Source organism: Acidobacteriota bacterium, assembly GCA_016196035.1.
Taxonomy (GTDB): Bacteria; Acidobacteriota; Blastocatellia; order RBC074; family RBC074; genus JACPYM01.
In genome coordinates this window covers 1-57,671 of record JACPYM010000039.1, presented here as the reverse complement: position 1 = coordinate 57,671, position 57,671 = coordinate 1, and the positions used below count along the sequence as shown (strand labels likewise).

The 57,671-nt window shown below is 59.6% G+C and carries 41 protein-coding genes and 1 tRNA gene (1 of these 42 running past the window's edge); 32 read left to right on the top strand and 10 right to left on the bottom strand.

Translation table 11 applies throughout. From position 1 onward, the window contains the following. The 7 genes from HY011_13675 to HY011_13645 all read right to left on the bottom strand — a co-directional run. Positions 1 to 10,151: the 5' portion of a VCBS repeat-containing protein gene (locus HY011_13675; GenBank protein ID MBI3423979.1), read on the bottom strand. The gene continues 3,703 nt to the left of window position 1, outside the view; 10,151 of the gene's 13,854 nt are visible here — the first part of the coding sequence; it begins with the start codon at positions 10,149 to 10,151; its stop codon lies beyond the left edge, outside the window. A 34-nt stretch (positions 10,152 to 10,185) separates the two neighbouring features. Further along, on the bottom strand, positions 10,186 to 10,542 hold the full coding sequence (locus HY011_13670; protein MBI3423978.1) for a response regulator: 357 nt from the start codon (positions 10,540 to 10,542) through the stop codon (positions 10,186 to 10,188). Positions 10,543 to 10,733: 191 nt separating this feature from the next. Further along, a complete protein-coding gene (locus HY011_13665) occupies positions 10,734 to 11,393 on the bottom strand; it encodes a response regulator transcription factor (GenBank protein ID MBI3423977.1) in 660 nt (219 codons plus the stop codon). Then, complete coding sequence (locus HY011_13660) at positions 11,377 to 14,367, bottom strand: hypothetical protein (GenBank protein MBI3423976.1); 2,991 nt, start codon at positions 14,365 to 14,367, stop codon at positions 11,377 to 11,379. The genes HY011_13665 and HY011_13660 overlap by 17 nt, the downstream gene beginning before the upstream one ends. A gap of 433 nt (positions 14,368 to 14,800) precedes the next feature. Then, positions 14,801 to 15,997 (bottom strand): site-2 protease family protein, encoded by a 1,197-nt coding sequence (locus HY011_13655; GenBank protein MBI3423975.1) that lies wholly within the window; start codon positions 15,995 to 15,997, stop codon positions 14,801 to 14,803. Between the two features lie 136 nt (positions 15,998 to 16,133). Next, the gene (locus HY011_13650) at positions 16,134 to 16,775 is read right to left on the bottom strand and encodes an alpha/beta fold hydrolase (protein ID MBI3423974.1); all 642 of its coding nucleotides are present in this window, start codon (positions 16,773 to 16,775) and stop codon (positions 16,134 to 16,136) included. A 16-nt stretch (positions 16,776 to 16,791) separates the two neighbouring features. Further along, positions 16,792 to 17,742 (bottom strand): alcohol dehydrogenase catalytic domain-containing protein, encoded by a 951-nt coding sequence (locus HY011_13645; protein MBI3423973.1) that lies wholly within the window; start codon positions 17,740 to 17,742, stop codon positions 16,792 to 16,794. A gap of 219 nt (positions 17,743 to 17,961) precedes the next feature. On the opposite strand from HY011_13645, the gene HY011_13640 reads away from it, so the two are divergent. The 24 genes from HY011_13640 (at position 17,962) to hypE (ending at position 39,623) form a co-directional block, all read left to right on the top strand. Beyond that, positions 17,962 to 18,396: a peptidylprolyl isomerase gene (locus HY011_13640; GenBank protein MBI3423972.1), complete on the top strand. Its 435-nt coding sequence runs from the start codon at positions 17,962 to 17,964 to the stop codon at positions 18,394 to 18,396. Positions 18,397 to 18,407: 11 nt separating this feature from the next. After that, the gene (gene nfi / locus HY011_13635) at positions 18,408 to 19,088 is read left to right on the top strand and encodes a deoxyribonuclease V (protein MBI3423971.1); all 681 of its coding nucleotides are present in this window, start codon (positions 18,408 to 18,410) and stop codon (positions 19,086 to 19,088) included. A gap of 141 nt (positions 19,089 to 19,229) precedes the next feature. Then, positions 19,230 to 20,276 (top strand): hydrogenase expression protein HypE, encoded by a 1,047-nt coding sequence (locus HY011_13630; GenBank protein MBI3423970.1) that lies wholly within the window; start codon positions 19,230 to 19,232, stop codon positions 20,274 to 20,276. 44 nt (positions 20,277 to 20,320) lie between these two features. After that, positions 20,321 to 21,991, top strand: a complete 1,671-nt coding sequence (locus HY011_13625; protein MBI3423969.1) for a PAS domain S-box protein — start codon at positions 20,321 to 20,323, stop codon at positions 21,989 to 21,991. Between the two features lie 6 nt (positions 21,992 to 21,997). Then, a complete protein-coding gene (locus HY011_13620; GenBank protein MBI3423968.1) occupies positions 21,998 to 22,672 on the top strand; it encodes a response regulator transcription factor in 675 nt (224 codons plus the stop codon). Positions 22,673 to 23,101: 429 nt separating this feature from the next. Then, positions 23,102 to 24,166, top strand: a complete 1,065-nt coding sequence (locus HY011_13615; protein MBI3423967.1) for a hydrogenase expression protein HypE — start codon at positions 23,102 to 23,104, stop codon at positions 24,164 to 24,166. 31 nt (positions 24,167 to 24,197) lie between these two features. Continuing rightward, positions 24,198 to 25,979 carry a nickel-dependent hydrogenase large subunit gene (locus HY011_13610; GenBank protein MBI3423966.1) on the top strand — a complete coding sequence of 594 codons (1,782 nt, stop codon included), beginning with the start codon at positions 24,198 to 24,200 and terminating at the stop codon, positions 25,977 to 25,979. Positions 25,980 to 26,031: 52 nt separating this feature from the next. Next, positions 26,032 to 26,922, top strand: coding sequence for a NifU family protein (locus tag HY011_13605; GenBank protein MBI3423965.1), 891 nt, complete (start codon positions 26,032 to 26,034; stop codon positions 26,920 to 26,922). Between the two features lie 109 nt (positions 26,923 to 27,031). Next, the gene (locus HY011_13600; GenBank protein MBI3423964.1) at positions 27,032 to 27,673 is read left to right on the top strand and encodes a hypothetical protein; all 642 of its coding nucleotides are present in this window, start codon (positions 27,032 to 27,034) and stop codon (positions 27,671 to 27,673) included. Then, complete coding sequence (locus HY011_13595) at positions 27,666 to 28,322, top strand: hypothetical protein (GenBank protein ID MBI3423963.1); 657 nt, start codon at positions 27,666 to 27,668, stop codon at positions 28,320 to 28,322. Before HY011_13600 ends, HY011_13595 begins: the two co-directional genes overlap by 8 nt. Further along, entirely contained in the window at positions 28,319 to 29,326 is a 1,008-nt protein-coding gene (locus HY011_13590; protein MBI3423962.1) for a hypothetical protein, read from the top strand. Before HY011_13595 ends, HY011_13590 begins: the two co-directional genes overlap by 4 nt. A gap of 147 nt (positions 29,327 to 29,473) precedes the next feature. Continuing rightward, complete coding sequence (locus tag HY011_13585; GenBank protein MBI3423961.1) at positions 29,474 to 29,812, top strand: hypothetical protein; 339 nt, start codon at positions 29,474 to 29,476, stop codon at positions 29,810 to 29,812. Further along, the gene (locus tag HY011_13580; protein ID MBI3423960.1) at positions 29,809 to 30,363 is read left to right on the top strand and encodes a hydrogenase maturation protease; all 555 of its coding nucleotides are present in this window, start codon (positions 29,809 to 29,811) and stop codon (positions 30,361 to 30,363) included. The genes HY011_13585 and HY011_13580 overlap by 4 nt, the downstream gene beginning before the upstream one ends. Positions 30,364 to 30,379: 16 nt before the next feature. Then, on the top strand, positions 30,380 to 30,619 hold the full coding sequence (locus HY011_13575; protein ID MBI3423959.1) for a hypothetical protein: 240 nt from the start codon (positions 30,380 to 30,382) through the stop codon (positions 30,617 to 30,619). 159 nt (positions 30,620 to 30,778) lie between these two features. Further along, positions 30,779 to 31,390 (top strand): YceI family protein, encoded by a 612-nt coding sequence (locus HY011_13570; protein MBI3423958.1) that lies wholly within the window; start codon positions 30,779 to 30,781, stop codon positions 31,388 to 31,390. A 198-nt stretch (positions 31,391 to 31,588) separates the two neighbouring features. After that, the gene (locus tag HY011_13565) at positions 31,589 to 32,245 is read left to right on the top strand and encodes a YceI family protein (GenBank protein MBI3423957.1); all 657 of its coding nucleotides are present in this window, start codon (positions 31,589 to 31,591) and stop codon (positions 32,243 to 32,245) included. A 234-nt stretch (positions 32,246 to 32,479) separates the two neighbouring features. After that, positions 32,480 to 32,644 carry a hypothetical protein gene (locus HY011_13560; protein ID MBI3423956.1) on the top strand — a complete coding sequence of 55 codons (165 nt, stop codon included), beginning with the start codon at positions 32,480 to 32,482 and terminating at the stop codon, positions 32,642 to 32,644. An 81-nt stretch (positions 32,645 to 32,725) separates the two neighbouring features. After that, positions 32,726 to 33,070 carry a hydrogenase maturation nickel metallochaperone HypA gene (hypA, locus tag HY011_13555; GenBank protein ID MBI3423955.1) on the top strand — a complete coding sequence of 115 codons (345 nt, stop codon included), beginning with the start codon at positions 32,726 to 32,728 and terminating at the stop codon, positions 33,068 to 33,070. Continuing rightward, positions 33,067 to 33,783, top strand: a complete 717-nt coding sequence (gene hypB, locus HY011_13550; GenBank protein ID MBI3423954.1) for a hydrogenase nickel incorporation protein HypB — start codon at positions 33,067 to 33,069, stop codon at positions 33,781 to 33,783. The genes hypA and hypB overlap by 4 nt, the downstream gene beginning before the upstream one ends. A gap of 14 nt (positions 33,784 to 33,797) precedes the next feature. Continuing rightward, positions 33,798 to 36,086, top strand: a complete 2,289-nt coding sequence (gene hypF, locus HY011_13545) for a carbamoyltransferase HypF (GenBank protein ID MBI3423953.1) — start codon at positions 33,798 to 33,800, stop codon at positions 36,084 to 36,086. A 69-nt stretch (positions 36,087 to 36,155) separates the two neighbouring features. After that, a complete protein-coding gene (locus HY011_13540) occupies positions 36,156 to 36,455 on the top strand; it encodes a HypC/HybG/HupF family hydrogenase formation chaperone (protein MBI3423952.1) in 300 nt (99 codons plus the stop codon). 216 nt (positions 36,456 to 36,671) lie between these two features. Beyond that, positions 36,672 to 37,340 carry an SIS domain-containing protein gene (locus HY011_13535; protein ID MBI3423951.1) on the top strand — a complete coding sequence of 223 codons (669 nt, stop codon included), beginning with the start codon at positions 36,672 to 36,674 and terminating at the stop codon, positions 37,338 to 37,340. 31 nt (positions 37,341 to 37,371) lie between these two features. Next, entirely contained in the window at positions 37,372 to 38,541 is a 1,170-nt protein-coding gene (hypD, locus tag HY011_13530; GenBank protein ID MBI3423950.1) for a hydrogenase formation protein HypD, read from the top strand. A 35-nt stretch (positions 38,542 to 38,576) separates the two neighbouring features. Then, entirely contained in the window at positions 38,577 to 39,623 is a 1,047-nt protein-coding gene (gene hypE, locus HY011_13525) for a hydrogenase expression/formation protein HypE (protein ID MBI3423949.1), read from the top strand. Between the two features lie 104 nt (positions 39,624 to 39,727). Here the strand turns inward: hypE and HY011_13520 are convergent. The 3 genes from HY011_13520 to HY011_13510 form a co-directional block, all read right to left on the bottom strand. Beyond that, positions 39,728 to 39,800, bottom strand: a tRNA-Lys gene (locus HY011_13520). A gap of 144 nt (positions 39,801 to 39,944) precedes the next feature. Next, positions 39,945 to 40,838, bottom strand: coding sequence for an IS982 family transposase (locus HY011_13515; GenBank protein MBI3423948.1), 894 nt, complete (start codon positions 40,836 to 40,838; stop codon positions 39,945 to 39,947). Positions 40,839 to 41,214: 376 nt separating this feature from the next. Next, a complete protein-coding gene (locus HY011_13510; protein MBI3423947.1) occupies positions 41,215 to 45,714 on the bottom strand; it encodes a discoidin domain-containing protein in 4,500 nt (1,499 codons plus the stop codon). Between the two features lie 849 nt (positions 45,715 to 46,563). On the opposite strand from HY011_13510, the gene xrt reads away from it, so the two are divergent. From xrt to HY011_13470, 8 genes are all read left to right on the top strand, one after another. Continuing rightward, a complete protein-coding gene (gene xrt, locus HY011_13505; GenBank protein MBI3423946.1) occupies positions 46,564 to 47,364 on the top strand; it encodes an exosortase in 801 nt (266 codons plus the stop codon). Between the two features lie 217 nt (positions 47,365 to 47,581). After that, positions 47,582 to 49,249, top strand: a complete 1,668-nt coding sequence (locus tag HY011_13500) for a S41 family peptidase (GenBank protein ID MBI3423945.1) — start codon at positions 47,582 to 47,584, stop codon at positions 49,247 to 49,249. Between the two features lie 121 nt (positions 49,250 to 49,370). Then, positions 49,371 to 51,119, top strand: coding sequence for a hypothetical protein (locus tag HY011_13495; GenBank protein MBI3423944.1), 1,749 nt, complete (start codon positions 49,371 to 49,373; stop codon positions 51,117 to 51,119). Between the two features lie 20 nt (positions 51,120 to 51,139). Further along, positions 51,140 to 51,841, top strand: a complete 702-nt coding sequence (locus tag HY011_13490; GenBank protein ID MBI3423943.1) for an ABC transporter ATP-binding protein — start codon at positions 51,140 to 51,142, stop codon at positions 51,839 to 51,841. A 71-nt stretch (positions 51,842 to 51,912) separates the two neighbouring features. Further along, positions 51,913 to 54,426, top strand: a complete 2,514-nt coding sequence (locus HY011_13485) for an ATP-dependent Clp protease ATP-binding subunit (protein MBI3423942.1) — start codon at positions 51,913 to 51,915, stop codon at positions 54,424 to 54,426. Positions 54,427 to 55,046: 620 nt separating this feature from the next. After that, positions 55,047 to 55,187: a hypothetical protein gene (locus HY011_13480; GenBank protein MBI3423941.1), complete on the top strand. Its 141-nt coding sequence runs from the start codon at positions 55,047 to 55,049 to the stop codon at positions 55,185 to 55,187. A gap of 333 nt (positions 55,188 to 55,520) precedes the next feature. Beyond that, on the top strand, positions 55,521 to 55,976 hold the full coding sequence (locus tag HY011_13475; GenBank protein ID MBI3423940.1) for a hypothetical protein: 456 nt from the start codon (positions 55,521 to 55,523) through the stop codon (positions 55,974 to 55,976). A gap of 64 nt (positions 55,977 to 56,040) precedes the next feature. Next, a partial coding sequence (locus HY011_13470; GenBank protein MBI3423939.1) for a hypothetical protein occupies positions 56,041 to 57,671 on the top strand: 1,631 nt, incomplete at its 3' end.

Here is a 57,671-nt window from a genome sequence, read left to right as displayed (position 1 = left end):
TCCGCCTTGTTGATCTGATGGCCCGCTCCGGTCGAAGCCGGACTGGCGTTGTAATTCGCATCGCCTTGATAGGTCGCCGTCAGCGTCCGCACACCCGGCGTAAAGAGCGCAATCACGCATTGCCCCGTCGCCACCGTGCCTGTGCAGGAATTGACGCCGTCCGTCACCAGCACATTCCCCGTCGGAGTCCCGCCACCCGGTGAGGTCGCATTGATGTTGTATGTCACCGTCACATTCTGCCCGACCACCGACGGATCAGGCGCATCGGAGAAAATGCTCGCCGTGGTGTTGGCTTTGTTGACCGTATGCGAGGCCGTCGTTGAACTCGTGGCGAAATTCGTGTCGCCGACGTAGCTCGCGGTGATGGTCTTCGGCGTGCCGACGGTCGTCGAAGTCAGATTGCAACTGCCCGTGCCTCCGCTCAGCGTGATCATGCAAGTCGCCCCCGTGCCATCGCTGACATTCACTGTGCCGCCCGGCGTGCCCATGCCGGGGGCGTTGACCGTCACATTGGCGCTGACGCTGTATGACTGGCCAACGACGGTGGGCGTGTTGGCTAACGAAGCCTCATTGCTAATTGTCGTCGTCGTCGCCGCCCCATTGACCGTATGCGGGACGCCGCTTGACGTGCTGGTGTTGTAGTTGGAATCGCCGGCATACATAGCCGTAATCGTCTTCGCGCCTGCCGTGGTCGAAGTCAGATTGCAGGTTCCCGCGCTGGCCGCCGCCGTGCAGGTTTGTGAACCGTCGCTGACCGTCACGTTACCGGTCAATGCTGCGCCCACGGCGCCGGGCGAATTGACCGTCACGCTCCAATTGACTGCATACGCCTGACCAACTGTTGAGGCCGTGCCGAGCGCCCCGGAATTGGTGATCGTCGTTGTGGTGTTGGCCGCGTTGACCGTGTGGGAGGCACTGCTTGACGCGCTGCCGTTGTAGTTTGTATCACCCGCATAAGTGGCCGTAATGCTCTTTGCTCCAGCGGTGGTCGAAGTGATGTTGCACGTCCCCGCGCTGACCGCCGCCGTGCAGCTATTCCCGCCGCCCGCATCCACCGTCACATTGCCCGTCAACGCCACGCCCAACGCGCCTGGCGCATTGACCGTCACGCTCCAATTCACCGCGTAGCTTTGCCCGACTACCGTCGCGGTTCCCAGCGCCCCGGCATTGCTGATCGTCGTCGTCGTGTTGGCTTTGTTGACCGTGTGCGACGCCGTCCCCGAACTCGCGTTGAAACTTGCATCGCCGCCGTAACTCGCCGTGAGCGTCTTGGGCGCGCCCGTCGTCGTGCTGGTCAAATTACAACTGGTCGCGGGCAATGTGATCGTGCAGCTTTGTGAACCGTCCGAAACCGTCACCGTGCCGGAGGGCGTGCCCGCCCCAGCCGTCACGCTGACATTGACGGCATACGCTTCGCCAACCACCGTCGGCGTGCCCGCCAACGCCGCCGCATTGGTGATCGTCGTGGTCGTATTCGCGGCGCTGACGGTCAGCGTGAAGGTCGCGTCGGTGGTGACTCCGCAATTGTCAGTCGCGCGAATCGTGATCGTGTGCATGCCGACAGGTGTGGCATTGCTGATCGAAACGACGCCGGACGCGTTGACCGTGATTGTGCCGGTGTACGTTCCCGCATTTTGCACGGTGTAACCCGTGATGGAACCGTTGTCGGTCGCTGCCGTTGGGCTATTGGTGGTTGAACTGCTGGCGCTCACCGCCGCCGCCGCATACGTCAGCGTCGGCGCCGTGTTCGCCGTCACGTTGACCGTCAGGTTCGCCGTCGCCGTGCCTGAATTGCCATCAGTGACCGTCAGGACAATCGTGTTGGCGCCAAGCGTCGTGGTGCAATCCGCCGCGACTGTCGCCATGATTGTACCTGTCGTATTCGTGATTGAAGTCACCGTGATTCCCGTCGGAACCGTCGTCGCCGTGACGACCAAACCGCCCGCCGCCGTTTCTCCATCGCTGACCGTCGCAATGGTGGAAACCGAACCAACCGTGCCTCGTTGCCGTGTCAAAGCCGCTGCCGGTGTGATCATTGGAGGATTGTTGCCGACCGTCAGCGTGAACATCGCATCAGTTGTCGTGGCGCAGTTGTCCGTGGCGCGAATCGTGATGGTATGCATCCCGACCGGAGCCGCATTGCTGATGGAAACGACGCCGGAACTATTGACTGACATCGTGCCGGTAAACGTTCCTTGCGACTGGACGGCATATCCGGTGATCGAACCATTGTCGGTCGCCGTCGTCGGGCTGTTCGTTGTGGAAGCCCCAGCATTGACCGAAGCCGCGCTGTATATCAGCGCTGGAGCGGTATTGGCTGAAACGTTGACGGTCAAATTCGCCGTTGCCGTCCCGCTATTGCCGTCCATGACGGTCAGCACGATGGTGTTCGCTCCGAGCGTGGCCGTGCAATCAGCGGCCACATTCGCCGTGATCGTGCCACTCGTGTTGGTGATGCCCGTGATGGTTAAACCTGCCGGCACGGTCGTCGCCGTGACCGTCAGGCTGCCCGCTGCCGTTTCGCCATCATTGGCTGTGGCAATCATGGAAACGCTGCCCGCTGTGCCGCGCTGCCGCGTCAAGGCCGCTCCCGCAAGGATCGTCGGCGCGTTGTTGCCGACCGTTAGCGTGAAAGTCCCATCGGCTGTGGCGGTGCAGTTATCGGTGGCTCGGATGGTGATGGTATGAGTGCCAACCGGAGCCGCGCTGCTGAGCGAGACGACGCCGGACGAATTGACTGAAATCGTGCCCGTGTATGTGCCCTGGCTTTGCACGGCATAACCGGTGATCGAGCCATTGTCGCTCGCCGTCGTCGGGCTGTTGCTGGTTGCAGCTCCTGCATTCACCGACGCACTGCCGTAGGTCAGCGTGGGAGCGGTGTTGGCCGTGACGTTGACGGTCAGATTGGCTGTAGCCATCGCGCCGTTGCCGTCGGTGACGGCCAGCACGACGCTGTTTGCGCCGGGGGTGGCATTGCAGTTGGCGGCGACCGTGGCGGTGATCGTGCCGCTGGTGTTGCCGATGCCGGTCACGCTGATTCCGGTGGGCACGGTCGTGGCCGTCACGGTCAAGCTGCCCGCCGCAGTTTCGGTGTCACTGACCGTGGCGATGGTGGCGCTCGTGCCCGCACTGCCTTGCTGCCGAGTCAGCGCGGAACCTGCCATAATCGTTGGGGCTACATTGCAACCGCCCAGCCGGACGGCCAGCAATCCGGCGTTGAAGTCGGTCGTGACGAAATCCTGCCGCCCGTCCCCGTTGAAATCGCCGAGTGCTAAGAAACTGCCGCCCGCCCCTGTCGTTGCAACGCTGACCGGCGCAGCGAAGCCGCCCAGCCCGTCGCCCAGCAGGTAATTCACTGTCTCGGCTGAAGCCTGCTTGACGGCGATATCCGGATTGCCATCATTGTTGAAATCACCGGCCAGAACCTGCCGGGGGCTGGAACTCACGGTCGGATTCGTCGTGCCGGTAAAGCTGCCCGCGCCGTCACCGAAGCGCACCGAAAGCGTGCCGGCATTTTGATTGGAGGTGACGAAATCCAGCCTGCCGTCTTGGTTGAAATCGCCCAGCGCCATGAATTCCGGGTTCGCGCCGGCGGTGATTTCCGTCGTGCCGCTAAAATTGCCCGCGCCGTCATTCAAGCGCACCGAAACCGTCCCGGCGTTTTGATTGGAGGTGGCGAAATCCAGATCGCCGTCGCCATCGAAATCGCCCACCCTGACCTGCCCCGGCCCATCGCCGACGCTCACGTTGGTCGAACCGGTGAAGCCGCCCGCGCCATCGCCAAAGCGCACCGAAGCAGTATCCGCGCCAAAGTTCGCAGTGACGAAATCCAGCTTGCCGTCGCCATTGAAATCACCGACCGCGACGGATTTGGCAGTGCTTCCGGCGCTGATGTTCGTCGTGCCGCTGAAATTGCCCGCGCCATCGCCCAGGCGAATCGAAACAAGGCCACCACTGGTGCAAGCCACGGCCAAATCCTGATTGCCGTCGCCGTTGAAATCGCCGACCGCAATGGCGAATGGATTGTTGCCCGTGCTGACGGTCGTCGTGCCGCTGAAGCCGCCCGCGCCATCGCCCAGACGGATGGAAACGGTGGCGCTGCTGTTGTTGGCAATGGCCAAATCCTGTTTGCCGTCGTTGTTGAAATCGCCGACCGCCGGGCCATACGGAGAGCCTACGCTGAGATTGGGCGCGCTGCTGAAAAGTGGTGTGGTCGCGCAGGCCGTGCCGCTCTGCACCGTCAGCGTGCAGGTTTTCGTGGTGGAGCCGCCCGCGCCGCAGGCGGTGACCGTCACGGTAAAGGTTCCCGCCGGATGTGCGTTGATGATCTTAACCACGCCGGTCGCGGGGTTGGCGTCGAACGTGCCGTTGAAGCCCGAAGACGCTTTGGCCGTAATGCTGGTGGTGTTGGTCGGCGCGGCGTCGGGCGTGACGGTGGCTTGCGCGCCAAGCGTCACGGTCGTTGTTGAATAATTGCCGAGCGTCGGCGCCAAGGCATTTACCGTCAGCGTGAAAGTCGCATCGGTCGTCGCGCTGCAATTGTCGGTCACGCGAATTGTCACCGTGTAGCTGCCCGCCGGAACGTTGTTCGGCACAGTCACCACGCCCGTCGTCGAGTCCACGGTGATCGTGGCGGGCGCGGTTGACGGCGTGACGCTTTGCACGGTGATGGTTGACACGCTGCCGTTGTCTGATGGCCCAGTGTCCGGACTCACCGTGGTCGCGTTGCCGAAATTGACGCTGGCGTTGTTGTAGCTCAGCGTCGGTGCAGTGTTCGTCGTCACCGCAACGTTCAAGGTCGCGGTCGCCATTAAGGAACCGTCGTTAGCCTGCAAGGTGAAGCTGGCATTGGTTGCGGTGCAATCGGCGCTGATGTCTGCCGTAATTGTGCCGTTGGTGTTGACGATATTCGAGACGGTGACGCCGTTGGCTGGGTTGAGGCTGGTGACGGTGACGGTCACGCCTGCCGCACCGCTTTCGGTATCGTTGACGGTCGCGATCTGAGTGTTGGAACCCGGCGAGCCTTGCTGTCTGGAAAGACCGGCTTGTGCCGTAATCGTCGGCGCGGTGTTGGGCGGTTGTACTTCATAGGCGCCGATGTCCACCGTCCCGCCGGCATTACGCGTGAAACCGGTGCCACGCTGATCCGTGGTCAGATTGTAGGGCGCGCCGGTAAGAGAGTTGTCTCCCGCATTGATGGCAGGGCTGCCTGCCATCAATGCGTGTGTGAAGGTGAAGCCGCCATTGTCCGCCAACGTTCCCAGATTTGGATCGGCAGTCAGCGCCGGGCTGCCGCAGGCGTTGTTGTTTTCAATCAGGCTGTTGTTGCCCGTGATGCTGGTCGTGCCGCTGTTGAGGATGCCGCTGGCGCAATCCGTCGCGCTGCTGCCGGTGTTCGCCAGAATGCTGCCGACGACGGAAAGCCTGGCTAGCGCGCCATCCCCCAAATTGTAGATTCCGCCGCCACCGGCATCGGATGAAGTGGCAGGCGCTGGTGTACCGTTCGTGCCACCGGTGACCGTGTTGTTGCTGAGCGTAGCCGCGACGACGGTGACTGCGCCGTTGTAATTGAAGATGCTGCCGCCAAAGCCGCAGCCGCCCGCGCTGCCTGTGGTTGTGCCGTTGCCGCCATTGCCACCTTGTGCGGTGTTGCCGGAAAGCGTGGAGTTGATCAGGGTGACGGAGCCGAAGTAGTTGAAAATACCCCCGCCCAAGCCGCCACCGCCGCCGCCGGTTCCGTTGCCATCGCCGCCGCTGCCGCCGGCAAATCCGCCTGCACCGCCATTGCGTCCATTGCCGCCGCCGCCGCCGCCGCCGGCAAATCCGCCCGCCGCGCCTGCGTTACTGGTCAGGCCAGAGTTGCCGCCGCCGCCGCCACCACCGCCAAAGCCCCCGACGCCGGAAGTGCCAATCGCCAAGCCAAAACCGCTGCTGCCTGCGCCACCGCCGCCGCCGCCGAAGCCACCGGCTCCGCCGTTGCCTGATGATCCGCTGGCGCTGCCGCTGGTACCGCCGCCGCCGCCGCCGGTGTTGCCCACGCCGCCTGCGCCGTGACTCGCGCCTGTGCCAGCAGTGCCGTTCGCGCCACCGCCACCGCTGGGGCCACCGCCTGCGCCACCAGCGGAGCTACCGCTATTGGCCCCAACGCTATCTCTGCCGCCGCCGCCGCCGCCGCCACTCCCGCCACTCCCGCCATTGAAGCCCATGCCGCCGCCGCCGCCACCACCACTGCTGCTGGCGCTGCCATTTCCACCAAGAGCTTGGTTATTCGTCAACGTGCTGTTTTGAACGGTCAAGTTGCCTTGATTGACGATAGCGCCACCCAATCCGCCACCGCCGCCGCCGCCGCCACCGCCGCCATTGCCGCCTTTGGCCAGACCGTTTTGGAGCGTGACGTTTTGCAGGTTTAGATAGCCTGTCGGATCAATGTAAAACAGGCGCAGGTTTGTGACGCCGCTCAGGCGTTCGATGGTCGCACCGTTGCCGTTGATGATGACGGCCTTGTTGCTGATGCCCAGCGCTGTCGGGCCGAAGGCGGAATTGCCAATGGTGCTCAAACTGATCGTGCCGAGGCCGGATTGAATGGTAATGGTGCCGCCGCCGCAGATGTCAGTGATGGCTTGGCGCAACGAACCCGTGCCGCTGTCAGCGTTGCTGGTGACTGTGATCGCCGCCGGAGTGCAGGCGTTGGCGTCAACCACCAACGCATACGCTTTCGTACCGAAGCAGCCGTTCACGTCGGTGATGGTGACGGTGAAATTGGACGTGCCCGCAATGACGGGGCTGCCTTGCAACGTGCCGCTCTGCGTCAACGTCATCCCGCTGGGCAACGCTCCGCCGGTGACGGCGAAGGTATAGGGCGCAGTGCCGCCAGTTCCCGTCAGCAATTGTGAATAGCCGTTGCCGAAGGTCGCATTCGTCAACGACGCGGGGGTGGCCGAAAGCGTGCCGCAGATAGTGACGGTGTTGTATTGGCGGCTGCCTTTCTTTCCCCCGCTGTCCGTCGCGGTCACAACAAAAGAGAACGGCCCGCCTGACGACGAGGGCGTTCCGCTCAGCACGCCGCCGGATGACAACGAAAGTCCCGTCGGCAAGCTGCCGCTGGTCACGGCGAAAGTGTAAGTGGGCGTGCCGCCGCTGGCCGTGATGGTTTGGTTATACGCCACGCTGACTTGGGCATTGGGTAAAGTCACGGGGCTTAAACTCAATTGGTTTTCATACGCGCCGATGTCCACCGTGCCGTTGGCTTGGCGCGGCTGGCCGGTTTGGTCGGTGGTCAGATTGTAGGGCGAACCCGTGACGGAATTATCGCCCGCGTCAATCGCCGGGCTGCCAGCGAGCAAGGCGTGCGTGGGCGTAGAGCCGCCGTAATTGCCCAGCGGAGCCAACATTGGGTTACCGGTCAACGCCGGCGTGTCACAGCCGGAGTTGTTTTGAATCAGATTCTTGTTCGCCAGCGGCCCCGTCACCGTGCCGCTGTTGTTGCTGCATGTGCTGATGATCGTGCTGTCAATCGTCATGCTGGCACCGCTGCGCGTGGTGCCGCCGGATGTATCTGTGTTCGATGCGCCGAGGTTGTAGATGGAATCGTTGAAGGTTGAACTGACAATCGTCACCGTGCCATTGCGATTGAACAGGCCGCTGCCCAACGCGAAAGCAACGCTCCCAAAAGTTGTCTGGTTGAGTCCGCCTGTGCCGCCAGTCACCGTATTGCCGGACAGCGTGCTATTGGTGATGGTGATGATTCCCTGATAATTATTGAAGACGGCTCCGCCCAGACCAGCGCCGCCGCCGCCTGCCGTATTCCCGCCACCGTCGTTTGCGCCGAAACCGCCAACGTTGTGACCGCCGCCCGCGCTGCTGCCGCTGCCGCCGCCGCTGCCAAAGCCGCCATTGCCGCCAAAGCCGCCGCTGCCGCTGGCGCCGCCGCCGCCGCCGAACCCGCCATTGCCGCCATTGGCAGATCCCTTGCCGCCGCCGCCGCCGCCGCCCGCGCCGCCACTGCCTCCGGCGGTGTTGCTGGTCGTTGATCCTGTGCCGCCATTTGGGGTGCCGCCGTCTCCGCCATTCGTGCCACCGCCGCCGCCGCCATCACCGCCCATGCCGCCGCCGCCAGCTCCTCCGGCAGGTCCAACAAACACAGTTGAGGAGCCGCCATTGCCACCCTGGGCCAGATTGGCGGTCAGCGTCGAACGGTTGATGGTCAAGGTGCCTTCGTTAAAGATCGCGCCTCCCAAACCAGCCGCAGCGCCAGCGTTCTCCCCGTTACCATTCGCATTGCCATTGCCGCCGTTGCCGCCCAACGCCACGCCGTTTTGCAGCGTCACCTGATTCAGCGTCAGATTGCCGTAAGGCGAAACGTAAAACTGCCGCAGGCGCGTTACGCCAGAAGCGCGTTGCAGAACTATGCCGTTGCCGTTGATGGTGATGTTTCGGTTAATCACCAAGGCCGATGGCCCATACGTCGAATTGCCGACTGCCGTCAGATTGATCGTTCCCGACACGCTGAAATTGATCGTGTTGGTGCAGGCCGAAAGCGCGTTGATTTCCTCAATCGCCGCGCGCAACGTGCAACCGCCGCCTGATGCAGAGCAGATGCCATTGCCGGGGCTAGTGTCCGAGGTATCGCCTGTGTTGTTGACGGTGAAGGACACAGCCGCCGGGCAACTACCGATGGTCATGGTATACGCGCGGCTGCCCGTACAACTGATGCCAAAGGTCGTGTAGCTCGCTGTGATGGTGAAGCTGGCAGCGCCGGCGGCAGTCGGAATGCCGCTCAAGCTGCCATCGCTGGCCAGCGTCAATCCGGCGGGCAACGTGCCTGCCGTGACGGCGAAGGTATACGGCGCAGTGCCGCCGCTGGCCGTCAGCGTTTGCGTATAGCCCACACCAATCGTCCCATTCGGCAAGGTTGAAGGATTGACCGTGACGGTGTTGCAGGTGACTTGCATTTCATACGCGCCGATGTCGCTGTCGTCGCCGCTCGTGGCTGGGGCAATGCTGGGCAGATCAAAGGGGCGCGTCTGACCGCGCTGGTCGGTCGTCACGCCAGCGACGGCAGCGCCCTTATCAAGCGCCGGACTGCCTGACAGCAAGGCGATGGTTTGCGTATACCCGCCGTTGCTGGCCAATACATCCAGCAACGGATTGGAAACGTTGATCTGATTGCCGTTCGTGCCGTTGGTCAAACCGCCTGTCCCGCCAATGCCGATCAGGTTGTAAGAGCTAGACGAGCTGACTGTCCCGGAAATATTGTTGCTGGTGGCGGCGGTGTTGCTGGCGACAATAGTGTTTTTCAGGAGATGAGTACCGCCGGGCACATAAAGCCCGCCGCCAGTTCCCGCTGTATTGTTCGCCACCGTGCAATTGGTCAAGTTCAAATTCCCGGCGTCCATGGAAAACGCGCCGCCGTTGCTACTCGCCGAATTGCCGCTGATGGTGCAGTTGGTCAGCGACGTAGTCGTGCCGAAACTTTCCAATCCGCCGCCAGGGCCGGTCGAGGTATTGCCGCTGATGGTGCAATTGGTCATCGTCAGCACACTGTCATTTTGGATGCCGCCGCCCTGAACCGAAGTATTTCCGGTGACCGCGCAATCGGTCATCGTCAGCGTTCCGTTGTTCTGCACGCCGCCCGCCTGCCCCGAACCATTATTGCCGTTGGTGATGGTCAGCTTGCTCATCGAAACAGTGCCGGTACTGATGTTGAAAATGCGGAAGGTTCCGCTGGAACGAGTGATGGTCACGCCATTCGTACCGCCGTTGATGGTCAGGTCTTTGTCAATCAACAACTCGCCGCTGGTCAGTGTGACAGTCGTGACGCCGGAAAAAACGATGGTATCGCCGGCCACTGCCGATGCAATGCGTCCACGTAAGGTGGTGCTGCCGCTGTCGGCTCCACTTGTCACCGTGAGCGTCGCGAAGAGTGCAGCCTTTCCCGCTGGTGACAATTTGGCTTTCGGCGCAAGGCGTTTGATGAGTTGGCCGACGCGGCTTTGTTCGGTGATGCCGAATTTGCCGAGGCTGTCGGCACTCACGCCGCCCCAGGCAAACGTGGCGATGACAGCCAGCGCCAAGCCCGCGCCAAGCGTGATAAACAGGTGCGCGGCGCGGCGGCGAAGCATTGATTGAAGCGCGGTCAGCAGTGAATTCATAGCGGGACTCCTCTCAGGGATCAAAGAAGAAGGGTTAAGCAGCGGCGCCGAGCAGCGCCCGTAATTCCAACAAATTCTCTTTCGGCACAAAGCCGCTCGCGCCGTGGTTGAACGCGGCGGCGCGCAAGGCTTCGTCATTGTGTTTGGTGACGATGACGACGCGGGCTTCGGGATGGGCGGCGCGTAATTGCCGCGTCGCGCTCAAGCCATCTAGCCCGGCCATTTCCACATCCATCAACACCCAGTCGGCTCCGCTGAACTGATACTGCTCGTAAGCGGCGAGCGCCGCCGCGCCGTCCGCGCACTCTTCGACGCGCTCGGCCAAATCGGCAGTCATCCGCCGGATCAAACGGCGCATCGCCGCGTTGTCATCAACAATCAACAGCATCATTGCTCCTGGGCCTTTAGGGTTTGCGCGAATCAGTGAATGTTTTTGCCGGGAAAACGACAGGTGAAAGTATGCGATAGCGGCAGGCGGGCAGACATCGGAGCTACTACCCAATTTGGACTAGGTAGTAGCTCCGATTTTTGTATGGGTAGTAGCACGGATATGAAGTTGGCTGGCCGGAAAGCAGGCTGACGCTAAAGCTTGGACTTGTGCGTCAGCGCAAACGTCAGCAGCGCGTGCTTTCCGTTCAAGCCCAGTTTGGCGCAGATGTTTGAGCGATGATGTTCGACAGTGCGCACGCTGATGAAAAGCAGTTCGGCGATTTCTTTGTTGGCTTTGGACTCGGCAATCAACCGCAGCACGCGGCGTTCGGTGGGCGACAGTGTTTCTAGCCCGGATTGCGGCGCGCCAGGTTCGCCCGCCCCTTTACGATGCTGCAATAAATGGTTGGAAAGCACGGGGCTGAAATAGCTTTGCCCGGCGGCAACGGCCTTGATCGCGCCGACGATTTCGTTGGCTGCGCCGTCTTTGACCACATAACCTTTGACGCCCGCGTTGAGTACAGCGTTAAACGTCGCTTCATCCTTGTGCATGGTCAGAAAAACGACGGCGGTCGGTGACTGCTGTTCACGCAGCGCGCGCGCCACGCTTAGTCCGTCGAGTTGCGGCATGTCCATATCGAGCACGGCAATTTGGGGTTGATGGGTTTGAATCAAAGTGAGCGCCGCCGCGCCGTCGTCGGCTTCAGCGATGACTCTTAGGTGCGGATCGCTTTCGATAACCAAGCGCAAGCCGCGCCGGAAAATAGGATGATCGTCGGCAATGATGATGCGGAGTTCAGTTGGTACTGCCATGCGTATTTGGTTTCAGCGTGATGTGGAGTGTGGTTCCTTGGCCGGGCGCAGAATGAATGCTCAGTTTGCCGCCCAGGATGCGCACGCGCTCGGCGGTGCCGGTCAGGCCCAGTCCGCGCTGTTGCATTTCAGCGCGACTCGCCGGCTCAACCGTAAAGCCGCGCCCGTCATCGGTAATCGTGATCTGAATTTCGCCGTCCATGTGTTTGATAAACACGCTGGCTTCCTGCGCGTCAGAGTGTTTGAGAATGTTGTTGAGCGCCTCCTGCACGATGCGATAAATGCTAATTTCATCTTCCGGCGCAAACAAGCCGTCAAGCGGTTCGACTTCGCTGCTGAAGCCGATGTCGGAAGCATTGGCGACCTGGCGCAACATTGTTTGCAAAGTATTGGTCAGCCCCAGCCGTTCGAGTTGATACGGCCGCAGATTATGCGAAATCTGGCGCACCTCGGCGAGTGATTGCGACGCCGCTTCGGATATTTCATCCAGGTGTTCGCGCAACGGATTCCCGCCGTTGGCGGCGTTCAAGCCCATCAGCGCGTAGTTTTTGATGACCAGCAAATTTTGCCCCAGACTGTCGTGCAATTCGGCGGCGATCCGTTTGCGTTCTTGTTCCTGCGAATCAATCAGACGGCGCGAAAACTCTTCCTGCGCGCGGCGGGCGCGGTTGGCGCGCTCCAGCCGCCGTTTGAAAAGCAGCCCGATGACGCCTGCCAGCGATAACGCGACCAGCGCGCGGAACCACCACGTGCGGTAAAACGGCGGCAGCACGACCACGCGTAAACTGCGACCTTCCGTGTTCCATACGCCGTCACCATTGCTGGCGATCACGCGGAACGTGTATTCGCCCGGCGGCAGGTAGGAATAGTAGGCGGTGCGGCGCGTTCCCGCCCCGATCCAATTCTGCTCCAAGCCTACCATCTGATATTTGAAGCTGACTTGCTGTGGGCGGCCCCAGTCCAGTCCGGTGTATTGAATTTCCAGTCCCTCCTGGCCCGGTTCGATACGTAAGAGTGAGCCGACAGAGAATTTTTGCCCCGCTAGTTTGACTGCTTCGATGTTGATTTGCGGCGGTTGCTTTTCGCGAATGCGCGGATCAATTACTGCCACGCCTTTGAGTGTTGGAAACCAAAGTCGGCCATCCCGCGACTTCCAGCCAGCGGGTTGTGCCCGATTGCCTTCGCGGCTCAACATCCCGTCAGCCGTGTCGAAAGAATAGGAGGTGACTGACGTGCGCCGCCCATCGCAAAAATCATTCAATTCCTGCCAGCTCACGCGGGAGAGGCCCTTGTTACCGTTGAGCCACATATCGCCCAGATCATCCACCATGATGTTATACGTGAGGTCGTCATAAAGGCCGTTCTTCACCGCGACGTTGGCAAACTTGCCGTCTTTGAAGCGACTCAGACCGCCGCCGCCCGTGCCAATCCAGAGCGCTCCGTCGGCCGCTTCAAATAAGGCATAAATGTGATTGCTCGCCAACCCGTCCTGGGTCGTCCAAGTGGTGAAACGCCCTTTGTGGTAACGACTGAGTCCGCCGCCCCAGGTGCCGATCCAGAGATTGTCGGCGCGATCTACGCACAAGGCCTCCACGGTGTTATTCGGCAATCCGTCACGCGCGGTCAAAGTGGTAAATTGCCCGTCGCGCAGGCGCGCCAAACCGCCTCCGTATGTGCCGATCCAAACGTCTCCTGCATGATCTGTCACGATGGAGCGCAGGTTGTTTTCGGGCAGCCCTTCTTTGGTTGTCCACACCGTGAAATGCTCAGCTTTGAAACAGGCCAGCCCGCCGCGTGTGCCAATCCAAAGCGCGCCGTCACGATCCTCACGCAGCGCGTTGATGTAATTGTTGGGCAGCCCGTCTTTTGTCGTCCAAGAGGTGAACTTCCCCGCTTTGATGCGGGTCAAACCCTCGACCGTGCCGACCCAGAGACTGCCCGTTGCATCCTCGATGATCGGCCTGATGTAATCGTGAATCAGCCCGTCTTCCGCCGTCACGACGCCCACGCGCCCGACTCTGATCTGACACAGCCCGAACCCGCTCAAACCGACCCAGAGGTCGCCGCCGCGCGACTGGTAAAGCACATTGACGCGGTCAGAGGGCAAGCCTTCAGCCGTGGTGTAAGGCGTGAAATTGCCATGCCGAAAACGCAGCACGCCGCCGCCCAGTGTGCCAATCCAGAGCTGATCTTCCATTTGATCCTGGCGAATCGAGAAGACGGAATTGCTCGTCAGCCCGGATTTCATGTCGTACACGGTGAAGCGCCCCTCGCTGAAGCGCGCCATCCCGCCCCCGTCTGTGCCGACCCAAAGACTTCCGTCACGATCGAGGCACAGCGCACGCACGAAATCGTTCGGCAAGCCATCTTTGGTGGTCCAACTGGTAAAGCGCTCATCTTTGAAGCGCGCCAGGCCGCCGCGCGTGCCAATCCAGAGCGCGCCCTCGCGATCTTCGACCAAGGCCCAGATGCGGTTATCCGGCAGTCCGTTTTGCATGTTAAAAACGCTGAAACGGCCATCCCGAAAACGATTGAGTCCGCCGCCTTCTGTCCCCAGCCAGAGATTGCCCGCGCGGTCATCCAGGAGCGCCCACACGCGCCCATCCGTCAAGCCGTCGGCGACGCCATAATTGCTGAACTGCCCGGCGTGATAGCGCGTCACGCCCCCGCCATTCGTCCCCAACCACAGATCGCCTTGCCGGTCTTCGTGTAGCGACAGGACGTGGTTGTGTTTGAGCGCCGGGGTATTGTTCCGGTCGAAAACAGTGAAGTGTACCCCGTCAAATCGCGCCACGCCTTCCACGGTCGCGACCCACAAATACTGATCGCGCGTTTGGGTAATCGCCATCACGCTGTTTTCCGGCAAGCCGTGTTGATCGTGCCAAACCAACTGCTGATAGCGCCCGAATACTTTACGCAGGCCGACTGTCTGCCCGAAGCCGCTGCCCGCCAGCATCGTCAGCAGGCTGCACAAGCACAATCCCGCCGCCAGCCAAGGCAATCCGTGGCGCAGCCAGTGGCGCGGTAAAAATTTAGAGTTGCTTCGGCCTGGGTCAAACACGTGTGTTTTAGCTCGGAGGTTTCGGGTTAAGGATTAGCATCGAACCTAGCTTCCCTGACTCCCGGCTCCTGATTTCTGGTCCTTGACCATAGAAAATCAGCCGCCTTGGGCGCTCACCCTTTGTGCTTCATTGGTTGCTTGCCTTTCGGTCTGGCTTGAGGTTGATGTGAATGGTCATGCCTTGCCTCGGAGCGGTCTGAATCGGCAGAACAAGCCTCTGGTTTATAGCCTGCCATCAGGCGTTCGTCAATTTGGGGTTTTGCGCAGTGGAATAGGCGCGCGAAAAGGGGCTTGAAAGTGGGATCAAGAATGCACAAGGGAAGTAGTAAGCAGGTTCTCTGTTGATTTACAAGGCCGCTGACACATCAGTTTCACTGAGGCACCCAACCAGCAAGCCGTCGCTATCCAGCACCGCCAGTTGGCCGAGTGGATTGGCTTTGAGTTTCCGGGCGGCGTGGGCGAGCGAGGCACGCACGGTGATGAAATGGGTTTCGTCCACTGGTTCCATGACGTCGCGGATCAGGCGGCATTCCCATTCGGATTTGGGCACGGCGCGCAAACGTTCGAGCGCCAGCATGCCGTGCAAGCGGCCTTCGCGCGCGACGGGGAAAATCGTCAGACGATGTTCGGCCAGGACTTGGTCAATAAATTCGCTGACCTTCAGTTCAGGCGCGACGCTGATGACCGGCGTGCGCATCACCGCGCCAACCGTGCCCGCGACGTTCCATTGCGCGGTGGTTTGGGCCTGCAAGCGTTGCGTTTCGTCCTCATACGCCCGCTGCTCGACGCGGAAGCGATAGTCCTGTTCGGCGGCATTCTTCAAAAAGACGCCGACGACCAACAACCACGCAGCCGCCAGCGCCTCACGCCAAAACGTGCCGCGCATGAGGCCGGAGCCTAGCAAAAACACGCCGTACAGCATCAGCAAATAGGCCAGCGCGACGCCGCAGCGTTTGGCGGTGCGCGTGGCCGAGAGCACGTCTTTGCGCCGGTGCCAGAGCCAGGCGCGCAAGGCTCGCCCGCCATCCAGCGGCAAGCCCGGCAGCAGATTGAAGAGCGCCAGCGTTAGATTGGCCGCCGCCAGGTATTTGAATGAACTGACGGCTGCGGCGGCTGCCGGGTCGCGCGGCGCGCCAAGCAATTGCACCAGCTGAACGCCAAGCCAAAACAGCGCCGCCAGCAAAAACGAACTGGCCGGCCCCGCGATGGCAATGCGCAATTCGGCCAGCGCCGTGCGCGGTTCGCTCACCAGCCGCGCCCAGCCGCCGAAGATGTGCAGTTGAATATCGTAAATCTCGATCCCTTCAACGCGCGCAATCAGCGCGTGCGCTAGTTCGTGTAACAGGATCGAAGCGAAAAAGAGCGCCGTCACCAACACGCCGATGATGAGGTAGGCCCCTTGTGGCAACTGGTCGCCCAACGCGCGCGCCAGCCACATTTCCGCCACCAGCCACACGTGCAACACCGCCATCGGCAGCCAACTGTAATCAATGATCAGCGGAATGCCGAACAACCGGGCGAGTTGGAATTGCGGGAAACGCATAGCAAGCGACTCAATAAGACTTATGCCAAAAGGGAAACTTCGCCACAGAGGCACGGGGTCACGGAGTAAGAAAGAGAGTTTTTAGTGAACTGAAGCAATTGCTCTGTGACTCCGTGCCTCTGTGGCTAGACTTGCCTCAAGTGACGAAATCTTTGATGACCTGCATCAATTGCGGCAACTGCTCGTCAAAGAAATGGCCCGCGCCCGCAATCGTCACCAACTGCTGCGGGCTGCTGGCCGGGACCTGTTCCAACAGTTCAACCAACGGCGCGAGCGGCGCAATCTCGTCGCGTTCGCCGTGAATGAAGAGCTTTGGTTTGGCGCAGCTTGTGAGCAAGGCCAGATCGTGCAACCGCGCGGGCGCGCCAATCGCAATCAGCCGTTGCACGCGCGTGTCGGCGCAACCCAACCGCAGCCCGACCGCCGAACCGAATGAGAAGCCCGCGATTAATACTTCATGCGCCTGCGGCTGTTGGGCTAGCAGGTAATCCAGCGCCGTGCGTGCGTCCTCGGTTTCGCCGCGCCCTTCGTCATACGCGCCCGTGCTGTAACCGACGCCGCGAAAGTTGAAGCGCAGCGGTTCGACGCCCGCTTCTTGCAGGGCTTTGGCCGCGCGCGCGACGACTTTGTTGTGCATCGTGCCGCCGAATTGCGGATGCGGATGCAAGACCAGCGCAACGCGCGCGGCTTGCAGGTTGTTGGGGCGGTACAAGGCTTCCAACTCGCCATGCGCGGTGGGAATCAGCAGGTTGCCTTTGGGGTAAGGGTAAACAGCCATAAAAATGAAAAAGCGGTCAGGGGCGCAACAGCACTTTCAGCACGCCAGGGCGTTGGGCTTCTTGCAGCGCAGCGACGCCATCGGTCAGGGCGAATTCGCGGGCGATCAGCGGCTCGACATTGGCGCGCCGGTCGCTCAGCAAAGCCAATGCAGGGGCAAAGCGCCCGCAGCGCGAACCCCGCAGCTTGATCTCGTTGACGACCAGGCGCGAGGTGTCGAGCGTGATCTCTCCGTGAAAAGTGGATTTCAACACGATGGTGCCGCGTGGCCGCACCAGCTCAAGCGCCAGTTGCAAGCCGATCGCCGACCCGCTGGCTTCGACGACCAAGTCAAAGCGTGGTTCAACCCGGAGTGCAGACAGCGTCACCGTATGGATGCCAGCTTGCGCCGCAAGTTCCAACTTGTCGGCGTGTTTGCCGATTAAAATCAACTCGCAACCGGTGGTCGCCAGCACGCGCGCGATCAATTGACCCAATTTGCCATCACCGATCACAGCTACACGCTGGGTAGCGTCGAGCGGCACCTGTTCGAGAATCGCGCAGGCTGCGGCCAGGGGTTCGGTGAAGACTGCCGCGCGGTCGGGGATGCTGTCGGGTACGCGCAACAGGTTTTGTGGCGGCAGGCTCAGATATTCGGCAAACGCCCCATCGCGCCCGCGAATGCCGAGCACGGTACGTCGTGCGCAATGCCGGGCATCGTGTTCACGGCAACCGGCGCACACCCCGCATCCAGCATTGATTTCGCCAACGACGCGCTGGCCGATTTGCGTGCGGTCGGGCGAGTCGGCCACGACGCCGACAAATTCGTGACCGAGCGTGCCGCTGAAATTGGCGTAACCGCGCACGATTTCGACATCTGTATTGCAAATGCCCGCCAGCGTCACGCGCACCAAGGCTTCGCCGCGCGCGGGCGGCAGGGCCACGTCGGCGAGTGTTACGGCACCTTGTTCAAACCGTAATGCTTTCATCGGCAGCCGTTTGATAAGGCAATCAGGCAGGCTTTGCAAGCGGCCGGCAGGTTTCGCAAGCGGGTGGATTTTGCAGATGCCGTATGCGATGCTGCCCGCCGCAATAATTGTCAACTGTGCAAAGCAGGAGAACGCGGAACACGCGGCGGCAACCGAAACGAACACGCCGCAGGCACTGCGGCGTGTTCCGCGTTCTCCTTTTTCCCAGAAAGGTAACCCATGTCCGCAGTTCAATTCGGCGATACCGTCAAAGTGCATTACACGGGCACGCTCACCGACGGCCAGATGTTCGACACCTCGGATGGCAGTGACCCGTTGGCCTTCACGGTCGGCGCGGGGCAGGTCATCCCCGGCTTCGATCAGGCGTTGCTGGGTATGCAAACCGGCGAGACCAAGAACATCATCATCCCGCCGGGTGAAGCTTATGGCGAACGCGAAGCGGGCCTGATACAGCAACTCAGCCGCGATCAATTCCGGCTGGGCGAGATTGAGCCGGAAGTGGGCATGGCTATCGAGATGCGCACGCCCGAAGGCCACGGCATTCCGATGGTGATCACCGAATTGACGGACGCGATCGTGACGCTCGACGCCAACCATCCGTTGGCGGGCGAGACGCTGCATTTCGCCTTAACGCTGGTCGAAATTGCGGTCTGAACTTTGTGGGCATGGCAAACCAGCCGTTACATCGTTGGGATTTGACGCCGCGCGAGGCAATTGCGCTGCAACAACAATTGCGCACGCACATCCGCCTCGAACCGCTCAGCCGCGCCGTCCAGACGATTGGCGGTGCCGATGTCTCGTTCAATAAGTTCTCCGAAACAATTTATGCCGGCATCGTTGTGCTCAGCCTGCCCGACTTGCAGATCGTAGATCAGGCCGGTCTGCGCACCAGTTCCAAATTCCCCTACGTCCCCGGACTGCTGAGCTTCCGCGAAGCGCCTTCGTTGTTGGAGGCGTGGGAGCAACTGCGCGTCAAACCCGATGCGCTGATGCTGGACGGGCAGGGCCTCGCGCACCCGCGCCGTCTGGGCATCGCCTGTCACGTGGGTTTGTGGCTGGACATTCCCACGCTGGGTTGCGCCAAAAGCATTCTCGTAGGCCGTCACGCCGAGGTGCCTATCGAAGCGGGCAGTCAAATGCCGCTCGTGGATCGCGGCGAATTGATCGGCGCGGCCTTGCGCACGAAACGCAACGTCGCGCCGGTCTTTGTTTCGCCCGGCCATTTGATGGATTTGTCTGACGCGGTCGCGCTGACCTTGCAGGCCACCACGAAATACCGGCAGCCCGAGCCGACGCGGCAGGCGCATCTGTTGGTGAATCGGTTGCGGGTGGCGGATCGTGAATGAAACTCTGAAGCTGGCTGTAGGCCAAATCAGCAAGCCCCCGCACAGGCGGCTCTGTATTTTTGCGAAGCTCTCGCGTAGCCTTTCGCAGCGGAAGAGTTGGAGCTGATTGGTAAACAAATCCCGGAAGCGGCGCCGACGTATATGAAACAGCATCAGAAGCCACAACAGACCATCGCCGGTACACCACCATCCAGGCCGGAGCCGCTGCAAAAAATAGAAATTCTATGGCTGACGGCGGGACTGGGCTGTGACGGGGAATCGGTCGCGCTCACGGCGGCCACGCAACCGAGCATCGAAGACCTCGTCCTGGGCAGCTTGCCGGGCTTGCCCCAGGTCAAGTTCCACAACCCGTTTTATAGCTACGAAAACGGCGATGAATTCATGGCGTTGCTTTACCAGGCAGAGCAAGGCCAGCTCGATCCGTTTATCCTCGTCATCGAAGGTTCCATTCCAAACGAAACGATTAAAGCGGAAGGCTATTGGGCGGCGCTGGGCGTTGATCCTGCGACGGGCCAACCGATCACCACTTGTGAATGGATTGATCGTCTGACGCCGCGCGCCTGGGCTGTGGTCGCGGTCGGCACCTGTTCGGCGTATGGCGGCATTCACGCGATGCAGGGCAATCCGACGGGCGCGATGGGGCTGCCGGATTATCTGGGCTGGCAGTGGAAATCAGCGGCAGGCATCCCGATTGTATGCGTGCCGGGGTGCCCGACGCCGCCGGATAATATCACCGAGACGTTGCTGTATCTGCTTTATCAGGCTGCCGGACGCGCGCCGCTGATTCCGCTTGATGGGGCGTTGCGGCCAACTTGGTTGTATGGCGAGACGGTGCACGAGGGCTGTGATCGCGGCGGCTATTACGAACAGGCGCAGTTTGCCGAAGAGTATGGTTCGCGGCATTGCATCGTGAAACTCGGTTGCTGGGGGCCGGTCGTGCAATGCAACGTCGGCAAGCGCGGCTGGATGGGCGGCATTGGCGGCTGTCCGAACGTGGGCGGCATTTGCATCGGTTGCACGATGCCCGGCTTCCCGGACAAGTTCATGCCATTTATGGATCAACCGCCGGGTTCGTTGCTCTCGTCGCAGGCCGTGATGACCTATGGCCGCGCGATTCACGCCTTGCGGCGCTTCACCCAGGCGTCACTCAATCAGGAACCGGTGTGGCGGCGGCGTACACGCGAATAAGCGACGAGGCAGGCCAGCCTATGATGACGGGGGATTGGCCAATTATGCTTGAGGATTTACTTTTGGCGTTTGACGGCGAACGCGCGGGCGCGCTGCCAAATGCGCCTCTGCCCGTTGACCTGCTCGAAGCCGAAACCGTGTTGAACGCCCTGGCCGGCGTTTTCTATCCCACCGAAACACCTCCTGGACAAAAGCCGCGCGCGTTTAGCGAAGAGTTCGCCCAGGGCGAGAAAGATTGGCCTGGCGTCAAGGATACCTATCGCATTCTGGTCGAACAGGTGCCGGCGGTGGTTTTTCTGGCGTTTTTCGATCAGGGGATCGGCGAGGCTTATGTCAGCCCGCAGATCGAACGCACGCTCGGCTTTACCCAAGCCGAATGGCTGCAAGACCCGGTGCGCTGGTATCAGCAAATTCACCCGGATGACAAAGCGCGTTGGAGCAGCGAAGCCGCGCGGATGTTTTTGACCGGCGAGTCGTTGCGCTCGGTTTATCGCGTCTTGGCGCGGGATGGACGCGTGGTCTGGTTTCATTGCGAAGTAAAAATGGTGCGCCACCCCGACGGGCGGCCCTGGTTCATTCACGGCATCGGCTTTGACATCAGTGAGCTTAAGCAGACGGAAGAGGCCCTGAGCCAAAGCGAGGAACTGTTGCGCGGGATTTTTGAACATGCGCCGGACACGATGGTGGTGGTGGGCGGCAGCGGGCGCATCGAGCGCGTCAACGCCCAGGTCGAACGCATGTTCGGCTATGCGCCGGACGAATTGCTGGGCCAGCCGGTTGAAACGCTCTTGCCCGAACGCTTCAGAGCGCGGCACGTGATGCATCGCGCGGATTACGTGACCGACCCGCATTTGCGCCCGATGGGTTTGGAATTGGTGCTCTATGGCCGCCGCAAAGACGGCAGCGAATTCCCGGTTGAAATCATGCTCAGTCCGGTCGAAGCCGAGTCGCATCACCTGGTCATCGCGGTGATTCGTGACATCACGCGGCGGCAGGGTGCCGAAGAGGCGTTGCGCGATTATGCCGAACGTATGACGGTGCTTTCGCGCCGCCTGATCGCCGTGCAGGAAGCCGAGCGGCGCGGCATGGCCCTGGAATTGCACGACGAGATCGGCCAGATTCTGACCGGTCTCAAGCTCAAACTGGAAATGGCCGACCGGCTGTCAAGCGAGGGCGCGCACGCCAATTTGCACGCCAATCTGGCGGAAGCCCAAGCGCTGGTCAACGAATTGATGGCGCGCACCCGCAAGCTGTCGCTCGATTTACGACCCGCGACACTCGATCATCTGGGGTTGCTTTCGGCGCTCTTGCGGCATATCCGCCAATACACGTCGCAGACACAGGTGCGCGTGGATTTTCGGCACAACGGGCTGGAAGGCCGGCGCTTTGCGGCGGAACTCGAAACCGCCGCTTTTCGCATCGTGCAGGAAGCGCTGACCAACGTCGCCCGGCACTCCGGCGCGGCAGCAGCGCTGGTGCGCATCTGGGCCGATCAGCATACGCTCGCCGCTGAGATCGAAGATCACGGCAAAGGGTTTGACCCCGAAACGGCGCTGGCGGCTGACCGCTCCACCGGTTTGGCCGGGATGCGCGAACGGGCCATGTTGTTGGGCGGCCAGTTCACTGTCGAAGCGCAGCCGGGCCAGGGCGCACGGTTGCGGGCGGAATGGAATTTTGACGAACATCCCCAACTGCAATTTCACAACGAAGGGTGAATTCAAATGAGCGCGAAAACGACCACCATCGTGCTGGCCGACGATCATCGGATTGTGCGGGAAGGTTTGTGCGTGCTGCTCAAGGCCGAGCCTGATTTCAATGTGGTCGGCGCGGCGGGCGACGGGCTGGAAGCGATAGCGATGGTCAACAAGTTTCGCCCCGATGTCGCCGTGCTCGACCTGATGATGCGCGGCTTGAACGGCCTGGAAGCCGCGCGCCAGATCAGCAAGCTGATGCCGCAGACGCGCATCGTCATCCTTTCAATGTACGATGACGAAGGCTTCGTGCTCGAAGCCCTCGCCAACGGCGTCTCGGCTTATGTGCTCAAGGATGCCGGTTCCTCAGACCTGGTGCAGGCCGTGCGCGAAGTCGCCGCCGGTCATCGTTATCTCAGCCCGCCGCTTTCTGACCGTGCGATTGAAGCGTATCAACAAGTCGCCAACGCCGGGACGCTCGACAAATACGAAACCCTCACCACGCGCGAACGCGAAGTGCTGCAACTCACCGTCGAGGGCCACACCAACAGCGAGATTGCCACTCGGCTCGGCATCAGCGTGCGCACGGCGGAAACACACCGTTCGCGGTTAATGCACAAGCTTGCTGTGCATACACAGGCTGACCTGATCCGATACGCCCTGCGGCGCGGCATCATCCCCCTGGAAAAAGCCACAACGCTCTGAGGTCGCGCACCTGCCGCCCCGCCGCAAAATTGGATCAGTTTGCAATTGAATGTACAGGCGGCGCGCTCCGGGGCAGTACCGCGCGCGTCAGCAAGCGGAGACTCAGGATGTGCCGTATTGCGCCAGCGTTGACGCACCGCTTGCTGACGCGCGCGGTACTGCCCCGGAGCGCGCTTTTTCCCGTACACCACTCTGCAATCCGAGCTAATGACAAGTACGTAGCTTTTTCTGACCAAATACGTAGCTTTACGTAGGCCCGCTGCGTAGGTTTGCGAATAGACAGCCAGCCGCCCGCGCCGCAAAATGCCCAGGTAAACAACGGTCTCAATATTGCAAGTTCATGAGGCAGGCTGCACAAGCGGCAGTCCCACCACGATTCCATCATCATCCAACCATCCGCCGGGCAAAAGGCGGAAAGGAGGTACAAGCATGGCTACAGAAACGGTTCCGTATGGCCGGGTGACACAGCGTGCGCCTGCGGTCAGCGATGTGCATATCGTCTGGATCACCGCCGGGCTGGGGTGTGACGGCGATTCCGTCGCCATTACCTCTGCCACACAGCCCAGCGTCGAAGACGTCCTGTTAGGCGCAATCCCGGGGTTACCCAAAGTTCATTTGCACAACCCGGTGCTGGCCTATGAAAACGGCGACGAATTCATGGACTACTGGTACAAGGCTGAGCGTGGCGAACTCAACCCCTTTGTGCTGGTCGTCGAAGGCTCGATTCCCAACGAGAAGATCAAGGCTGAAGGTTATTGGGCCGCGCTCGGTACCGATGCCAAGACCGGCCAGCCCATCACCACCAACGAATGGATTGACCGGCTCTCGCCTAAAGCGCTGGCCGTTGTGGCCATCGGAACCTGCGCCACCTACGGCGGCATCCACGCGATGGAAGGCAATCCGACCGGCGCGATGGGGCTGGCCGATTATCTGGGCTGGGAGTGGAAATCGTTCGCGGGCATTCCCATCGTCAATGTGCCCGGCTGTCCGGTGCATCCCGACAATTTCATGGAGACGGTGCTTTACCTGCTCTATCAGGCCTCGGGACTCGCGCCGATGATTCCGCTGGATGAGGTCGGGCGTCCGCTGTGGCTGTTCGGCAGCACGGTGCACGAGGGCTGCGACCGCGCGGGCTATTACGAGCAGGGCGATTTCGCCAGCGAATACGGCTCGCCCAAATGCATCGTCAAGCTGGGCTGCTGGGGGCCGGTGGTCAATTGCAACGTGCCCAAGCGTGGTTGGGTCGGTGGCGTCGGCGGCTGTCCGAACGTCGGCGGCATTTGCATCGGCTGCACGATGCCCGGTTTCCCCGACAAATTCATGCCGTTTATGGACGAACCGCCGGGCGGCAAACTTTCATCATCCGCCGTCGGCCTTTACGGCAAAGCAATCAGTTCATTGCGCAATCTAACCAATGCCACCCTCAACAAAGAACCGAAGTGGCGGCACGCGCGCACAGAACTGACCACCGGTTATCGGCCCAGGTCTTATTGATCAGAAGTTGATCAGAAAAGGAGCAACAGCGATGGCTACCGCAACGAAAAGCACCACGGATCGCAAGCTGGTCGAGATGAACTGGGACCCGATCACACGCATCGTCGGGAGCTTGGGCATTTACACCAAGATTGATTTCGAGAACCGCGAAGTCGCCGAGTGCCACAGCACCTCTTCGATCTTTCGCGGCTACAGCATCTTCATGAAAGGCAAAGACCCGCGCGACGCCCATTTCATCACTTCGCGCATCTGCGGCATCTGTGGCGACAATCACGCGACCTGCGCGACCTACGCCCAGAACATGGCTTTCGGCATACACCCGCCCGCGATGGCCGAATGGATCGTCAATCTGGGCGAAGCGGCGGAGTACATGTTCGACCACAATATCTTTCAGGATAATCTGGTCGGTGTGGATTTCTGCGAACAGATGGTCAAGGAAACCAATCCGAGCGTCTGGGAGAAGGCCAAGAAGACCGACGCGCCGCACGCCGCCATCCACGGTTACCGCAAAATCTCCGACATCATGACGGCGCTCAATCCCTTCACCGGCGAATTTTATCGCGAGGCGTTGCAAACGAGCCGCTACACGCGCGAGATGTTTTGTCTGATGGAAGGCAAACACGTACACCCTTCGACGCTCTATCCGGGCGGCGTCGGCACCGTGCCCACCGTGCAGCTTTTCACCGACTATCTGGTGCGGCTGATGCGCTATGTCGAATTCATGAAGAAGGTTGTGCCGCTGCACGATGACCTCTTCGATTTCTTTTACCAGGCCCTGCCCGGTTACGAAAAGGTCGGCCAGCGGCGCGTGCTGCTGGGTTGCTGGGGTTCGTTCAACAACCCCGACATTTGCGATTACACCTACCAGAACATGAGCGACTGGGGCCGCGCGATGTATGTCACGCCGGGCGTGGTGGTGGACGACAAACTGGTCACGACCGATCTGGTGGACATCAATCTCAACATCCGCATTCTGCTCGGCAGTTCTTACTATGACGATTGGGACAACTCTGAAACGTTCGTCAAGAAAGACCCGCTGGGCAATCCGGTGGATCAGAAACATCCGTGGAATCAGACGACGGTGCCGAAACCGCAAAAACGCGATTTTGATGGCAACTACACCTGGGTGATGTCGCCGCGCTGGCTGGACAAACGCACGGGCGATCATCTGGCGCTGGATACCGGCGGCGGCGCGATTGCACGGTTGTGGGCGACGGCGCTCGCGGGGCTGGTGGACATCGGTTATGTCAAAGCCACCGGCCACAGCGTCAAGATTTATTTGCCCAAAACCATGTCCATGCCCGAAGTCGAATTCGAGTGGAAAGTGCCGAAATGGTCGAACGCCATCGAACGTGACCGTGCGCGGACTTACTTCCAGGCATACGCCGCGGCCTGCGCGCTTTATTTCTGCGAACAGGCGATGTCCGAACTGCACGCGGGCCACACCAAGACCTGGACGGATTTCAAAGTGCCCGAAGAAGCCATCGGCTGCGGTTTCCACGAAGCGGTGCGCGGCGTGCTGTCGCATCACGTCGTCATCCGCGACGGCAAGATCGCCAACTATCATCCCTACCCGCCCACGCCCTGGAACGCGAACCCGCGCGACATTTACGGCACGCCGGGGCCGTATGAAGACGCGGTGCAAAACACGCCCATCTTTGAGGAAAACGGCCCGGACAAATTCAAAGGCATTGACATCATGCGCGCCGTGCGCAGCTTCGATCCGTGTTTGCCCTGTGGCGTGCACATGTATCTGGGTAACGGCAAGGTGCTCGAAACGCGCCATTCGCCGATGTTCGGCGTGCATGGGTAGTCATGAGAGATAAGGCGGATGGCAGGTCTGCCTTACCTCTCAGGAGATCAGCGTGGCTCAATTCGACCGGAAAGACTTTCAACAACGCCTACAAAAGATCGAACAATTGGTGCAGACAATCGAGTCGGCTGCCGACCCGCGTGTGCGGGCCAGCGCCGTCGAATTGATGCAGGCGTTGATGGAGCTGCACGGCGCGGGCATCGAACGGATGCTGGAGATTGTCTTTGAGGCCGGCGGTGGCGAGATCATTGATCGCTTGGCGGACGACGAGCTGGCGGCGAGTTTGCTATTGCTGTACGGCCTGCACCCGCTCGACCTCGAAACGCGCGTCTTGCAGGCGTTGGACAAAGTGCGGCCATATTTGCGCTCGCACGGCGGCAATGTCGAATTGATAGGTATTGCGGATGCGGTCGTTAGGTTGCGGCTTCAAGGCAGTTGCAATGGCTGCGCTTCGTCAGCGCTGACGCTGAAGCTGGCGATTGAGGAAGCGATTTATGAAGCCGCTCCCGACGTGACGGGGTTGGAGGTCGAAGGCGTTGTAGGGGACACGCCGCGCTCCAGCCTCGTCCAATTAGAGCGCGCGCCGGGCCAGAACGGCGCGGCCAACGGGGTCAATCATTCGCACGGTTGGGAAGAGGTGAGCGGGGTGACGACGTTGGCCAGCGGCGCGGTCAAAAGCATGGAAGTGGCCGGGCGCTCCGTGCTTTTTTGTCACGTCGGCGAAGCGTTTTATGCCTATGGCGACACCTGCCCCGCCTGCGGGCAAGTGCTGACGGCGGCGACGCTGACGGCCACGGCGCTGAGTTGTTCTGCTTGTGGGCAACGTTATGACGTGCTGCGCGCGGGGCGTGGTTTGGACAGGCATGGCCTGCACCTCGAACCGTTCCCGCTGTTGGTCGAACAGGGGCAGGCGAAGATCGCTTTGCCGTCTTTGTCCCATTAAATGCTGCGGTCAGGGGAGCGTAAGCTCTCTGGGCCTCCCTGAATGCGCCTCGTGTACGAGTTCAGGGTGCTTACGTTCCCTTGACCGCAGCGTGTCGAATGCGATGCCAATGCCAGAGCAAAACAAAGCCTTCGCTACGCTGCGCCGCTTCATTCCGGCACGCGCCCCGGTCGAGCGTTGCGAACTGTGCGGCGCGGAACTCGCGGTTGATCATCAACACCTGATCGAACCGGCGAGCCGCAAACTGCTCTGCGCCTGTGGAGCGTGCGCGCTGCTGTTTAGCGGGCCAGCGGGGAAGTACCGGCGCGTGCCGCAGCGCATTCGCGCGCTGCCTGACTTTCAGTTGAGCGAGGCGCAATGGGAGAGTCTGTTGATCCCGATCAACATGGCCTTCTTTTTTCACAGCAGTACGGCGGGCCGGGTCGTCGCGCTTTATCCGAGTCCGGCGGGCGCGACGGAATCGCTGCTCGCGTTGGAAGCCTGGGAAGAAATTGTGAGGCAAAACCCGGTGTTGCGCGGATTGACGCCGGATGTCGAGGCGCTGCTCGTGAATCGTCTGGGCCGCGCCAACACCACCGGCAAGGCGGAATATCTGCTGGTCCCGATTGATGAGTGTTACCGGCTGACGGGCCTGCTGCGCGCGCGTTGGCGCGGTTTGTCGGGCGGCGCGGAGGTCTGGGCCGAGATCGAGCAATTCTTTGCCGGCTTGCGGGCGCGCGCCATCGTCGTCAAAGAGGCCGCCCGTGCCTGATTTGAATTTTCAGGTGTATGAGGCCGAAGCCGTCGCTTATGCGGTCGCGCCCTTATTGAATTTCCGGCTCGGCGTTGCCAACGCTGACGTGGAAGAGCCGATCCACACGGTCGCGTTGCGTTGCCAGATTCAGCTCGAACCGACGCGCCGCCGTTACAGCGTGACTGAGCAGGCGCAACTGCTTGATCTGTTTGGTGAGCCGTCGCGTTGGAGCCAGACGCTGCGCACGCTGCTGTGGACGCACGCGAACATCTCAGTGCCGTCTTTCACTGGTAGCGTCGTGGTGGATTTGCCGGTGCCTTGCAGTTTCGATTTCAACGTGGCGGCGACGAAGTATTTCGCGGGGCTGGAAACAGGCGAGATTCCGCTGGTCTTGCAATTCAGCGGGACGATCTTTTATGCCGCACCCGACGGCGCGTTGCAGGTCACGCAGATTTCGTGGAGCAAAGAGACGCGCTATCGGCTGCCCGTCAAAGTCTGGCGGGACATGATGGAGCTTTACTATCCCAACAGCGCTTGGTTGCGGTTGCGGCGCGACGTGTTTGACCGGCTGCATCAATTCAAAATGCGGCACGCCATTCCGACGTGGGAACAAGCGATTGAACGCCTGTTGTTGGTTGAGCCAAGCGGCGAGGGCAAAGAACGATGAATTTGGAGCCGGTCGAAAAGATCGCCAACGCGGTGCTTTATGAGGGCTATCTGCTCTATCCCTATCGCCCGTCCGCCGTGAAAAACCAGCGGCGTTTCAACTTTGGCGTCCTTGTGCCGCCGTCATACAGCGCCGCGCAAGCGCCGGGGACGGAACGCTGGCAGATGCAAACGGAATGTCTGGTGTTGGGCAGTCCCAGCGCCACCCTTGATGTGAAAGTGCGGTTTCTGCATCTGCGCGAACGCACGGCAACGGGGACGAGTTGGCAGGAAGCCGTCGAGCGCGAGGTGAACGCGCCGGGTTTGCCACTGAGCCAGTTGCTCAATGCGCCGCAACGTGTGCCGTTTTCCTTTTCAGCGCTGCCGGAGGAGGCAGGCGAACGCGCGGCAGTTGGCGAGGTCGTTTACCGCCAGGCCGCGCTGGCCGGCGCGTTGGAAATGCAGGCTGTGGATTGCGGCTCGCCGCGTGCGCCAGGCCGCCTATTCAAGCTCACGGTAAAGATTTCGAATCAGACGTCGTTTGAAAACGACGCAATAACAACCCGCGAAGAAGCTTTGCTGGGATCGTTTGTTTCGACCCACACGATTCTGGCGGTGGCTGGCAGCGAGTTTGTCTCGCTGCTCGATCCGCCCGAAGAGTTGCGGGAAGCCGCCGCCGCTTGCCAAAACATTGGCGCATGGCCGGTGCTGGCAGGACCTGTGCCGGCAGGACCTGTGCCGGCAGGAGAGGAGGGAGGACGCAATCTGATGCTCGCGTCGCCGATCATTCTTTACGACTATCCGCAGATTGCGCCCGAAAGCGCGGGCGATCTTTTTGACGGAACGGAGATTGACGAGATTTTGCTGTTACGAATTCTGACTCTGACGGAGGAAGAAAAGCGCGAGATACGCGGCGCCGACGAACGCGCCCGCCAAATGCTGGAATACGCTGAAACGCTACCGCCCGAACAATTGCTGAAAATGCACGGGGTCTTGCGCAGTCCGCGCGCGCTGGACGCTCTTTAAGGTTTAGGACTTACGCAAAGCTTTGCCACAGAGGCACAGAGACACGGAGGAAGACCGAGAACGCCAACAAAACTATAAAAAGCTCTGTGACTCCGTGCCTCTGTGGCAACCACGCTCGCGTTTTGCGCAAGTCCGAGGTTGAAGCTGATGAATGAATGGGAATGGCATCTGCTCGAAGACAAAACGCCGCTCGACGGCGTCAGCGTGCGTGGCATCGAGCTTAAAAAGGGCGACCGCGTTTTGCTGCGCCCGCGCGCGGGTGGCGACATCTTCGATCTGGCGCTGGCCGGGAAGACGGCGACGATTGAAAACATCGAGCAGGATTACGAGAACACCATCCATCTGGCGGTCGTGCTCGACGACGATCCGGGCAAAGACTTGGGCTTGCTCAGACAGCCCGGACATCGCTTCTTCTTTGTCCCCGAAGAGGTCGAGCCGTTGTCGCCCAAAGAACTGGCGGGCCGCGGAGAAGGCAGCCCCGCATGACACGTCCGTGCATTTTGATTGCCTGCATTGGCAATATCTTTCTCGGCGACGACGGTTTCGGTGTCGAAGTGGCGAAACGCTTGGCCGCGCGCACCTGGCCTGCGGAAGTGCGCATGGAGGATTTCGGCATTCGCGGATTCGATTTGGCCTATGCGCTGCTAGAGGGTTACGACACGACCATCTTTGTGGACGCCACCCAGCGCGGCGGTCGGCCGGGCACGCTTTACGTGATCGAGCCTGACCTCGCGGAACTTGAAACGGCGGCGCAAACGGCGGGGCCTGCGTTGCTGGTTGACCCGCACGGCATGAACCCGCTGAAGGTGTTGCAAATGGCCCGCGCCCTGGGCGCGCAGTTCAACCAAATCCTGCTGGTCGGTTGCGAACCCGAAACGCTGGGGCCGGAAGAGGGTTTGCTGGGGTTGAGCGCGCCGGTCGCGGCGGCGGTGCGCGAGGCCGTGCCGCTGATCGAAACACTTGTCAATCGGCTTCTCAATGAGCAGCGCGAGAGCGTTGCGGCCTTAACTACTGCCGCGGCCTTAACTACTGTTTGAGAAAAGGAGAGCAGCAATGGAACACAACGGGAATAACAACGGTTCAGCAGACAACAAAGACGTGATTTACCTGATGGGAGGCGTCGCGCTGATGGTGCTGGGCGCGGGACTGGTGCTGACCAATTCGTCGGTGCGCAACACCTTGACCAGTACCGTGTCGGCCCTGCTGCCCGATTTGCAGCAAGGCAATTTGCTATCTGACTTGACCGGCGTGGGGCCAGACATCGAGCGGTATATGCGGTTGCGATCTATGTAATCACGATCCATGTAACCGCTAAGGCAAGAATTCCAGGTATAGACAGGCGGGGCTGGGTTTTCAGGGATGTCGGCGGCGGTGCAGAGATGAGCCTTGTCCATCCGGAAAATCTTAGGTGTCTCGTCTATGCTCCAAACGTTTTACCCAGCGCATAGCGTTATGATGATTGAGCAAGAAACTTCTGTTATTCAATACCGGCTGGATCCCAGCCAAAGCATGTTTACCGTGCAAGCCTTCGCCACCGGACTGCTGGCCGGGTTTGGGCATAATCCGATTATCGGCATCGAAAATTTCGTGGGCGAAGTGCAATTTGCGCCTGGCGCCCTCGATCAGGCGTCGTTGCGGATGACCATCAAAGCGCGTTGGCTGAGCGTGCTCGAACTGGTGATCAAAACGAGATCGAACACCGTCCCCCGCCCGTCAGATGAGAAAACCTTGCGCGATATCGAGCGCATTATGCTCAATGACTTGCTCGAAGCGTCCCGTTATCCTGACATCATTTTCCAGAGCACTGATATTTGGATCATGCGCACGCTGCCGGGTCGTTACAAAGCGCGCATCGTCGGTGATCTGACCATGCATGGCATTACGTCCACCGCTCCCTGGATCAACGCGCAAGTCACCATGGATGAAGGCCGGCTGCGCGCCCAGGGTGAATTCAAGCTCAGACAAAGTGATTACAAATTCAAACCGGTATCGGTGGCGGGCGGCACGCTCAAACTTGAGGACGAATTACACTTCAGGTTCGACCTGGCGGGAGTCAAATTCTAGGGCGGTTTGCAATTGCGTTTACGGCAGTCAGTTGACGTTGGGACGGTACCGCGCGCGTGAGCAAGCGGAGTCGTGAAGCTTGCTCCAGTGGCTGAACTGCCAACCTGCCGCTTGCTGACGCGCGCGGTACCGTCCCGTTGCGCGGTTTTCCCGTACACCGAAAACCGATCTAAAAGCCAGACTTGTGCTGGCGCTGTGTTGCGTGGGAGCTTTGAATGTCGGGACCGTCAAGCATGTATGGTGGCAGCCGGTAAACCCGCGAACTACTCATACGTCATGCACAACCACGAAACAGCAAGCGTGCGCTACAAATTAGAGGCGGGGCAAAGCCGCTTTACTGTACAAGCCTTTGCTTCGGGGTTACTGGCAAGCTTCGGACACAACCCGCTCATCAGCATTCGCGATTTTAATGGTGAAGTGCAGTTCGCGCCCGGCACCCTAAGTGATGCTGCAATGCGGTTAGAGATCAAGACCGCTTCGTTTGCGCTGCTGGACGAAGTGAAAGAAAAGGATCGGCGCGAGATCGAGCAAGCGATGTTCAATGATGTGCTCGAAATCACCCGCTATCCTGAAATCATTTTCCAAAGCACACAAATTACTGTCACGCGCATCGTCGAAGGTCGCTACAAGGCCCGCGTCATCGGTGACTTGACCTTGCACGGCATCAGACAGAGTGGGTTATGGATTGCCGCGCAATTCGCGCTGGACGGCGACACGTTGCGCGCGCAAGGTGACTTCGCCCTCAAGCAGACCGATTACAAGATTAAGCTGGTTTCTGTCGCGGGAGGAGCGCTCAAGATTAAGGATGAGTTGAAGTTCACCTTCGATCTTCTGGCACGCAAAGAGCAAGCATAAAAGTCGCCCCCGCGATTAGAGCGGTTTGCAGTTGCGTTTACGGGAGTCAGTTGACGTTGGGACAGTACCGCGCGCGTGAGCAAGCGGCGCGTCAAGCTTGCCCCCTCGGCTGAATTGCCAAAGCGCCGCTTGCTCACGCGCGCGGTACTGTCCCGCTGCGCGGTTTTCCCATACACCGTAGTGAAAACCGCTCTAATTGACAGCTTGCCTGAAATTGAAAGGAGATCAGCAATCATGAAACATTACCGTAATGGTTTTCCGTTTGGCTTTGGCCGTAAGAAAAAATCAAAACACCTGCTCTTAAAGATTATTGGCGGTTCCGCGTTGGCTATGGTCGGGGCCGGGTTGATCGCCAATCTCCCTGACATAAAGCGGTACATTCGTATCACTACGATGTAAGAGGGTGTGTGCGAATCAAACATAACGAAACGCTGTAGGCCGTGCCCTATCAGCGCTCCCAGTTACAACAACGGACAAGCCATGCACGAATTGTCTATCGCGGTGAGCATGGTCGAAATGGCGGCGGAAGAAGCCGCGCGGCACGGTGGCGTCCGGGTCAAGGCGATTCATCTTAAGCTGGGGCCTCTTTCAGGCGTGGTGAAAGAGGCGCTGCTGTTTTCTTATGACGTAGCCTGCGAGGGCACGCCGCTCGCCGGTTCGCGCTTGGTGGTCGAAGAGATGCCGGTCGTGGTTTATTGCAACGTTTGCCGGGCGGAACGCCCACTCGCTTCGATCCAATACTTCTGTTGCCCCATTTGTGACACCGCCACGCCCGAAGTGCGGTGCGGGAAAGAACTCGAAGTCGTTGCGCTGGAGATTGAATGATGAGCACGCCGCGTTTGGTCACCGTCAGAGAGAATGTGCTGAAACACAACGACGTGCTGGCGCGCAGCTTGCGCGGGCGGTTCCGCGCGGCGGGCGTGTTCGCGGTCAGCTTGGTGTCTAGTCCCGGCACGGGCAAGACCATGTTTCTGGAAAAAACGCTGGCCGCGTTGCAACCGCATTGCCGCGTCGCGGCGCTCGTGGGCGACCTGGCCACCGATAACGATGCCGCGCGGCTGGCGCGCACCGCCGCCCCGGTCAGACAGATCACCACCGGCACCATTTGCCACCTGGAAGCCGCGATGGTTGAACGCGCACTGGAAGGTTGGAACCTGGCCGAACTCGATTTTTTGTTTATCGAAAACGTCGGCAACCTGGTCTGTCCGTCCAGTTATGACCTGGGCGAAGAATTGCGTTTGGTGCTGATGTCTGTCACCGAAGGCGAGGACAAGCCGCTCAAATATCCCACCATTTTCAACACGGCGGATCTGGCGATCATCACCAAAATGGATTTGGCCGCTGCCGTCGAGTTCGACCTGGCGGCGGCGCAGCGCAGCATTCAAGCGGTCAGGCCGGGCATGCACGTGCTTGAAGTGTCCGCGAAAACGGGGCAGGGGATGGACGCCTGGCTTCAGTTTCTACAAGCGCGGCGGGCGGAGAGCGGCGGGCGGATTGCTGAAGAATTTAGCATTCCCAGTAAAGCCGCCAGCCGCTAGCCGTAATTATCTAAATGGCGACACGAACGCAAATTCTGGTGCGCGGTATCGTACAGGGCGTGGGCTTTCGCCCTTATGTTTACACGCTCGCCCAGCGGCGTGCGCTCACAGGCCGGGTCTTCAACAATCCAACCGGCGTCGTTATCGAAGTCCAAGGCGAACCCTGCGCCATCGAAGAATTCGTCTGTGATATTCGGCTTCACCCGCCGCCGCTTTCCCACATCGAAGCAGTCGAGCGCAATGACAATCTGACACCCGCCGACTTCCGCGACTTTCGCATTGTCGCCAGCGCTCCTGAGGGCGCAAAGTTCACGCCCATTTCCGCCGACAGCGCCACTTGCCCGGATTGCCGGCGCGAATTGTTCGATCCGCGCGACCGGCGCTATCGCTATCCTTTCATCAACTGCACCAACTGCGGCCCGCGTTTCACGATCATCGAAGGCATCCCGTATGACCGCGCCCAGACCACGATGCGCGATTTTGAAATGTGCCCCGCTTGCCGCGCCGAATACGAAAACCCGCTCGACCGCCGCTTTCACGCCGAACCGATCGCTTGCCCGGATTGCGGGCCGCAGTTGTTCCTGACGGATGCACACGGGCACGAACGTGCGAACGCGGAAGAGGCCGTCAGCCGCACGCGCCAACTGCTGGCTGAGGGTGAGATTGTCGCGATCAAAGGGCTGGGCGGCTTTCATCTGGCCTGCGCGGCGCGCAACGCCGCAGCCGTCGCGCGTTTGCGGCAAAGAAAATACCGCGAAGAAAAACCGTTTGCGCTGATGGCGGCATCCGTGGCTGTCGTCAGGCAGTTTTGCCTTGTCTCTGCCGCCGAAGAGCAGTTGCTGTCGTCTGAACGCCGCCCGATTGTGCTGCTGGAAAGAAGGCCCGAAGCGGCTTTGCCCACCGCCATTGCGCCCGGCGTGCGCGCGTTGGGATTTATGTTGCCGTACACGCCGCTGCACCATTTGCTGTTGGAAGGACTCGAACATCCGCTGGTGATGACCAGCGGCAATGTTTCGGACGAACCGATCTCTTACGAAGACGCCGATGCGATGCAGTGCTTATGCGAAATCGCGGATTACTTTCTGCGGCACAACCGCCGCATTTTTATGCGCACCGATGATTCGGTGGCGCGCGTGGTTGCGGGCCAAGAGATGATTCTGCGCCGCGCGCGTGGTTATGCGCCCGCGCCGCTCAAAACCGCGTTCAAGTTCAAACAGCAAATTCTCGCCTGCGGCGCGGAGTTGAAAAACACCTTCTGCCTCGCGCGCGATCAGCACGCCTTCATCAGCCATCACATCGGCGACCTGGAAAACGCCGAGACGCTGCGTTCGTTTACGGAAGGCATCGAACACTTCAAACGGCTTTTCGATCTGCGGCCAACCGTCGTCGCCTACGATTTGCATCCCGAATACCTCTCGACCAAATACGCCCAGGCGTTGGCTGACGACGTTCGCAAAATCGGCGTCCAGCATCACCACGCGCACATCGCCAGTTGCCTGGCCGACAATCAGGTCGCAGGCGAAGTCATCGGCGTGGCAATGGACGGCTTGGGTTTTGGTTCGGATGGAAAATTGTGGGGCGGCGAATTTTTCGTCGCCGATTTTGCCCAGGCGGAACGCCTTGCGCATCTCGCGTACATCCCCATGCCCGGCGGCGCCCAAGCGATTCGCGAACCCTGGCGCATGGCGGCGGTGTATTTGCAGCGCGCCTTGGGCGCTACGTTTTTGAACCTCGATCTGCCCTTCGTGCGGCAACTCGACCGGCGCGCCTGGACGACGTTGCAACGCATGATCGCGACCGGCGTGAACAGCCCCGAAACGTCCAGCATGGGGCGGCTCTTCGATGCGCTGGCGAGCCTGTTGGGTCTGCGCAACACGGTGACGTATGAAGGGCAGGCCGCGATTGAATTGGAAACGCTGGCGGATCGCGGCGTGACGCAAGGCTATGAATTTGAATTGATGGATGACGGCACGATCAAGGCTGAAGCAGTCATCCAACACGCGGTGGATGATTTGCTCAATGGACGCCCATCGAGCGAAGTCTCCGCCAAGTTTCATCTGGCGGTCGCGCACTTGATTGTCGAGGTGGCGCGCCAGACGCGCGCGCAGCGACGCTTTAATCGCATCGCGCTTTCGGGCGGCGTCTTTCAGAATATGTTCTTGCTGGAGCGCGTCTGCCAGATGCTCGTTGCGGACGGCTTCGAGGTGTTTACGCACCACCGCGTGCCGGCGAATGATGGCGGCATATCGTTGGGGCAGGCGGCCATCGCCAATGCCCAGTTCGGGACGGTACCGCGCGCGTAAGCAAGCGGCGCTTTGCGAAGCCAACCGCTTGCTTACGCGCGCGGTACTGTATCAGGAGGATTTGATTTTATGTGTCTGGCAATCCCCGGCAAAGTCGTCGCCATCGTTGACGAAGAACAGCAACTCGCCAAGGTCGAGGTCGGCGGCGTGCGGCGCAATGTCAACATCGGATTGCTGGATCGCCAGACGCTTGGCGTCGGCGATTATGTGCTGATTCACGTCGGCTTTGCCATGAGCAAGGTGGACGAAAAGGAAGCGCTCGCCACGCTGCAACTGCTGCAAGAGTTAGGCGAGATGCAGGCTGAAATGGAGGCGCTCGGCGCTTCTGTTGAACTTGATGCGGTACAAGGAGCGAGAGCGACTTGGTGACATTGAGAGTCGCTTTTGACTAGGGTCTATTCATTCTCGTGCTATTCAGGCTGCCGGACTGTCCGACAGGCTGCCAGCTTGTCGCGGGCGGCGCAGTCAAGCCAATGGTTCGTTAGCCGGGACTTCGACAAGCTGGCAGCTTGTCGAACACTTGCCGAGAATGAATAGGCTCTGCTTTTGACAAGCCCACCAAACTGTGCCGCCGTGTTGTGCAATATGTCTGAGAATTCCGTGCTGCAATCCCTCTATCCATTTCTGCACGGCGCGCGCCAGAACGCCGCGCGGATGGATGACGCCTTGCTCGAATCCGTGCGGCAAAAAGCCGGGCACAGCATGGCGGTGAAGCAGCAATTTTTTGAAGCCAATGCCGCGCAGGTTGTTGCCGTCGCGCGCGCCCTCGCGGCGGTTTATGAACAGGGCGGGAAGCTGTTTACCATCGGCAACGGCGGGTCTAGCTGCGACGCCGCGCATATCGCCGTTGAGTTTTTGCATCCGGTGACAACCGGGCGGCCCGCGCTGGCCGCCGTCAATCTGGTGGCCGACACCGCGATGCTGACGGCGGTGGGCAATGATATCGGCTTCGCGCACATTTTCGTGCGGCAACTGATCGCCCAGGCGCGGGCGGGTGATGCGCTCATTGGCATTTCAACCAGCGGCAATTCCGACAACCTGCTCACGGCCTTTGCCAAAGCCAAAGAGCTAGGACTTGTGACCGTCGGACTGGCGGGCGGCGACGGCGGTCGAATGAAGACAAGCGCTGGCCTAGACCATTGCTTAGTCGTCGAAAGCGACAGCATTCATCGGGTGCAAGAGTGCCACGTCGCGCTTTATCACATCCTCTGGGATTTGGTGCATACCTTGCTGGCCGATCAACGAGGCCGGTAAACAAAGAGACGAATTGACAGGAAAGGGAACTATGAAATTCATTGACGAGTTCCGCGATCCGGTTAAAGCGCAGGTCTTGCTCAAAGAGATTGAGCAATTGGTCGGGCGCATCGAAAGGGCGCGCGCGCTGCCAAGACCGCTGCAAATCATGGAAGTTTGCGGCGGGCACACGCACGCGATCTTCCGCTACGGGTTGAAACAGATGCTGCCGCCTGCGGTGGAATTCGTGCACGGGCCGGGCTGTCCGGTGTGCGTGTTGCCGATGGGCCGCGTGGATGATTGTTTGTCGCTGGCCGAACAGCCCGGCGTGATCTTCACGACCTTTGGCGATGCGCTGCGCGTGCCCGGCTCGAAACAAAGTTTGTTGCAGGCCAAAGCCAACGGCGCGGATGTGCGCATGGTTTATTCGCCGCTGGATGCGCTGAAACTGGCGCGCGAAAACCCCCAACGCGAAGTGATCTTTTTCGGTCTCGGTTTTGAAACGACGATGCCCAGCACGGCCATGACCTTGCTGGCGGCGCGGCGCGCGGGCGTGCGCAACTTCTCGCTCTTCTGCAATCACATCACGATCATCCCGACGATCAAAGCGATCCTCGATTCGCCCGACCTGCATCTGGACGGCTTTCTAGGCCCCGGCCACGTCAGTCTGGTCATTGGCACACAGCCCTATGAATTCATCGCCGGGCATTACCACAAGCCGATTGTCATTGCCGGTTTTGAGCCGCTCGACTTGCTCCAATCGCTCTGGATGGTGCTCAAGCAACTGGCCGAAGGGCGTTCCCAAGTCGAAAACCAGTACGCGCGCGTCGTGCCCGCAACAGGCAATCGCGCAGCGCTGGCGGCGCTTCAAGAAGTCTTTGAGTTGCGCGAATTCTTTGAATGGCGCGGCCTCGGTTCGATAGATCATTCGGGCGTGCGCATCCGTGCCGCCTTTGCCGAATTTGATGCCGAACGGAAATTCAGCGTGCCGAACCTGAAGATCGCCGATCCGAAAGCCTGCCAATGCGGCGAAGTGCTCAAAGGCGTCATCAAGCCGCACGAATGCAAAGTCTTCGGCACGGCCTGCACGCCCGAAACGCCGCTGGGCGCGCTGATGGTGTCTTCTGAAGGCGCCTGCGCTGCGTATTACAACTTCGGGCGGATTGATATTTCAGGCCTGCGCGGGAATGCACCGGAGTTGGAACGGAGGGCCGCCGTATGAGTGCACCGTTCGTCTGTAACACTCCGCTGGAAGACATGCAGCGCGGGCGCGGCAAAGTGCGTGACACCACGATCACGCTGGCGCACGGCAGCGGCGGCAAGGCGATGCGCGATCTGATTCAGGACGTGATTCTGGGCGCGTTCAATAACCCCTTGCTCGCGCCGCTCGAAGATCAAGCCGTCATCGGCTTGCATGAACTGGCGCGCGGCGGCGACCGGCTGGCGTTTACGACCGACACCTTCGTCGTGCATCCGCTCTTTTTTCCCGGCGGAGACATCGGCCAACTCGCCGTCAACGGCACGGTCAACGATCTGGCCATGAGCGGTGCGCGTCCACTTTATCTTTCCTGCGGGCTGGTGCTGGAAGAAGGCTTGCCGGTTGAAACGCTGCGCCGTGTTACCCAAAGCATGCGCGCGGCGGCTGATCTGGCGGGCGTCTCAATCGTCACTGGCGACACCAAAGTGGTTGAACGCGGCGCTGCCGACAAGCTGTTTATCAACACCGCAGGCCTCGGCGTTGTACCCACAGGCGTGAACATCTCGGCCTCACGCGCGCGCGCCGGCGACCAGGTGATCGTCAATGGTTATCTCGGCGACCACGGCTGCGCAATCCTGCTGGCGCGCAATGAACTGGCGCTCGAAACGGAGGTCGAGACAGATTGCCAGCCGCTGGCTGATCTGGTGGCAACGATGCTGTCAGTTTGTCCGGATATTCATTGTTTGCGCGACGCCACGCGCGGCGGCTTGGCGACCGTGCTCAACGAATTCGCGCAAGCCTCGCGCGTCGCGATACGCTTGCATGAAAACGCGCTGCCGCTGCGCGAAGAGGTGCGCGGTGCCTGCGAGATTCTCGGCCTTGATCCACTTTACTTAGCTAACGAAGGCAAACTCGTCGCCCTCGTTCCCGCCGCATTCGCCGAGCCGCTGGTTGCGGCTATGCGCGCGCATCCCGCTGGTCAACAAGCCGCAATTGTGGGCGAAGTTGTAGAAGCCCCGGCAGGCGTGGTGATGCTCAATACCGGCTTTGGCGGCGGACGCATCGTTGACTTGCTGGTCGGCGAACAATTGCCGCGCATTTGTTGAACTGCGGCTATTCTCGGAGTGGCTGAAGCGGCCAATTGACGAGAAGCTTCCCCAAAAGTAAGCGGGCAATCACCAGATTGCCCGCTTACTTTTGCAACGTAAAATGAGCCGTGGTGGGCTCGAACCACCGACCCGCAGATTAAGAGTCTGCTGCTCTACCAACTGAGCTAACGGCCCGTAACAAAAGTTATCAACGCCCCGAATTTTAGCGATGGAACCGCGATTGTCAATAGGGCACTTACGGGGCAATGCAATCCTACGCAACACAGGAATCCCACCTTAGAAAATAGCCATGCTACCTGATGTGCAACTCTTTTGAGATCAAGTCGCCACCAAGCTGTCCAACTCAAGCGGGGGACGACCGAGTTGCAGGTTGAGAAAGGCGGCAACCGTATGCGCGAGAATCTTGCGAATCAAGCGATGTTGGTAATGCCACAGGTCGCGTGCCCGAATGCGAGCGACACCGAATCGTTCGGTCAACTGCGAGCCCACGGTCTCGACGATTTTACGCCAGTGCGCGCAGGCTTTGAGCAAGCGCGGCGGTTGCGTCTCCGTCATATTCTTGCGCGCCGGAACAATGAGCTGAATGCCCTGCCGTTGCGCATACAAACTTTGCCGAAAAGGGTCCCAAAAGCCTTTATCGGCAGGCACCAGACCGTGATAGCCCGCTAGCAAAGCGCCTGTATGATTGACATCGTGGGCGCGGGCCGGCAGCCGCGGGGTGTAAGTCATCAGGCCGCAGCGCGTTACGCGCAGACCCAACTTGAAACCGTAGTAGTCCAGTTTCTTGGCGGCACAATGACCGTAATCGGCCTGCCCCCGCAAGCAGCGGTCACGCGGCGCGCGCGTATAAGTGCAGACCGGCAGGGGCAAGGTGTCAATCGCTTGTACTGGATCAGTGGCCTGCCCGCTCAACGCGACCAAGCGTTGTTGCAGGTGCGCCTTGAGTTGCCAGAGGTTGGCGGCTTGGCGCACAAACAACGTGCGGTCGCGCAGCTTGGGAAAGAAATGCCGATAATGACTCCGGAAGTAGTTATAGAGGTCAGCATCGGCGTTGAGCTTCCAGTATTCGCCGCAGACTTCCATTGTGATCACCTCTTCGTCGGTTAATTCGGGCGTAAAGCCGCCGTGGCGAAGTGCTTGCGTGCTGGTAAGCGCCCGGTAGTGCGTGACTAGCAAACAATAAACCGTGATGATAAAAGTGTCGCGATCCATTGGTGGCTCCTCTCTGTCGCGGTTTGATTCGTCATCAACCATTCTACAGATAGTCCACCAGTGGGTCAGCACCTCAAAAAGAGTTGCACATCAGGTTAGGTAGTCAAAAGACAGCCTACTCAGGAACGCCCGGTGCGCAAAGTGCGCGGCGCAGTACTTCACCGCCACGGATTCGGGTACCTTAGCAACTTTTGCGAAAAAGGCCGCCAAATACATGGGTTTGAGCCGCCTGTTTTCGCCAATGTCCAGTAATTTTTTACTGGAAGGTATTGGCTAGGTAACTCAAGCGTTGCGAATACAATCCGGTTGCGTCTTTTGGAGTGGTGCAGGGGCTAACGCGATACCAGGTGTATCGGGTTAGAAACTCAAACTGGAATCAAGGTGTCGTGCTCACGCGGAAGTCTTGCTTGGAATAATCCAACCCGACCCGATTGGTGGCGTCGGTGGCCGTCACCATAAAGCGCACGAAAGCACTGCTGGGGAAATTCGCGGGGATGAGCCAACGATATTGCCCGACGTTGCCTGGCACTTCGGCCAGCAGCATGTTGTAAAGCACGCCGCCATCCACCGACATGCGCACCTGGAATTTATTGACGCGTGCTCCGGGGTCGGTCGCCCAGGAAATCGTGGCGTATTGCCCGGCGAGCAATTGCGTGCCCGCCGTCGGTGCGGTCAGCACGACATTGGGCGCGCCGTCCAGCGTCACCACGATCTCTTGTTTGGCCGTGCGGATTTGCGCGCCCGACGCCGCGAACAGCGGCGCAAACAGTTTGCCTGCCTGCGTCGTGTTGGGCGTGAAGGTGAACAAACCGCGCGCCGCATCGAAGCTGGAACCTTCGGGCAAGCCGGTGGCGGCCAGCGTGACCGGGCGGTTTTGATCATCGGTTTTCTTGAGCAGGAAGCTCAAGCTTTGCCCGATCAACAGCCGCTTCGGCGTCAATTCGCTGAGCGCCAACGGACGCAGCGCATTCGTATCGGCAAACAATCGCAGCTCAGTCAGGTTGAAATAGTAATCCCCGCTGGAATCGCGGTCATTCCAATCGGTCTTTTGCACACGCACGTAACGGTATGCACCGGTGTCAGCGACGCCGGCGCGCCAGGGTTGATTGAGCGGCACGGCGTCGCCTTCGCGCATGCCCAGCACAACCGGGTTGTCGAACTCAGGCGTGTTGGAACCCAGCACGATGAAGTTGCGCCGACAATTGGGTTGATCCGAATCCGGGCGGTAGAGAATCTCAATGCCCAGCACGCGATAGGCCGTGCCCAAATCGGTTTGCCACCATTCGGGCTGATTGGTGTTCGACTTGGAATGCCAGAGCGAGACCAGGTTGTTCGCCATCGTTCGCCCGTCATTGCCTGACGCCGGGTCGCCTGTCACGTCCGACCAGGTTTGCACGCTTGATGCGGTGGCGGGTTTGTTCAACGCCACATTCGTCAGCGTTGCCGTGTTAGGAAAGGCTGTCGCCAGCGGCGGCACCGGCACGGCAAAGACTTTGACTTCGGTCAGATTGAAAAAGGCCTGCCCTGCGGCGTCGGTGTCATCCGCCCGCGTTTTGCGAATGCGGAGGTAGCGATACTTGGTCGCATCGCCAATGCCAACGGCCCACTTCTGACCGAAGGGCACCGCCGTTTCGCCGCGTCCGGTCAGCGCGACCGAGGTGGCGAAGCTGGCGTCGTTTGAACCCAAGACGACAAAATTGCGGCGGCAAGTCGGTTCGTCTTTGTCGGGTCGGAAGGTGATCTCGATGGCTTGCAGGCGCAAGGCCGCGCCCAAATCCACCTGCCACCATTCAAGCTGCCCGCTGTTCAACGCCGAGTGCCACGCCGAGGTGAGGGTCGCCGTGCGAATCACACCATCATTCGCCGACGGCGCATCGCCTGTGACGCCCGTGACGCCGCGCACACTGGAAGCGCTGGCGGGTCGTTTGAAGGCCGCATTGATCAGCCCCGAGGTATTCGGCGCGGGGAGTTCCGGCGGAATCCCATTCGAGCTAGGAGTAGGAGTAGGAGTAGCGCCCCCGCCGCCAGGAGGAGTCGGCGAGGGACTGGGCTGTGGGGGCGGCAAGACCACCGGCGTGCGCGGCAGGACGACGGCGTTCAGCAATTCCGGCAGGAAGTCGTTGATCGTCAGCGCCGTTTGCCCATACGCCTTGGTTGAAGAACCGGTGAATTGCGCGGAACGGAAACTGATCGTCGCGCGGAAGCTGGGTGGCACGCTCGTACCGCTGGGGATGTCGCGGTAAAACGCAGTGTCGCGGAACAAGAGCCGCGCCTTGTCCCACAAATCCTGGCGGCCCGAAATGCGCGCGCCCGCCACTACGACCTGCAATCCCATGCCGCCCAATTGCTGCGTTAAATCATCGGCCACGGCGTTCGGCGTCCAGTTGTAACTGGTCGCTAGCGGCAAATAGGTGCTATCGGCCAGCGTGCGTCCGCCTTGCAAGGGTGGATTGGTCATGCCTTTGCCGACGTACCAATCCGCCACGCGCACTAGATACGAGGCGATGCGCTGATCGTTTGTCTCGCGCCAAAATTCGATGACGCCTTCTTGCGCATAGCCCGTCCACGCCCAGGGCTGCACAGCCTTGACCGCCCAATCCACCGTTTGCGAGATGTAAAAGCCTTTGCGCCCGAAGGATTCTTCGGTCTGGGCAAAGAGGTAGCAATTGTCGCGCGCCTTGCTCAGATAACGCATGTCGCCGGTGTAGCGCCACGCCGCCATCAGGGCCAAGGTCGGCCAGCCCAGCCAGCGCGGTTCATTCCAACTCAACGCATTATCAAAGGTGAGATTCATGCGTTGCACGGCTTCACTGCCTGACAACGCCGATTCGCGCACGCTCTCGTCGCCGGTCAGCGCCCAATACAACCACATGCCTTCGATCCAGTTGTGGCTGGGTTTGGGTTCCAGGAAGCTGCCGTGATCGCCCTTTTCGTAAAAGGCCATGCCCCGGACATTGTTATTGCCTTCGGCGTCGAGGTAATCGTCGCCGTGGTAATGGCCCCAATCGGCCCGGTAACGCGCCAGTTCGCTGCCGAGTTGGAACGCACGGGCATCGCCCGTGCGCACGTATTCGCGCAGCAAGTTGAATGGCAGATCGTAGTGCAGGTTTGAATAACCATCGCCCCAGCCCAGATCGCCGAAGTTACGCCACCCTAAATTTTCGCCAAACTCCATGCTCTGCCGGTATTCAAAAATAGACTGCGGTTTGCTGGCATTGCACGCGGCCAGGTCATATGCGCTGGCCATCAATTGTTCATAACGGTTGCCGGCCTGTCCCAATTCGGGATTGGTGCTGTAAACGCTCGTCCAGTTGCGTTTCTCGACCAGCGCCGGACGCACTGCGCCCGTGCTGGCGAGGTAACCCGGATCGAGTTTCGCGCCAAGCGAATTGGTCAAGGTGCGGCCCTGTGCCGTGTTGCGGCCCAGGTAGAAATCAGTCGTCTTGGCCCGCGCGCCCTCGAACACATAGTCATCGCCCGTGTTCGGCAGCACGTTGAAGCGCAAGCCGCTCGCATCGCCGAGCAATGCTTTGGGGAAGTTCTCGGTAAATTCGGGCACGGAGATTTCGAGCAGGTTGGTTCCGCTGCCCGCGCTGAGCGTCGCGCCCGTCTGGTTTTGCGCCAGCCGGGCGTGCGCCTCGGTGGACGTCAGCACCTGCACCGCACCGCTGGCGGTTCCCACTGTGGGAACCAAGGCCGAAAGGCTGCGCAACAAGGCGTGTTGCGCAAAAGTGCCTTTGCCCAGATTGGCCGCGCCGAAGCCGTAAGTGCCGGTGTTGGTCAATTGCAAGCGCACGCGCACAAACGGTTGGTCGGCGTAAACGTAATAACGCAGTGTGAAGCTCAGCAACGGCATCACGCGTGTGCCATTCACGACGAAATGCCCATCCTGGCGCACGACTGCACGCAAGGCATTGGCTTCCTCGATCCCTGCGCTATCAATCGAGAGCGCTGCCGTTTGCAAGCTTTGTCCCGTCGTGGCGATGACCTTTTCGCCCGGCGTGTGCTTGATTGTCAGCGCGGCAGCGAATTGCAGCGCCTGTCCGCGCGCATCGCGGATGGTGGCGGTCTCGGTCTCGACGGTTAAGTCGCGCACCTTGCTGCCCGCCGCGTGGCGGAAGCGTAAGGGCGCGGCCAACCGCAAATCCTGTGTGCCTGGCACCGAATTGACGGTGACTTCTTCGACGCGTGCCGTGCCTTCTTCGATACGGTAGCGATGATTCACCGCCCAGTCATTCTGCCACATGACTAACCGGGTGCCGCCCACGTCGGCGTCCCAGCGCAAGGTGTCGGTTTTTTCAAACCGCACGCTTTCTCCGGCACGCAACACGGTGGCATCGTTGACGGTAAATTGGTTGGTGGTGGGATCAATGCGATTGACCAGCACCGCACGCGGCACTTCGGCCTGGGCTGTCAGCGCGGCGCGCAACTGTTCGATGCCGCCTTGCTTGAAGCTCTTGACCAATTCGCTGCCCAGCTTGGGCAACTCGATTTCGAGTTGCGCGCTTTTCAGGCGAATGCTGGCCGCCGTTTCAGTGCGGGTGATGATGGACGCGGCAGGCACGGTTTGCGGCGCGCGCGTCAGGTAAAAGACGCCCGCCGCCGCCGGTTTGAAATCCACCAAGACCCATTTGAGCGGCTTCGCGGTATCGTTTGCCAGCCCGCGCCAGCGCGCCAACACGCGCATCTGTGACGGAACTTGCGCACCATTGGCGTCAATCACGCCAAGCTGCGCCACGTCCGTCACGGCGGCCACTTCGCCAAGCGGCACGCCAAGCGTCACCGGTAAACCAGCAGACGCGGCGGCCACCATCAGCGCCACGCGCACGGGCGGTGTTTGAGCCTGGACTGCGAAGCGTTGCTCAAGTAGAGACACTACGCCGACCAAGCTGCCTAAAATCAGCAGGACCGTAGTCCTCAATAACGTCGAATGGGATGCGTTCCGACGAACAGGCAGGAGAGCTAAAGAAGAGCAAACTGCGAACAAACGGGAAATTCGACCGGACTGGGGGTAAACAGCTCGACCGACCCGGATACGTGTAGGATACATTTTGGCACCATCCCTACGGGAAAATATCCGGGGCACCTGGACTTTGATTTTCAAAAAGGGTTTGTGAAGAAAGCAGGTAACTGAGGGAGTGTTGGGCTGGCTCTGATTAGTTAAAACGAAAGCATTGCCCAGAGGCACTGGCGCAACGGTCTAACTAATTTTTTGTCATTGAGAAATCGGCACAACCGGAAAGACATGCGGCCGATCTGTCAAAAGAGCCTTTGCTACCTACTCTGCTTGGAACGGGATTCAACGATCCCGACCTTACCACACCCTTGCCTGAATCAAAAAGAAAAAAGTTCGGCCACAACCGCAGACACTGCGGGCAAGACTTTTCATAAAGACTTGTCAACAGGGAAGGGCTGTTGGCCTGAACAGGCAGTGGTCAAAGCGCGGCGACTCTGTTGAGTAGATATGTTTTTGCGGTCGCCTTGTGAGAGTTGTTCGTCGTCGTCGGAAAGTTAGGTTGAATGCGCCTTGCACTCCGAAGTGGAAGTTTGCGGCAAACGTTACAGATGCCGCCAGCCCTTCAAACAAGCGCCACGTTGCGCGGTTACGCCTTGCGCAGAATTCTGTTAAGTTGCGCGCGTGACTCGCTGGCAGCTTCCTAATTCAGACCGGCCCAATTCAAACTGGCCCAAACAAAGTGCAGTGCGCGGTGCGGCGTTAGCTCTGGTGTGGCTTTGGTTGTATCACGATGTTTTGCGCCGTTTGGTGGATGACTGGCGCGTGGATGAAAACTATTCGCACGGCTTTTTGATCCCCTTCATCGGCGGCTATGCCATCTGGACGCAACGGCGCAGGCTCGCTGCCTTGCCGGTTAAACCGCAGTTTTGGTTGGGCGGCGTGTCCATTGTTGCGGCAGTGGCCTTGCACTTGGCCGGGGTTTTAACCGGTGAACTTTATGCATCGCGGCTTTCATTGGTGATTTCGCTGGCGGGGCTGACGCTCTATTTCGGCGGTTGGGCGTGGTTGCGCGCTTTAGCCTTTCCAATTGGATTGTTGTTGTTGGCGCTGCCCGTGCCTTCGATCATTTTCAATCCGCTGGCGTTCCGCTTGCAGTTGCTGGCCTCGGATTACGCCACGCGCGTGATTCAACTCTGCGGCATCCCGGCTTTGCGCGAAGGCAACATCATTGAACTGGCCGCGTTGAAATTGCAGGTCGTCGAGGCCTGTAGCGGCATTCGCTCGTTGATGATGTTGGCTACGCTGGCCGTGGTCTATGCCTATTTCTTTGAGTCGCAGTGGTGGCGGCGTATTTTGTTGGTGCTGGCCGTGCCGCCGATTGCCGTGTTGACCAACGCCGCGCGCGTGGCTGTCACGGGCGTGCTGGCGCATACACAAGGCGCTGCCGTGGCTGAAGGCTTCCTGCACGGCTTTTCAGGCGCGCTGGTGTTTGTGGCCGCCGTCTTATGCTTGCTGGCCTGGGCGCAAATCTTGGAATTCGCCGCGAAACTTTGGCTGCCACGCCGTTGAATTGTCAGCCTTGAAAGCAGCGTTGCAAGGAAAGAAGTAACCCGTGCGCAATACTCGCGCGCGGCGGCGTTCTAGCTTTGCAGCGTGAACGATGGCTTGCTTGACTATCGTTCTTGAGTCGTTACCATAGCGCCGGAGCTTGATTCGCAATGCTTCACGCATTCAGCGCAGTTTCCGTGTAGTTCCGGCGCAGCTTTTAGTGAAGAAGGAGAAAGCAGTGACCCTTAAGTATTCCCGTCCGCTTTTCAGCGCGTTACTCGTCAGCCTATTCATCGCGCTGTCCATGCTCACGCCGCCAACCAGACCTCAGGCCGTCACCGATGAGCGCATCGCCTATGAGCGGCTGACGCGGCATTACGTGCAGGGCATGGAATTGATTCGCGAGAACTTCTTTGAGCAACCCGATTATGAAGTGCTCACACGCACGGCCATCGCGGGGATGTTGCGCACGCTCGATCCGCATTCCAACTTTTACGACAAGAAATCGTTTGAAGAGACTCGCAATGATCAGCGCAGTCAGTATTACGGCATCGGCTCTTCGATCCAGCAGCGCTTGGGCGGCGTTTACATTATGGAGCCGTTCAAGGACACGCCCGCCGCGCGCGCCGGGTTGCGTTACGGCGACCTGATTGTCGCCATTGATGACAAGAACACCGAGAAATGGAACTCCGACCAGGTGCGCGACAATTTGCGCGGCGAACTGGGCACAGAGGTCAAGATCACCGTCAAACGCGCCGGTCTTGAAAAGCCCCTCGTCGTGATGCTGGAACGCGGCGCGGTTGATCTGCCTTCGATCTCGAACACCTTCATCGTGAAATCGGGCATTGGTTACATCGCCTTGTCGCGCGGCTTTCATTCGACGACCAGCGATGAACTCGGCGCGGCGATTGCCAGTTTGAAAGAACAGGGCATGCAACAACTCGTGCTCGATCTGCGCGGCAATCCGGGCGGCTTTCTGGAACAGGCGATTCGCGTGGCCGATAAGTTTTTGCAGCGCGGCCAGTCGGTCGTTTCGGTACGTGAACGCGAAGGACGCGCGACCGAACGCAATCGCGATTACGCCGCCGAATCGGGCGCGCCCGAAGCATTCCCACTGACCATCCTGATTGACGAGGGCACCGCCTCGGCTTCTGAAATCGTGGCGGGCGCGATGCAGGATCACGACCGCGCCCTGATCGTCGGCGAAAACAGTTTTGGCAAAGGTCTGGTGCAGACGATCTTCAACCTGCCCGAAGGCTGCGGCTTGACGCTGACGACGGCGCGCTATTACACGCCGAGCGGGCGGCTGATTCAGCGCGATTACTCGAACGGTTCGATTTATGAATACCACTTCCGCCGCAATGCCAACGGGGAAGTCATCCCGCCCGTCGCCGAAAAACGCGAGACGCGCAAGACCGATTTGGGCCGCCCGGTTTACGGCGGTGGCGGCATCGAACCGGATGTTACCGTCGCCAGCGCCACCATCACGCAAGCGCAATTCAATCTGTGGACATCCGGGCTGTTTATGTTCGTGCGCGAATTGGTCGCGGGCCGCGTCAAAGGCTTCGAACAGTTCAAACGTGAGGGCGTAGACTTCGACCATCAGCCCGTGCCGAACGAATTCGCGATTGGCGATGATGTGCTGAAAGCCTACGAGGCATTTATGACCGAGTTCATCGCGAAATCACCCGAGGCCGGCGTGACCAAAGAGTTGGTTGACCAATCGCTCGATTTCGCGCGTGGCAAAATCCGCGAAGAAGTGCTGATGGCGGCGTATGGACAAGATATGATGCGGCGCATGCAAATCCTCGACGATCCGCAGGTGCAACGCGGCCTGGCCGAATTGCCGAATGCGGCGCAGTTGGTGGAAAAAGCGCGGAAGATGACCAAGGCGGCGAGCAAATAGGCGCGACGGCAAGATTGCAAGTGAGCAAAGAAACGCGAGGCGGCTTGAGTTGTATCAGCCGCCTCATCGTTTGAATGGGCAATGATAGAGGCAGCAGAACAACGGGCTGAGAAAGATTTTGATGAGCAGCTTATCTCGTAGGAACGTGGCGTTAGGTTCATTGCTCGCAGTGCTGGCGGCAGTGGGCTGCTGGTTCTACAGCCAACGCGTCCGCCGCGTCTCGATGGCGCAATACGTGCCCGCCTCCGCGCTCGGCTTCGTTGAGGTCAACAATGTGCCGCAAGTGCTCGAACAACTCACGGCGACGAATGCCTGGCGGCAGCTTGCGCCTGCCTATGGGTTGTCGGACAAGTTGAATTACGCGAGCAAGCTGGGCGGGTTGGCCCAATTCGCGGGTGCGCTTGGTGGTGAGGCGACGTTGTTGGCGCGCGCGCAATTCGCAGTGGCCGTGACGGCGTTGGAGGTGCACGGCGAACAGATCAAACCGCGCTGGGCGTTGGTGGCCGAGACGCATACCGGCAAAGCTGCTTTGCAATCCGTCATTGAAAAACGCCTGCCGGAATTGGCGTGGCGCGCTTTCGGCCAATTTACAAAGCGCGAGCAGAGCGAGCATAGCGGTGTGCCAGTCGTTATTTATAAATCAGCAGCCGATGGGTTTATAGAAGGGGGAAGAGATGGGAAGCAGTTGTTGTCGGCCCAGATGGGCAGCGTTTGGCTACTGGCGAATCATCCCGAAGCGATGCGTGCGTGCATCGAGACGCGGCTGGGGCACGCGCCGTCGTTGGCAAGCAATGCGTACTTGCCGCAGGCACGCGCGGCGGTCGAACGTTCAGGCGAGGTCTTCGGGTTTATCACCGGCGAAGGCGTGACGCGGCTGCTGCGCTTCGGTTCGTTTATGCTCGCCGGGGGCGCGATTGGCAGCGTGGGCAAGGCCGCGCTGGCTGGGGCCGTAGGCGACATCTTCTCGGACTTTTCGGCGAAATCCGCGGATGGCATCGCCTATGGTGTGAGCTTTGAAAATGGCGCGGTGGTAGATCGGTACGAACTGCTGCTCAAACCCGATCTGACCGAAAGTTTGCGCGCCGCGCTTAAGGTCAATACACAACCGCCGCGCGTCCTGACGCTCTTGCCCGCGACGGTGCGCGAAGTGACGCTGCTCAATTTGGAAAATCCGGGGCAGGCGTTTGGCACGCTCGAAACGGCGATTTCAGCGCGTGTTGGCGCCGGGCAGAGTTTCATCCTGCGCCAGTTTTTATCCGGTATGCAGGAAGCGTTTTTCGGGCTGCGCGCCAATGAACTGGCGGTGCGGGCGATTGGCGAAGAAGTGGCGAGCTTGAATTTCACCGACGATGTCGAAGGCCGCATCTGGTTGCTGAAAATGCGCGACCAAACCTTGCTGCGCAAACTGATTGAAAAGATTTTGACGGCGGGTGGGTTGAGTTTGCAGCGTGAACAGCGCGCCGGGGCCGAGTTGTGGACTTCGTCAGATGAACGGCGTGGCGCGGCGCTTTTTCTGGGCGGCTATGCGGGGTTGGGCCGGCGGGCGCAGTTGCTGAAACTACTCGAAGACCGGCGCGGGCTGAAGCTGAACGACGCCCCGCAACTCACGCAGGCCAGCCGCCCCTCGCAAACGGGCGTCATGCTGAGCCTGGCTTCGACCAAAGAAGACAGCGCCGAAATGATGGCGCGGGTGGCGCGCGCGTTGGGAACGTCCGAAGCCGCCGCCGCACCCGCAGCCTTGAATCAATTGCCGCTGGCAGTGAGCGTGACCTCGTTTACGCCGCAAGGGTTGTATGTTGAATCGCATGCGCCGTTGGGGAGCTTTCCCTTGTTTGCGGCGCTGGCGAGTGGGGCGGTTAGTCGAGAGTAAGTAACCTGATGACTGTGACGATGACTCTGAAGCCGATTTTGCTGCGCGCCGCTAACCTTACCAAAACTTACCAAGGCCGCGTTGAAGAGGTTGTTGTCTTCCGCGATTTGCAGCTTGAAATCCGGCAGGGCGAGTTGATTGCCATCACGGGTGAGTCGGGCGCGGGCAAGTCCACGCTGCTGCATTTGCTGGGCGGACTCGATCAACCGACGGCGGGCCGCGTGATTTTGGGCGAGTTTGACACTGCAAAAAATGCTGAAGTAGACTTGGCGCGCTTTCGTAATCGAGCGATCGGATTCGTCTTCCAATTCCATCACCTACTGCCCGAATTCAGCGCCTTGGAGAACGTGATGATGCCGCTGCTCATCAGCGGCGCGGCGCGGCGCGAAGCCGCCGCACGGGCTGCCGTTCTTTTACAGCGCGTAGGGCTGGCCCATCGTAGCGAGCATCGCCCCGGCGAACTGTCGGGTGGCGAGCAACAACGTGTGGCGGTGGCGCGGGCGCTGGTCAATGCGCCGCAATTGCTGTTGGCCGATGAGCCGACCGGCAATCTGGATGAACGGACAGGTGCTGAGTTGTACGCGCTGTTGCGCCGCTTGCAACAGGAAGACGGATTGACCGCGATTCTCGTGACGCACAACATGCACTTGGCCGCGCAATGCGACCGCGTGTTGCGCTTGGAAAATGGAAGACTGGAGGAAGTTCTAAGTTCCGCGTTCTGAGTTCTAGGTTTTTATGCGGCAGTAACAAGCAAACCTAGAACTTAGAACTCAGAACTCAGAACGGTTTAGGGATGTTCGAACGCTATACCGAAAAAGCCCGCCGCGTGATCTTCTTCGCCCGCTATGAGGCCAGCCAGTTTGGCGCGACCCAAATCGAAGCCGAACACATCCTGCTGGGTTTGGTGCGCGAAGACAAAACGCTGACGCATCGTTTCTTTCACCGTTCCCACGTCAATTTTGAATCCATCCGCCGCGAGATCGAAGACCGCTCCGTCTTGCGCGAACGCCTGCCGACGCAGGCCGAATTATTGCTGGCGACCGAGGCCAAACACGTGCTCGCCTATGCCGCCGAAGAATCCGAGCGGCTGGGCCATCGCCACATCGGCACCGAACATTTGTTGTTGGGGTTGCTGCGCGAAGAGAATTCCGTCGCGGCGGAAATCCTCTACGAACGCGGCCTGCGTCTGTCAGACATTCGCAACGAACTGATGCGTCAGGCCAATCTGGAGCGTGGTTCGCACGCCAAAAAGGATTCGCCGCATTTGGTCGAATTCAGCCGCGACCTGACGGAAGCGGCGCTCGAGGGCAAACTCGATCCGCTGGTGGGGCGCGAACAGGAAGTCGAACGTGTCATCGAAATCCTCTGCCGCCGCACCAAGAACAACCCTGTGCTGATTGGCGAACCGGGCGTCGGCAAGACCGCGATTGTCGAGGGCCTCGCCCAACGCATCATCACCTGTGATGTGCCGTCCTTCCTGATTGACAAGCGTGTGCTGGCGCTCGATCTGAGCCTGATCGTCGCGGGCACCAAATATCGCGGCCAGTTTGAAGAGCGCATGAAAACCATCATGCGCGAGTTGATGGAAAACCCGCAGTACATCGTTTTTATTGACGAATTGCACACGCTGGTCGGCGCCGGTTCGGCGGAAGGCAGCCTGGATGCCGCAAACATTCTGAAACCGGCCCTCTCGCGCGGTGAGATTCAATGCATCGGCGCGACGACACCCGCCGAGTACCGCAAATCTATCGAACGCGACCGTTCGTTGGAACGCCGTTTTCAATCCGTCAAAGTTGCGCCGCCCGATGAAGAAGAGGCGCTGCACGTGCTCAACGGCATCAAGGATCGTTACGAGTCTTTCCACAACGTGCGTTACCACGATGACGCTATCGAAGCCGCCGTCTATCAGTCCAATCGTTACCTGCCCGATCGGTTCCTGCCCGACAAAGCGATTGACATCCTCGACGAAGCGGGCGCGCGCGTGAAGTTGCGCGTGCAACGCGAGAGCGGTTACATCCCGCCGCCGCCGCGCTGGCAACGCGAGACGACGCGCGATTTGCGCACCGATTACCGGCAGGATTATTTGCGGACTGATCCTCGTAATGAAGGACGTCACGAGGGGCGCGGGGAATTCCGCGACCGTGGCTACATGAATTCGTCGCGCCGTCCGCCGCAATACTTCGAGCCGCAGGAATTTGAAGAGACCGCCGCACCTGTTTACAAACGCGACATTGACGATGTGATCGCGCGCTGGACGGGCATTCCGGTTTCGGCCTTGCAAGAGGAGGAAACGGCCAAGCTCCTGCGTATCGAAGACGAATTGCATCGCCGCATCGTCAGCCAGGACGCGGCCATTTCGGCGCTCGCCCGCGCCATCCGTCGTTCGCGCGCCGGGCTGAAAAATCCGCAGCGCCCGGTCGGCTCCTTTCTATTCTTAGGCCCAACCGGCGTCGGTAAAACCGAAGTCGCGCGCAGCTTGGCTGATTTTCTGTTCGGTTCAGAGAAATCCATGATCCGTTTCGATATGTCCGAGTTCATGGAAAAGCACTCGGTCTCGAAACTGATCGGCTCGCCGCCGGGTTATGTTGGTTATGAAGAAGGCGGCCAGTTGACTGAACGCGTGCGGCGCAATCCGTACTCTGTGTTGTTGCTCGATGAAATCGAAAAGGCGCACCCCGATGTCTTCAACATCCTGCTGCAAGTTTTTGAAGACGGCATTCTGAGCGACGCGCTCGGCAATACCGTGGATTTCAAGCATTGCATCATCATCATGACCTCGAACCTGGGCGCGCGCTTTATTCATCGCGGCGGCCAGCTCGGTTTCCAATCCACGCACCGCGAAGCCAACGCCAAGAACGAAGACCGCATCCTGGCCGCCGTGCGCGAAGCCTTCAACCCCGAATTCATCAACCGTCTGGACGAGATCATCGTCTTTGAACCGCTCAGCGATGACGACCTCTTGCAAATCGTCGACCTGCTCGAAGCCCAACTCAATCGCACCCTGCTGCATCGCCGCATGGCGATTCAACTCACCGAAGCCGCCCGCCGCTGGATAGTCGAACGCACCTGCACTGACCGCAGCTATGGCGCACGCCCGCTGCGCCGGGCGCTGCAAAAATACATCGAAGACCCGCTGTCGGAAGCCTTGATTCAAGGCACGCTCGGCGATGCGCCGTTGATTGAAGTGTTTGTAGAGGGCGCAGTGCTCAACTTCCGCCCGCTGGACGGGCCGCTCAGTCACGCCGCTTTGTTGCCGAGTTTGGGCAGCGCTGAATTGCGAGAAGAAGACGGCGTGTTAGTGGCCTGAGCGCGCCGCCGTTGACTCGGCAAGGTTAGCCTCCGGATGTTGATAAAAGAGCCTGCCGCGCGTGGCCGTCGCGTAGTGGCGCGCCTGAGTTTAGCCAGGCGTTTTCAACACCGGTAAGCGCCGCCCGGCGTGTACGGCCGCGCAACGGCTGAAATTCAAAGCGCTTGGCACACTCACACAACCTGCCTGACAAAAGCCGCCCATCAACTCTTGTTTTTTAATTTGCTGCGCGTGTGTGCATCCATTGCCTGTTTGCATCCTCTGGTTTAAGGTCACGCCGGTTGGTTGCGCGCTGTCAGACCCAAGCCAACATACAGCGCGTGATCCAATCAACCCCGTTGTTCCGCGCCGGGTCACGGCAACCCGGCGTTCATCAGATTCAAAGGCCGACAGCTTGCCCTGCCGGCCCGGCAAAAGACAGCCCAGCTTTTCGTCCGGAGGAGTTTCCCGATGATCGTTCAGCAAACCCACGCACCACTTCTCTTCGCGCAAGCATCTTTGCCCCCCCCTGCAAGCCTGAAGCCACGCCCACAGACCTGGTAACGGTTTATTGCGCGCTCTCAGACCGCCAACGCCAGGAACGCTTTCTGGATACACACGACGTCGCCGCCAAATTCAGCTTGTCCCAACGCACCGTGCAACACTGGATCAATCTGAATGTGATCGCCGCCGTCCTGGTCGGCAAGAAGAAATACAAAGTAGACCTGCACTCGGTCGAAGCCTTTTTACGCGAGCGCGCCCAGCAACGTGAAGTGATTTAACGTTGCTGGCGGCCTGTTTCACCGGGCCAGTCCGCGCAGGTTGAGGCGGTGGCGCGGTTGAAGTTTGCGACACGCCGGTTTTGCTGGCGTGAAGGGAGAGGTGTATGCGGGCAACGCGACACGCATTTGGCGAAAGATGCGCAAAACGCGCAATTGGCGAAAAACGCGCAAGGGGATTTGCTGAGGCGGTGGTATAAGCCAACGCAGCGTCCAGAGCACGAACATTGCCGAATGCGTGTTGGCTTCGGTACATTCTGAATTCGCTGCCAAGACCACGGGGCATGTAAGCTTCAGGTTCAGTTACATTGAAATTCATCAGCGGGTACATTTGATATGCCAAAATCCAGTTCTTCATCAGCTTTCTTGTTTGGTGTGGTAATTATCTGCTCCAGTGTTGTTGGTGTTGCGCTAACCCTGAGCGCGCGCGGTTGGGTTTTGCCGAAGCGAACCCCTGTTACGTCCTTGCCGTCAAAACCTCAAGCGCAACAACAGGGGCCAAGACAGTTTTTCCGGGTATGGGTATATAGAAACGAAATCGTGCCTAACCTGATTTATGGCAGGTCAGGGCGTGCGTTGCTCCGGGCGGAAAACGAAACCAGCGGCAATATCGAATTAGTGATAGAGCGAGTTGTGCAAAATCAACCCAGCGTTCCGCAAGCAACTATCAGAACAGTCAACAAGGAAAAGCGTGCTGACCAAGAGATCGTTTTGCAGCCGGGTGAATACACCTACTTCACCCCAGCTTTGCCAGCACTCAAAGGAAAATTAATCGTCGAGGCAAGCCAATAATGACCTTGGCTTATCACTGCTGATTATGCTCGCTCGAGCCTGTTTGCCTACGAAGGGGATCACTATGCGCTTGAACATCTCCGCAATGAAATTTATCAACTATTTCCTCCCTGCCGTAATTCTCTCAACTGGCTTTGGAGTGTGCTACGCCCAGAATGCTTATGATCGAGGGACGCCAGCAGCGGCGAAAGCTGGCCTTCTAAATACCTCATCTTACGCCCCTGACAAGGTCGAAACCGTTAATTTAGCGAACGGAAATTTTAATGTACAAATTCCACTGGTAACTGTTGGCGGGCGCGGGGCGGCAGCGTTCCCGATTGCACTTTCATATCAAGGCAAAGTATGGGCAAGCCAGCACGATAGAGAGGTTTTCGAAGTACCATTCAACCAGCAAGTTATTATCGATCACTTTAGGCCAATTCAGGGACAGGGAGTTGGTACAACTCCAAATGTCATAATGCTTGGCAGCGGCTGGTTTATCTCAAAAGGGCCAGCTATTAAATGGAGGAAATTGGAATCGGATCGCACTGGTTGCTCTGGGTTTGTGCTGACCAAGATTTGGTTGTTGATGCCAGATGGCTCGGAGATTGAGTTGCGAGATGTAGACACGCAAGGTGCACCTGATAAAGTAAATAATGAATGTGGGTTTGTTGATCGCAACCGAGGCAAGGTCTGGCGCAGTGTGGATGGGTCAGCCATTACCTATATCACTGATACTGCAAATGGTGTAGTGAATGGGGAGTTGGCTGGCTGGGTGCTCTTAGCGGATGGAACCAAATTCAAGATGGGCAATGGTTACTGTACTGAGATCATTGACCGAAATGGCAATCGGATCAACATTGCCTATAACACGTCTAGCGCAGGGGCCGTGACTTATACAGATCAATTAGGCCGACAGTATATTTTGCAGGGCGGTACAGACGGGGCATCCGTTACGATCAAAGGTTATCAAGGCGTGGCAGATCGAGTTATCAGCGTGACGACTGGGCGAATTGGCGAGGTTGTAGGAGGCGTTCCGGTTAATTTACGCTCCGATTATCACAACGTTCAGCGGCCAATTTATTCCAGTGATTATAATCAATTCCTTGATGGAACAAGCATCGGCACAACAGAGCATACGCAACCACAACCTCATACCGACCTATTTACACATGGCGAGGCTCCAATCTTGATTGATGATCTATTGGCCCCCACACAACTCAATTTCCCGGATGGGCGTGGTTTTCGTTTCCGCTATAACAAATATGCTGAGTTGGCCGAGGTCATTTACCCGGATGGAGGCGTGTCGCAAATTGATTATGGTTTCGAGTATCCACAGGAGTGGTGTGAGAATGTACCTTCGCCATTTGGAGCACAAATTCCTGGCCCGGTCACGGAGCGTCGTGTCCTAACGAATGGAGCCAACATTGATGTTGTCTGGAAATACACGCGTGATATTCAATTCCCACAGGTTACTGTTGAGGCACATCAAGGCACTGTTGCTGGCCCGCTGCTACTTTGGGAAAAGCATTATTTCAAAGCCATCAATGCCGAATATCGTCGTTGCACGGGCTTTGGCTCGCAAGGCACGGGCAATCTGAAATGGGAAAATGGCAAAGTCGAGAAGATCGAGCGCAAGGTCGGTGATACGGCCATCCAGACTGAACTGAAAACTTGGGTGCAACGCACGCCTGTGGTTTGGGAGAACGACCCCGG

Bases quoted from the DNA above. Each gene is read 5' to 3' on its own strand.
- HY011_13670 (MBI3423978.1), bottom strand. From the start codon at position 10,542: ATGATGCTGTTGATTGTTGATGACAACGCGGCGATGCGCCGTTTGATC.
- HY011_13665 (MBI3423977.1), bottom strand. From the start codon at position 11,393: ATGGCAGTACCAACTGAACTCCGCATCATCATTGCCGACGATCATCCT.
- HY011_13655 (MBI3423975.1), bottom strand. From the start codon at position 15,997: ATGCGTTTCCCGCAATTCCAACTCGCCCGGTTGTTCGGCATTCCGCTG.
- HY011_13650 (MBI3423974.1), bottom strand. From the start codon at position 16,775: ATGGCTGTTTACCCTTACCCCAAAGGCAACCTGCTGATTCCCACCGCG.
- HY011_13645 (MBI3423973.1), bottom strand. From the start codon at position 17,742: ATGAAAGCATTACGGTTTGAACAAGGTGCCGTAACACTCGCCGACGTG.
- HY011_13640 (MBI3423972.1), top strand. From the start codon at position 17,962: ATGTCCGCAGTTCAATTCGGCGATACCGTCAAAGTGCATTACACGGGC.
- nfi (MBI3423971.1), top strand. From the start codon at position 18,408: ATGGCAAACCAGCCGTTACATCGTTGGGATTTGACGCCGCGCGAGGCA.
- HY011_13630 (MBI3423970.1), top strand. From the start codon at position 19,230: ATGAAACAGCATCAGAAGCCACAACAGACCATCGCCGGTACACCACCA.
- HY011_13625 (MBI3423969.1), top strand. From the start codon at position 20,321: ATGCTTGAGGATTTACTTTTGGCGTTTGACGGCGAACGCGCGGGCGCG.
- HY011_13620 (MBI3423968.1), top strand. From the start codon at position 21,998: ATGAGCGCGAAAACGACCACCATCGTGCTGGCCGACGATCATCGGATT.
- HY011_13615 (MBI3423967.1), top strand. From the start codon at position 23,102: ATGGCTACAGAAACGGTTCCGTATGGCCGGGTGACACAGCGTGCGCCT.
- HY011_13610 (MBI3423966.1), top strand. From the start codon at position 24,198: ATGGCTACCGCAACGAAAAGCACCACGGATCGCAAGCTGGTCGAGATG.
- HY011_13600 (MBI3423964.1), top strand. From the start codon at position 27,032: ATGCCAGAGCAAAACAAAGCCTTCGCTACGCTGCGCCGCTTCATTCCG.
- HY011_13590 (MBI3423962.1), top strand. From the start codon at position 28,319: ATGAATTTGGAGCCGGTCGAAAAGATCGCCAACGCGGTGCTTTATGAG.
- HY011_13585 (MBI3423961.1), top strand. From the start codon at position 29,474: ATGAATGAATGGGAATGGCATCTGCTCGAAGACAAAACGCCGCTCGAC.
- HY011_13580 (MBI3423960.1), top strand. From the start codon at position 29,809: ATGACACGTCCGTGCATTTTGATTGCCTGCATTGGCAATATCTTTCTC.
- HY011_13575 (MBI3423959.1), top strand. From the start codon at position 30,380: ATGGAACACAACGGGAATAACAACGGTTCAGCAGACAACAAAGACGTG.
- HY011_13570 (MBI3423958.1), top strand. From the start codon at position 30,779: ATGATGATTGAGCAAGAAACTTCTGTTATTCAATACCGGCTGGATCCC.
- HY011_13560 (MBI3423956.1), top strand. From the start codon at position 32,480: ATGAAACATTACCGTAATGGTTTTCCGTTTGGCTTTGGCCGTAAGAAA.
- hypA (MBI3423955.1), top strand. From the start codon at position 32,726: ATGCACGAATTGTCTATCGCGGTGAGCATGGTCGAAATGGCGGCGGAA.
- hypB (MBI3423954.1), top strand. From the start codon at position 33,067: ATGATGAGCACGCCGCGTTTGGTCACCGTCAGAGAGAATGTGCTGAAA.
- hypF (MBI3423953.1), top strand. From the start codon at position 33,798: ATGGCGACACGAACGCAAATTCTGGTGCGCGGTATCGTACAGGGCGTG.
- HY011_13540 (MBI3423952.1), top strand. From the start codon at position 36,156: ATGTGTCTGGCAATCCCCGGCAAAGTCGTCGCCATCGTTGACGAAGAA.
- HY011_13535 (MBI3423951.1), top strand. From the start codon at position 36,672: ATGTCTGAGAATTCCGTGCTGCAATCCCTCTATCCATTTCTGCACGGC.
- hypD (MBI3423950.1), top strand. From the start codon at position 37,372: ATGAAATTCATTGACGAGTTCCGCGATCCGGTTAAAGCGCAGGTCTTG.
- hypE (MBI3423949.1), top strand. From the start codon at position 38,577: ATGCAGCGCGGGCGCGGCAAAGTGCGTGACACCACGATCACGCTGGCG.
- HY011_13515 (MBI3423948.1), bottom strand. From the start codon at position 40,838: ATGGATCGCGACACTTTTATCATCACGGTTTATTGTTTGCTAGTCACG.
- HY011_13495 (MBI3423944.1), top strand. From the start codon at position 49,371: ATGAGCAGCTTATCTCGTAGGAACGTGGCGTTAGGTTCATTGCTCGCA.
- HY011_13490 (MBI3423943.1), top strand. From the start codon at position 51,140: ATGACTCTGAAGCCGATTTTGCTGCGCGCCGCTAACCTTACCAAAACT.
- HY011_13485 (MBI3423942.1), top strand. From the start codon at position 51,913: ATGTTCGAACGCTATACCGAAAAAGCCCGCCGCGTGATCTTCTTCGCC.
- HY011_13475 (MBI3423940.1), top strand. From the start codon at position 55,521: ATGCCAAAATCCAGTTCTTCATCAGCTTTCTTGTTTGGTGTGGTAATT.